46 protein-coding genes and 1 tRNA gene (1 of these 47 only partly in view) are annotated in these 48506 nt (G+C 63.1%); 15 read left to right on the top strand and 32 right to left on the bottom strand.

The window, feature by feature from the left end:
- Positions 1-179, top strand: partial view of a glycerate kinase type-2 family protein gene (locus tag FQU74_RS18315; RefSeq protein WP_146287917.1) — the 3' end only. It extends 1081 nt beyond the left edge of the window; 179 of the gene's 1260 nt are visible here — the last part of the coding sequence; the start codon falls outside the window, past its left edge; its stop codon occupies positions 177-179.
- Here FQU74_RS18315 and nagA read toward each other — a convergent pair.
- From nagA to FQU74_RS18335, 4 genes are read right to left on the bottom strand one after another with little or no spacing between them, the layout of a single operon-like run.
- Positions 176-1324, bottom strand: coding sequence for an N-acetylglucosamine-6-phosphate deacetylase (nagA, locus tag FQU74_RS18320; RefSeq protein WP_146287918.1), 1149 nt, complete (start codon positions 1322-1324; stop codon positions 176-178). The two genes, FQU74_RS18315 and nagA, sit on opposite strands and share 4 nt — an antisense overlap.
- Entirely contained in the window at positions 1324-2349 is a 1026-nt protein-coding gene (locus FQU74_RS18325; RefSeq protein WP_146287919.1) for an SIS domain-containing protein, read from the bottom strand. The genes nagA and FQU74_RS18325 overlap by 1 nt, the downstream gene beginning before the upstream one ends.
- The gene (locus tag FQU74_RS18330) at positions 2346-3131 is read right to left on the bottom strand and encodes a GntR family transcriptional regulator (protein WP_146287920.1); all 786 of its coding nucleotides are present in this window, start codon (positions 3129-3131) and stop codon (positions 2346-2348) included. Before FQU74_RS18330 ends, FQU74_RS18325 begins: the two co-directional genes overlap by 4 nt.
- Positions 3131-3970, bottom strand: a complete 840-nt coding sequence (locus FQU74_RS18335) for a glucosamine kinase nucleotide-binding domain-containing protein (protein ID WP_146287921.1) — start codon at positions 3968-3970, stop codon at positions 3131-3133. The genes FQU74_RS18330 and FQU74_RS18335 overlap by 1 nt, the downstream gene beginning before the upstream one ends.
- Before the next feature lie 153 nt (positions 3971-4123).
- Between FQU74_RS18335 and FQU74_RS18340 the strand changes: the two genes are divergently transcribed.
- The 6 genes from FQU74_RS18340 (at position 4124) to FQU74_RS18365 (ending at position 10183) form a co-directional block, all read left to right on the top strand.
- Positions 4124-5005, top strand: coding sequence for an N-acetylmuramic acid 6-phosphate etherase (locus FQU74_RS18340; protein WP_146287922.1), 882 nt, complete (start codon positions 4124-4126; stop codon positions 5003-5005).
- A 47-nt stretch (positions 5006-5052) separates the two neighbouring features.
- Positions 5053-6303, top strand: a complete 1251-nt coding sequence (locus FQU74_RS18345; protein WP_146287923.1) for an ABC transporter substrate-binding protein — start codon at positions 5053-5055, stop codon at positions 6301-6303.
- Between the two features lie 85 nt (positions 6304-6388).
- Positions 6389-7309, top strand: coding sequence for a carbohydrate ABC transporter permease (locus tag FQU74_RS18350; RefSeq protein WP_146287924.1), 921 nt, complete (start codon positions 6389-6391; stop codon positions 7307-7309).
- 9 nt (positions 7310-7318) lie between these two features.
- Positions 7319-8158: a carbohydrate ABC transporter permease gene (locus FQU74_RS18355; protein ID WP_146287925.1), complete on the top strand. Its 840-nt coding sequence runs from the start codon at positions 7319-7321 to the stop codon at positions 8156-8158.
- A complete protein-coding gene (locus FQU74_RS18360) occupies positions 8155-9177 on the top strand; it encodes a Gfo/Idh/MocA family protein (protein WP_170246267.1) in 1023 nt (340 codons plus the stop codon). The genes FQU74_RS18355 and FQU74_RS18360 overlap by 4 nt, the downstream gene beginning before the upstream one ends.
- Before the next feature lie 7 nt (positions 9178-9184).
- Positions 9185-10183: an ABC transporter ATP-binding protein gene (locus FQU74_RS18365; RefSeq protein ID WP_146287926.1), complete on the top strand. Its 999-nt coding sequence runs from the start codon at positions 9185-9187 to the stop codon at positions 10181-10183.
- A 15-nt stretch (positions 10184-10198) separates the two neighbouring features.
- Here the strand turns inward: FQU74_RS18365 and FQU74_RS18370 are convergent, their stop codons facing one another.
- From FQU74_RS18370 to ehuR, 11 genes are all read right to left on the bottom strand, one after another.
- Positions 10199-11107, bottom strand: a complete 909-nt coding sequence (locus FQU74_RS18370) for a DMT family transporter (protein WP_146287927.1) — start codon at positions 11105-11107, stop codon at positions 10199-10201.
- Positions 11108-11126: 19 nt separating this feature from the next.
- The gene (gene doeB, locus FQU74_RS18375; protein ID WP_146287928.1) at positions 11127-12134 is read right to left on the bottom strand and encodes a N(2)-acetyl-L-2,4-diaminobutanoate deacetylase DoeB; all 1008 of its coding nucleotides are present in this window, start codon (positions 12132-12134) and stop codon (positions 11127-11129) included.
- Between the two features lie 4 nt (positions 12135-12138).
- Complete coding sequence (gene doeA, locus FQU74_RS18380) at positions 12139-13320, bottom strand: ectoine hydrolase DoeA (RefSeq protein ID WP_146287929.1); 1182 nt, start codon at positions 13318-13320, stop codon at positions 12139-12141.
- Positions 13321-13362: 42 nt separating this feature from the next.
- A complete protein-coding gene (eutC, locus tag FQU74_RS18385) occupies positions 13363-14346 on the bottom strand; it encodes an ectoine utilization protein EutC (protein ID WP_146287930.1) in 984 nt (327 codons plus the stop codon).
- 11 nt (positions 14347-14357) lie between these two features.
- Positions 14358-15308, bottom strand: a complete 951-nt coding sequence (gene eutB, locus FQU74_RS18390; protein WP_229704449.1) for a hydroxyectoine utilization dehydratase EutB — start codon at positions 15306-15308, stop codon at positions 14358-14360.
- Positions 15305-16069 carry an ectoine utilization protein EutA gene (gene eutA / locus FQU74_RS18395; RefSeq protein ID WP_146287931.1) on the bottom strand — a complete coding sequence of 255 codons (765 nt, stop codon included), beginning with the start codon at positions 16067-16069 and terminating at the stop codon, positions 15305-15307. The genes eutB and eutA overlap by 4 nt, the downstream gene beginning before the upstream one ends.
- Complete coding sequence (gene ehuD / locus FQU74_RS18400; RefSeq protein WP_146287932.1) at positions 16066-16725, bottom strand: ectoine/hydroxyectoine ABC transporter permease subunit EhuD; 660 nt, start codon at positions 16723-16725, stop codon at positions 16066-16068. The genes eutA and ehuD overlap by 4 nt, the downstream gene beginning before the upstream one ends.
- 1 nt (position 16726) lies before the next feature.
- Positions 16727-17383, bottom strand: a complete 657-nt coding sequence (gene ehuC, locus FQU74_RS18405; protein ID WP_146287933.1) for an ectoine/hydroxyectoine ABC transporter permease subunit EhuC — start codon at positions 17381-17383, stop codon at positions 16727-16729.
- Between the two features lie 67 nt (positions 17384-17450).
- Positions 17451-18269, bottom strand: coding sequence for an ectoine/hydroxyectoine ABC transporter substrate-binding protein EhuB (gene ehuB, locus FQU74_RS18410; protein ID WP_146287934.1), 819 nt, complete (start codon positions 18267-18269; stop codon positions 17451-17453).
- A 27-nt stretch (positions 18270-18296) separates the two neighbouring features.
- Positions 18297-19082, bottom strand: a complete 786-nt coding sequence (ehuA, locus tag FQU74_RS18415; RefSeq protein ID WP_146287935.1) for an ectoine/hydroxyectoine ABC transporter ATP-binding protein EhuA — start codon at positions 19080-19082, stop codon at positions 18297-18299.
- A gap of 109 nt (positions 19083-19191) precedes the next feature.
- Entirely contained in the window at positions 19192-20577 is a 1386-nt protein-coding gene (gene ehuR / locus FQU74_RS18420; protein ID WP_146287972.1) for a MocR-like ectoine utilization transcription factor EhuR, read from the bottom strand.
- Positions 20578-20637: 60 nt separating this feature from the next.
- On the opposite strand from ehuR, the gene FQU74_RS18425 reads away from it, so the two are divergent.
- The 4 genes from FQU74_RS18425 to FQU74_RS18440 all read left to right on the top strand — a co-directional run bounded on the left by FQU74_RS18425 (position 20638) and on the right by FQU74_RS18440 (position 25224).
- Entirely contained in the window at positions 20638-21114 is a 477-nt protein-coding gene (locus tag FQU74_RS18425; RefSeq protein WP_146287936.1) for an Lrp/AsnC family transcriptional regulator, read from the top strand.
- A gap of 120 nt (positions 21115-21234) precedes the next feature.
- The gene (locus FQU74_RS18430) at positions 21235-22728 is read left to right on the top strand and encodes an NAD-dependent succinate-semialdehyde dehydrogenase (RefSeq protein ID WP_146287937.1); all 1494 of its coding nucleotides are present in this window, start codon (positions 21235-21237) and stop codon (positions 22726-22728) included.
- Positions 22729-22746: 18 nt separating this feature from the next.
- The gene (locus FQU74_RS18435) at positions 22747-24120 is read left to right on the top strand and encodes an aspartate aminotransferase family protein (RefSeq protein WP_146287938.1); all 1374 of its coding nucleotides are present in this window, start codon (positions 22747-22749) and stop codon (positions 24118-24120) included.
- A 156-nt stretch (positions 24121-24276) separates the two neighbouring features.
- Positions 24277-25224: a cation diffusion facilitator family transporter gene (locus tag FQU74_RS18440; protein WP_146287939.1), complete on the top strand. Its 948-nt coding sequence runs from the start codon at positions 24277-24279 to the stop codon at positions 25222-25224.
- Here the strand turns inward: FQU74_RS18440 and FQU74_RS18445 are convergent.
- Positions 25196-26239 carry an AraC family transcriptional regulator gene (locus FQU74_RS18445; protein WP_158635637.1) on the bottom strand — a complete coding sequence of 348 codons (1044 nt, stop codon included), beginning with the start codon at positions 26237-26239 and terminating at the stop codon, positions 25196-25198. The genes FQU74_RS18440 and FQU74_RS18445 overlap by 29 nt on opposite strands.
- A 108-nt stretch (positions 26240-26347) precedes the next feature.
- Between FQU74_RS18445 and FQU74_RS18450 the strand changes: the two genes are divergently transcribed.
- Positions 26348-27781, top strand: a complete 1434-nt coding sequence (locus tag FQU74_RS18450; protein WP_146287941.1) for a DUF1254 domain-containing protein — start codon at positions 26348-26350, stop codon at positions 27779-27781.
- Positions 27782-27839: 58 nt separating this feature from the next.
- Here the strand turns inward: FQU74_RS18450 and FQU74_RS18455 are convergent, their stop codons facing one another.
- The 5 genes from FQU74_RS18455 to FQU74_RS18475 all read right to left on the bottom strand — a co-directional run bounded on the left by FQU74_RS18455 (position 27840) and on the right by FQU74_RS18475 (position 33641).
- A complete protein-coding gene (locus tag FQU74_RS18455; protein ID WP_146287942.1) occupies positions 27840-28703 on the bottom strand; it encodes a CPBP family intramembrane glutamic endopeptidase in 864 nt (287 codons plus the stop codon).
- Between the two features lie 68 nt (positions 28704-28771).
- Positions 28772-30322: an amidase family protein gene (locus tag FQU74_RS18460; RefSeq protein ID WP_146287943.1), complete on the bottom strand. Its 1551-nt coding sequence runs from the start codon at positions 30320-30322 to the stop codon at positions 28772-28774.
- Complete coding sequence (locus tag FQU74_RS18465) at positions 30319-31743, bottom strand: S10 family peptidase (protein ID WP_146287944.1); 1425 nt, start codon at positions 31741-31743, stop codon at positions 30319-30321. Before FQU74_RS18465 ends, FQU74_RS18460 begins: the two co-directional genes overlap by 4 nt.
- A 56-nt stretch (positions 31744-31799) precedes the next feature.
- The gene (locus tag FQU74_RS18470) at positions 31800-32552 is read right to left on the bottom strand and encodes an alpha/beta hydrolase (protein WP_146287945.1); all 753 of its coding nucleotides are present in this window, start codon (positions 32550-32552) and stop codon (positions 31800-31802) included.
- A 105-nt stretch (positions 32553-32657) separates the two neighbouring features.
- Positions 32658-33641: a helix-turn-helix transcriptional regulator gene (locus tag FQU74_RS18475; RefSeq protein ID WP_146287946.1), complete on the bottom strand. Its 984-nt coding sequence runs from the start codon at positions 33639-33641 to the stop codon at positions 32658-32660.
- A 443-nt stretch (positions 33642-34084) separates the two neighbouring features.
- Between FQU74_RS18475 and FQU74_RS18480 the strand changes: the two genes are divergently transcribed.
- Positions 34085-34624 (top strand): hypothetical protein, encoded by a 540-nt coding sequence (locus FQU74_RS18480; RefSeq protein WP_146287947.1) that lies wholly within the window; start codon positions 34085-34087, stop codon positions 34622-34624.
- 46 nt (positions 34625-34670) lie between these two features.
- Here FQU74_RS18480 and FQU74_RS18485 read toward each other — a convergent pair whose 3' ends face one another.
- From FQU74_RS18485 to FQU74_RS18510, 6 genes are all read right to left on the bottom strand, one after another.
- Positions 34671-35891, bottom strand: a complete 1221-nt coding sequence (locus tag FQU74_RS18485) for a type III PLP-dependent enzyme (RefSeq protein WP_146287948.1) — start codon at positions 35889-35891, stop codon at positions 34671-34673.
- A complete protein-coding gene (locus FQU74_RS18490; protein ID WP_146287949.1) occupies positions 35878-36114 on the bottom strand; it encodes an acyl carrier protein in 237 nt (78 codons plus the stop codon). The genes FQU74_RS18485 and FQU74_RS18490 overlap by 14 nt, the downstream gene beginning before the upstream one ends.
- Before the next feature lie 17 nt (positions 36115-36131).
- Positions 36132-37667: an AMP-binding protein gene (locus FQU74_RS18495; protein WP_146287950.1), complete on the bottom strand. Its 1536-nt coding sequence runs from the start codon at positions 37665-37667 to the stop codon at positions 36132-36134.
- Positions 37664-38206: a serine O-acetyltransferase gene (locus FQU74_RS18500; RefSeq protein ID WP_229704450.1), complete on the bottom strand. Its 543-nt coding sequence runs from the start codon at positions 38204-38206 to the stop codon at positions 37664-37666. Before FQU74_RS18500 ends, FQU74_RS18495 begins: the two co-directional genes overlap by 4 nt.
- Before the next feature lie 97 nt (positions 38207-38303).
- Positions 38304-39344, bottom strand: coding sequence for a glycosyltransferase 61 family protein (locus FQU74_RS18505; protein WP_146287951.1), 1041 nt, complete (start codon positions 39342-39344; stop codon positions 38304-38306).
- 86 nt (positions 39345-39430) lie between these two features.
- A complete protein-coding gene (locus FQU74_RS18510) occupies positions 39431-40564 on the bottom strand; it encodes an SGNH/GDSL hydrolase family protein (RefSeq protein ID WP_146287952.1) in 1134 nt (377 codons plus the stop codon).
- Positions 40565-40867: 303 nt separating this feature from the next.
- Here FQU74_RS18510 and FQU74_RS18515 point away from each other — a divergent pair, with 303 nt between their 5' ends.
- The gene (locus FQU74_RS18515; protein ID WP_146287953.1) at positions 40868-42055 is read left to right on the top strand and encodes a porin; all 1188 of its coding nucleotides are present in this window, start codon (positions 40868-40870) and stop codon (positions 42053-42055) included.
- A 213-nt stretch (positions 42056-42268) separates the two neighbouring features.
- Here FQU74_RS18515 and FQU74_RS18520 read toward each other — a convergent pair whose 3' ends face one another.
- From FQU74_RS18520 to FQU74_RS18540, 5 genes are all read right to left on the bottom strand, one after another.
- Complete coding sequence (locus tag FQU74_RS18520; protein ID WP_146287954.1) at positions 42269-43834, bottom strand: CRTAC1 family protein; 1566 nt, start codon at positions 43832-43834, stop codon at positions 42269-42271.
- The gene (locus FQU74_RS18525) at positions 43831-45153 is read right to left on the bottom strand and encodes a vanadium-dependent haloperoxidase (RefSeq protein ID WP_146287955.1); all 1323 of its coding nucleotides are present in this window, start codon (positions 45151-45153) and stop codon (positions 43831-43833) included. Before FQU74_RS18525 ends, FQU74_RS18520 begins: the two co-directional genes overlap by 4 nt.
- 83 nt (positions 45154-45236) lie before the next feature.
- Positions 45237-45572 (bottom strand): ArsR/SmtB family transcription factor, encoded by a 336-nt coding sequence (locus tag FQU74_RS18530; RefSeq protein WP_146287956.1) that lies wholly within the window; start codon positions 45570-45572, stop codon positions 45237-45239.
- A gap of 84 nt (positions 45573-45656) precedes the next feature.
- Positions 45657-46157 carry a flavin reductase family protein gene (locus tag FQU74_RS18535; protein ID WP_146287957.1) on the bottom strand — a complete coding sequence of 167 codons (501 nt, stop codon included), beginning with the start codon at positions 46155-46157 and terminating at the stop codon, positions 45657-45659.
- Between the two features lie 171 nt (positions 46158-46328).
- Entirely contained in the window at positions 46329-47900 is a 1572-nt protein-coding gene (locus FQU74_RS18540) for a trimethylamine methyltransferase family protein (protein ID WP_146287958.1), read from the bottom strand.
- A gap of 334 nt (positions 47901-48234) precedes the next feature.
- Here FQU74_RS18540 and FQU74_RS18545 point away from each other — a divergent pair.
- Positions 48235-48324 (top strand) — tRNA-Ser (locus FQU74_RS18545).
- Positions 48325-48506 lie beyond the last annotated feature (182 nt).

Below are 48506 nucleotides of genomic sequence, written 5' to 3' on the forward strand. Positions count from 1 at the left end.
ATGCCGGCGCATTTGGCACCGGCGAGAGTGCTGCGCGCCTGCGGGCCTTGGGGCACGATCCCGCGGCGCTCTTGTCGGGCAATGATGCCTACACGGCTTTTGCGGCACTGGATGATCTGTTCACGCCTGGCCCGACAGGGACAAACGTGAACGATTTTCGGGCAATCCTGATCCGCTAGGAGAACAAGGCCGGCTCGTTTGCCGCGCGCCCGTCGTGCCAGACGCCCTGCAGGGTCCAGTCCCCGGCCAGCCAGACCAGATCGGCGCGACGGCCGATTGCGATCTGGCCGAACCGGTCCGCTTGCCCGATCACGCGCGCGGGTTCGGCCGAAGCCATGCGCAAGGCGCGTTCAGGCGCTATGCCAACCTCGCGTACCAGATGGCCGATGGCCTGTGACAGCGTCAGGTCCGCGCCTGCGAGGGTGCCGTCGTCCAGTGTCAGCCGCCCGTCGCGGCGCAGCACCATACGCCCATTCAGCAGCATCTCTGTCTGATCCGTTCCGGCAAAGGCCATGCAATCGGTGACGAGGAATATCCCCTCGGGCCGTGCGGCGAGTGCAAGCCGCATGACCGCCGGATGGACATGTATGCCATCGGCGATCAGCCCGGCCGCGCAGTCGCTGGACAAAACCGCCCCGGCCAGCCCTGGTGCGCGATTGGCGATCTGGCTCATGGCGTTGAAAAGATGGGTTGCGCAGCGCGCGCCTGCCGCCATGGCTGCCTGCGCCACCTCAAAACTGCAATCGGTGTGACCAAGGCTGACCACCGCACCCGCAGCCGAAAGTGCCGCGATCTGTTCAGGGCTTGCCGATTCCGGTGCAAGCGTCACCATCAGCGCAGGCAGGGCGCGCGCGGCGTCGCAAAGCCGGGCCAGATCTTCGGCCTGCATCGGGCGGATGAGCTTCGGATCATGCGCGCCCTTGCGGCGCGGGTCGAGATGCGGCCCCTCCAGATGCAGTCCAAGAAACCCCGGAACGCCCGCGCGCACTGCGGCAATGCCCGAAGCAATCACCTGTGCGGTCGCCTCGGCTGTGTCGGTGATCAGCGTCGGCAAGACGCCTGCGCTGCCAAGGCGCAGATGTGCGGCGCAGACCTGACGCAGCGCTTCCACATCGGTTGCGCCATCGATCAGCACGCCGCCTCCGCCATTGACCTGTAGATCAAGAAAGGCAGGGGCGATCGTCCCGGCGAGCAGAGCCTCAGAGTCCGTTGCCGGTCGCAGGTCCGAGATCACATTCCCCGTGATCTCGACCGCATGGTTGGGCAGGAACCGGCTGCCGTCAAAAACCCGCTCGGCGGCCAGCACGATGGGGGTGGCGGTCATCAAACGGTCTCCGTCACCTTGCGCAGATGCGGGGGGGTGTCGGGGTGGAAGCCGCGCCGCCGGGCCAGCGCCTCGATGAAGCCGTAAAAGCCCGCGATCGTGACCAGTGGCGCCACCAGCGGATGCAGGTCGGGAACCGATGGCAACCGCGTCGCCCCCGCCACATCGGCCCCCGTGATGAACACATCCGCCCCTTGCGCGACCAGCCGTTCGGCAGTGGCCACAAGCTGCGGCAGGGCTGCATCCTCAACCCCAAGCGCAAGAACCGGGAAGCTGGTCTGCACAATGGCCGACGGTCCATGCAGCACTTCGGCGGCACTATATGCCTCGGCGTGCAGGCCGCAGGTTTCCTTGAACTTCAGCGCAGCCTCGCTGGCAATGGCAAAGCCCGGACCCCGACCCAGCACATAGGACGACGACGCCCGAACCAGCCGGGCTGATAGCGGCGACCAGTCAAGCGCAATCGCCTTGGCAAACGCCTCTGGCAGATCGGCGACCGCATGGCGCAGCTCGTCATCCTCTTGCCATTCTGCCAGAAGCGACAGCCCGGCGAGCACGCTGGTCACAAAGGTTTTGGTCGCGGCGACGCTTTTTTCTTCGCCCGCCTGCAGTGGCAGGCAATGGGCCGAGGCCTGCGCCATCGGGCTGTCGGCGTGGTTGGTGACGGCGATGGTCAGCGCGCCGCCCGCGCCCGCCGCACTCATCATCTCTACGATATCCGGGCTGCGGCCCGATTGCGAAATGCCAAGGCATGCGGCCGGGCCAAGTTTCAGCGGCCGCTTGTAGATTGACGCGACTGATGGGCCGACCGAGGCCACGGGGATGCCTGCCTCCAGCTCGATTGCATATTTCAGATAGGTCGCGGCATGGTCGGACGATCCGCGCGCCACGGTGACGACAAGTCCGGGGTCCTTGCGCCGCAATGCGGCCGCAGCCGCAACAACCGCAATGCGCGAACGATCGAGAAAGCGGGCCGCCGCCTCGGGGATTTCGGCCACTTCGCGGGCCATGTGACTTTCGCTCATTGCGCTGTCCTTTCGTCGGAACCGGCAGAAGTGGCCGGCGCGAGTTTCAGTTCCACGGCAAAGTCATAGGCATCGCCGCGATAGAGGGATCGGGTGAACTCGACGACCTTGCCCGAGGGCAGGTAGGAGACACGCTCGATCTTCAGCCCGGCGACGCCGGGGGTGACTTGCAAAAGCTCGGCATCCCGGGCGCCCAGATTGGCGGCCGAGATGCGCTGAACCGCGCGCACGGGGCGCAGTCCGCGCTGTTCGAGTACCTCGTAAAGAGACCGGCCCACGCCCTCGGGGTCAGGCAGGATGCTTGCGGGCAGCGAGGCGCGTTCGATGGCCAGCGGGACGCCGTCGGAACTGCGTACCCGCTCCAGCCGCGCGACCCGGTCGCCTGCGCCAAGACCAAGCGCCATGACCTCTTCGGGTGCCGGGGCATGCAGGCTGCGCGAGATCCAGTTGCTCTCAACACTGCGGCCGCGGCGCGCCATATCTTCGGTGAACGAGGTCAGAAGCGAAAGCGCCTGTTCCAGCCGCTCTACCTTTGGGGCGACAAAGGTGCCCGATCCGCGCCGTTGCACCAGCTGCCCCGATGCGACCAGCGCCTCGACCCCCTTGCGCACGCTGACACGCGAGAGGCCCGTCAGCGCAGCCATTTCGCGTTCCGGCGGCAGGCTGTCACCGGGGCGAAGGCGGCCCGATGCGATGGCATCGGCGATGCGGCGGTGAAGCTGCAAATACAGCGGCCCGGCCCCCGGATCGCCAAAGCCTTCGGGGGAGAACAACTCCTCCATCACAGCCCCTCCGCAAGTTCGCGGGCCATCTGCACGGCGCCGTCGAGCCCCGTTCCCAAAGGCGCCCGCGTCTCCCACCGCGCCGATAGCCGTGCGGCGTAGTGTGAGGCGAGCCCCCCAAGAAAGACCACGGGCAGGCCGCCACCCTTCTGAAGCACGTCAAGGATCAGGCTGACATCCGCCACCGCCCGATCAAACAGGCGCTGCGCGGCGGGGTCGTCCTGAGCCACCACGCGCGGGGCAAAGGCCGCGAACTCGACCGGCCGGGCGCGGGTAGCAAAGGCGATCACGCCTTCGGCCCCACCAAATTCTTCCAGCACGGCTTGCAAGAGGGGGGTCATCGGCGCGAAGCCATCATCCGCGCGTAGCGCCTCGGCCAAGAGCGATCGGCCAAGGACCGCGCCGCTGCCTTCATCGCCCAGCACAAAGCCGCGACCGCCATATTGCCGCAACGTGCCATCCCGGCTGACTGCGAAGACCGAACCCGTGCCCATCGCGGCGACGATCCCGTCCTGACGCCCCAGGGCGCCCCGCGCGGCGGTGATGGCGTCGCTGACAATCTCGGCCCGCGCGAAGGGCAGGGCGGCGGCCAGCTCGCGCGCCACGCCAGAGACATTGGCCCCCGCAAGGCCAAGCGCGGCAACCAGATCGCCCATCGCGGCGCCGGTGCCGGAAAGCGCCTGATTGGTGGCCGCAAGAATGTTCTGGCGCGCGCCCTCGGTGTCGGTGTTCACATTGGCGGGGCCGGCGGTTCCCTCGCCCAGAATCCGGCCGTGCGCATCGGCAATCGCCGCGCGGCAACCGGTTCCACCCCCATCGATTCCCAGAAAAAGCACCATGGCGACTCCCTTTGGCAATACAATACCAAAACAATACCAAATGAGAAGAGCAAACTTTATACGCAGAAAAATATGGTAAAAAGTTGATGCATGAACAACTGTCTTTACAATTGGTATTAGTTTGGTATTGTTCTTGCCAGATGGGGGAATCATATGACTGAGCGCAACACAGAGGCACGCCACCCTGCGTCGCAGGGCTTGCACGCAAGGGACGCATCAGTGGTCCTTGGCGCGCTGCTTTCTGCGCAAGTCCAGGCGATCGAGGCGCTGCGCCCGGCCTTGCCTGCGCTGGAGCGCGCGGCTGATGCCGCTGCTGTGGCGCTGCGGGATGGGGGCAAGCTTGGCTATGCCGGGGCGGGGAGCTCGGGCCTCATGGCGCTGGCGGATTGTCTGGAGCTGGCGGGCACCTTTGGCCTGCCGGTCGAGCGGACGCCGATGCTTTTTGCCGGTGGGGCCGCCGCCCTTCTGCACATGCAAGGCAGTGTCGAGGATGACCCGGCCCTGGCGCTGGCCGATCTGGACCGGTCTGGATTGGGGCGCGGCGATATGGTGCTGGTGCTTTCTGCCTCGGGCTCGACCCCTTATGCGCTGACGACTGCCGAGGCGGCGCGGGCGCGCGGGGTCAAGGTCGCGGGATTTGCGAACGTGGCTGGCTCGGCGCTTCTGGGTCTGGCCGACATTCCTGTTCTGATCGACACAGGCCCCGAGGTTGTCTCGGGATCGACCCGGATGGGGGCCGCGACGGCGCAGAAGGTGGCGCTCAACATGCTGTCGGTGCTGGTGGGTATACGACTGGGACATGTGCACGACGGCTATATGGTTAACGTCGTGGCGGATAACGCAAAGCTAGTGGACCGTGCCGCCCGCATCGTGGCCGCCGTGGCGCAGGTGCCGCGTGGCGCAGCCGAGGCAGCGCTTCAACAGACGCATGGGGCAGTGAAGCCCGCGATCCTTGTCGCGCGTGGCCATAGCCCGGATGACGCCCATAAGGCGCTGGAACGCACGGGTGGGCATCTCGCTGACCTGATCGACTGAATTTACACCACCGGGCCCGATAGAGGCACGCAAACAGGGAGACTGACATGATCCGAACGATGAAACTTGCGCTGCTCGCCAGCACCGTGCTGTCCGGCGCGGCGATGGCCGAGGATGTCACGCTGACGATCGAAAGCTGGCGCAACGACGACCTTGCCATCTGGCAGGAAAAGCTGATCCCGGTGTTCGAGGCGGCCAACCCCGGCATCAAGGTCGTCTTTGCCCCCTCGGCGCCGGCTGAATACAACGCCGTGCTGAACTCCAAGCTGGATGCGGGTTCGGCGGGCGATCTGGTGACCTGCCGTCCCTTCGACGCCTCGCTTGACCTGTTCAAGAAGGGCCAGCTTGCCGATCTGACCTCGCTCGCCGCGATGGCAAACTTCTCGGACGTCGCAAAGTCGGCCTGGCAGACCGATGACGCCGCTTCCACCTTCTGCGTGCCGATGGCTTCGGTGATCCACGGCTTCATCTACAATGCCGACGCCTTTGCCGAACTGGGCATCGAAGTGCCCAAGACCGAGGCCGAGTTCTTTGCCGCGCTCGACAAGATCAAGGCGGACGGCACCTATATCCCGATGGCGATGGGCACCAACGATCAGTGGGAAGCCGCGACCATGGGCTACAACAACATCGGCCCGAACTACTGGAAGGGCGAAGAGGGCCGCAAGGCGCTGATCGCCGGTACCAGCAAGCTGACCGATGAGCAGTGGGTTGCCCCGTTCCGCCAGCTTGCCAAGTGGAAGGACTATCTGGGCGACGGGTTCGAGGCCCAGACCTATCCCGACAGCCAGAACCTGTTCACGCTGGGACGCGCCGCCATCTATCCGGCCGGTTCGTGGGAAATCTCGGGCTTCAATACCCAGGCACAGTTCAAGATGGGCGCCTTCCCGCCGCCGGTCGCGGCCGAGGGGGATGAGTGCTACATCAGCGACCACACCGACATCGCCATGGGTCTGAACGCGAAATCGGCGCATCCTGAAGAGGCCAAGAAGTTCCTCGAATGGGTCGGCACGGCCGAATTCGCCAACCTCTATGCCAATGCGCTGCCGGGCTTCTTTGCGCTGAACTCGACCCCGGTGACCATGGAGGACCCGCTGGCCAAGGAGATCGTCGGCTGGCGCGAGGTCTGCAAGCCCACGATCCGTTCCACCTATCAGGTCCTGTCGCGCGGCACGCCGAACCTGGAAAACGAGACGTGGAATGCCAGTGCCAATGTGATCAAGGGCACCGAGACGCCTGAAGATGCCGCCAAGCGCCTGCAAGAGGGCCTGGCCAGCTGGTACGAGCCGCAGAAGTAAGCGCGGCTTGCCAGACCGGGACCGGGGGGCAGTCTGCCCCCCGGAACCCCCCGAAGGTATTTTGACCAGAATGATGGAGGGGACCATGGCGCAGCGGAGAGCCGTTCGCTGGCATATCGCGGTATTTTTGGCGCCCGCGGTGCTCGTATATACCGCGCTGATGATCGTGCCGCTGTTTGGCACGCTGAACCTGTCGCTCTTCAACCTGTCCGAGGCAGGGGAGCGCATGTTCGTGGGGTTGCGCAACTTCGCCACGCTCTTTGGGGACCCCCGCTGGTCCGAAAGTTTCTGGAACGCGCTTGGCAACAACGCCTGGTTCTTTGTGGTCCATATGCTGGTGCAGAACCCGGTGGGTGTGCTGCTGGCGGCGATCCTGTCCTCTCCGCGGCTGCGGATGGCCGCGTTTTACCGAACGGCGATCTTTATCCCGACGATCCTCAGCTTTGTCATTGTGGGCTTCGTCTGGAAGCTGATCCTGAGCCCGATCTGGGGTATCGCGCCGGGCATGCTGGATGCGGTGGGGCTGAAGAGCCTGTTCGCCCCTTGGCTCGGGAAAGAGGAATATGCGCTGACCACGCTTGCGCTTGTGTCGGTCTGGCAGTTCGTGGGCATTCCCATGATGTTGATCTACGCGGCCCTGCTTTCGATCCCCGACGAGGTGATCGAGGCTGCCGAGATGGATGGCGTGACCGGATGGTCGCAGTTCTGGAAGATCAAGCTGCCACTGATCCTGCCCTCGATCGGGATCATCTCGATCCTGACCTTTGTGGGCAACTTCAACGCCTTTGACCTGATCTATGTGAGCCAGGGCGCGCTGGCAGGGCCGGATTTCGCGACAGATATCCTTGGCACCTTCCTCTACCGCACCTTCTTTGGCTTCCAGCTGCAACTGGGCGACCCCCACATGGGCGCGACAATTGCGACGGCGATGTTCGGCATCATCCTTGTCGGCGTCTGCTTCTATCTCTTCGCCATCCAGACGCGGCTGCGCCGCTATCAGTTCTGAGGCCCCGCCATGTCCCAAGCACGTCATTCGCCCGCTCGCAGCATCGCGGCCCATGCGATCCTGATCCTTTACACGGTGATCGCGCTGTTTCCGGTTTTCGTGATCGTCATCAACAGCTTCAAGTCACGCCGGGCGATTTTTGCCGACCCGTTGGCCTTGCCCACGCCGGGGAACTTCGATCTGGTCGGCTATCAGACCGTTCTGGCCCAGGGCGACTTCTTCCAGTACTTCCTGAACTCGCTGACTGTGACCGTGGGAAGCCTGTTCTTCGTCCTGCTCTTCGGTGCGATGGCCGCCTTTGCGCTGTCTGAGTATCGGTTCAAGGGCAATACGCTGATGGGGCTTTATCTGGCGCTCGGGATCATGATCCCGATCCGTCTGGGTACGGTTGCGATCCTTCAGCTGATGGTGGCCTCGGGGCTGGTGAACACGCTGACGGCGCTTGTGTTGGTCTATACCGCGCAGGGCATCCCGTTGGCCGTCTTCATCCTGTCAGAGTTCATGCGCAGCGTTTCGGCCGATCTGAAGAATGCAGGAAGGATTGATGGGTTGAGCGAGTACACCATCTTCTTCCGCCTTGTGCTGCCCTTAGTGCGGCCGGCCATGGCGACGGTTGCGGTGTTTACCATGATCCCGATCTGGAACGACCTGTGGTTTCCGCTGATCCTTGCGCCATCCGAGGCGACCAAGACCGTCACGCTGGGCGCGCAGGTGTTCATAGGGCAGTTCGTCACCAACTGGAACGCGGTGCTGGCGGCCCTCTCTCTGGCCATTCTGCCGGTGCTGGTGCTCTATCTCGTCTTCTCGCGGCAGCTGATCCGCGGCATTACTGCAGGAGCCGTGAAATGATCCGTGTTCTTGTCGCCGGTCTGGGGAATATGGGGCAGAGCCATGCGCTGGCCTATCACAAGGACCCCAGGTTTCAGATTGTCGGGCTGGTCAACCGCACCGCGCGCGATTTGCCCGAAGAGCTGCAAGTCTATCCGCTTTTCACGGATTACGCGCGGGCATTGGCGGAAACCACGCCTGATCTGGTGTGCGTCGCGACCTATTCCGACAGCCATGCGGACTATGCCGTGGCCGCGATGGAGGCTGGGGCGCATGTGTTCGTCGAGAAGCCTTTGGCGACCACCGTGGCCGATGCCGAACGTGTGGTCGAGGCGGCCCGACGACTGAACCGCAAACTGGTGGTTGGGTACATCCTGCGCCACCACCCAAGCTGGCAGCGGCTGATTGCCGAGGCGCGCACGCTTGGCGGGCCCTATGTGTTCCGGCTGAACCTGAACCAGCAATCCTCGGGGCCGACCTGGGAGGTACACAAGGCGCTGATGCAGACCACGTCGCCCATCGTCGACTGCGGGGTCCATTATGTGGATGTGATGCTGCAGATCACCGATGCCGCGCCGGTGGAGGTGCGGGGCATGGGGCTGCGTCTGTCGGATGAGATCGCGCCCGACATGTACAACTACGGCCATTTTCAGGTGCTGTTCGAGGACGGCTCCTGCGGCTGGTACGAGGCAGGCTGGGGGCCGATGATGTCGGACACGGCATTCTTTGTGAAGGATGTCGTCAGCCCTCGCGGCGCCGTGTCGATCCGTATGCCGCAGGACGCGCGGTCGGATGACATCGACACCCATACAAAGACCTCGACCCTGCGCATCCACCGTGCCGGGATCGGGGATGAAGACCTGTCGATGGCCGACGAGCCCGGCCATCAGGCACTTTGCGATCGCGAGCAGGCGTTTGTCGCCCAGGCCATCGCCGAGGATATCGACCTTTCCCGTCACATGACCGATGCCGTCCGGTCGCTCGCCATCTGCCTCGCAGCGGATGAGAGTGTGCGCCGCGGCCAACCCGTTAAACTCTGAGGAACCCATGGGCGCACTGACCCTGACCAATGTCGCCAAATCCTTCGGCTCGACCGATGTGATCAAGGGCGTCGACCTGCAAGTGAACGATGGCGAATTCTGCGTCTTTGTCGGCCCTTCGGGGTGTGGAAAGTCCACGCTTCTGCGGATGATCGCGGGGCTGGAGGATGTCAGCGGCGGCGATGTGAAGATCGACGGCGTGCGGATCAACGACCTGGCGCCCGCCAAGCGCGAAATCGCGATGGTGTTCCAGAGCTATGCGCTCTACCCGCATCTTTCGGTGCGCGACAACATGGGGCTTGCGCTGAAGCAGGCGGGGGTGCCCAAGGCCGAGATCACGCAGGCGACGGACAAGGCGGCGGCGATGCTGTCGCTGGGCGCGCTGATGGAACGCCGGCCGGCCGAGCTTTCGGGCGGGCAGCGCCAGCGGGTCGCCATCGGGCGCGCCATCGTGCGCACGCCGAAGCTTTTTCTGTTCGACGAGCCGCTCTCGAACCTTGATGCCGCGCTGCGGGTGCAGACCCGGATCGAGATCGCGCGCCTGCACCGCGAACTGGGCGCCACGATGATCTATGTGACCCATGATCAGGTCGAGGCGATGACGCTGGCCGACAAGATCGTCGTGCTGCGCGCGGGCAAGGTCGAGCAGGTGGGCCGGCCGATGGATCTGTACAATGACCCCGACAACACCTTTGTTGCAGGCTTCATCGGCAGTCCGCAGATGAACTTCCTCAAGTCCGGCGCGCTCGGTCTGCAATCGGATACGCTGGGCATCCGCCCTGAACATCTGCGGCTGAGCCGTGGGGCAGGGCAGATCCCGGGTCGTGTCAGCCATGTCGAGAAGTTGGGCGGCGAGACGCTGGTCTATGTGAACACCGACACCCATGGCCTGCTGACCGTGCGCCTGTTTGGCGAGCATCAGTATGAGGTCGACGAGGCGGTGGGGCTGGAGATCGACCAGAGCCGCGCCTTCCACTTTGATGCGGCGGGCCAGCGCCTGCGCTGACCGCGGCGGCAGCGCTCAGGTTCCGGTCTGATCGCCGGTGGTCGGCTGGTCGGGCTGGGCCTTGGTCGCTGTGGGCCACGCGATCGTGATCAGTGCCACGCCCGAAAGGACGATCGCGCCACCGATCAGGCGGGGCAATGTGATCGCCTCATCCAGAAACAGGATGCCGCCGATCACCGAAAATACCGGCAGAAGCAGCAGGAAAGGGGCGACGCGTCCCACCTCTTGCCGCAGCAGAAGGCTGTTCCAAAGGAAATAGCCCAGTGCGGTCATGACAAGACCAAGATAGATCGCGGCAGACCAGGCGCCGGGCCCGGCGGTACGGATTGCCTCGATCTGCCCCGTCTCGAACAGCGCCGACAGGATGAAGAGCTGCGGTGCTGCCAGAACGGCAATCCAGGCGGTGACCGAAAGCCCGGTCATGCCCGTCAGGCGGCGCACCAGAACCTGACCGAAGGCCCATGTCAGCGCCCCGCTCATCACCAGCAGGATCGAGACCATCGAGCCCGAGAACTGTTCCTGCGAGGCGATGACGCCAACACCGGCAAACGCAATCAGGATACCCAGCCACTTTCGCGCGGTGGGCCGCTCTCCCAGCAAAAGCGCGCCGAGGATGACGAGGAAGGGCACCTCCAGTTGAACGACCAGCGCGGCAAGCCCCGCGCCCAGCCCGTTCACGCCTGAGAACGTCAGCGAGTATTGCAGCGATGCGCCCACAACCGAGATCAGCGCAAGGCGCGGCAGATTGCTGCCGACCGGGCCCATGAACCAGACCAGTGCGACAGCCGTGATCGAAAACCGCAGGGCCATCAGCAGGATGGGCGGGAAATGCGACATCCCGCCCTTTGCGACGACAAAGCCCATCCCCCAGATCAGCGAGACCAGAATTGCCAATCCCGTGTCGCGCAGTGTCAGCCCGGCCATGTGGTCCCTTTCGCGGATCTCAGCCCGCTATTTCTTCGGCGATAACCGCCACGCAATCGCCCGGCTTGACCAGTCCGGGGAAGTGCCGCGCCGTGAACAGGCCCGACCGACGCACGCGCAACTCGATCGGATCAAGCCCGGTGCGGCCCGTCGGATAGATCATCGCGATGACCTGCCCCTTGGCGACCCTGTCCCCAAGGTCTGCCAGAAAGCGGATCAGCCCCGCGTCTTCCGCAAAGGTAAAGCAGTCGCCATCGGGCATGTCGAGCCATTGCGTGCCCGCTGCCGCGAGTTCACCCTTCAGGATGCCCGCCGCAATCAGCAGGTTCCGGCAGCCCTGCAACGCGATGCCCGCCGTGCGCGCGCTTGCGGTGCCGCCGCCGCCCAGTTCGGTGGTGACAAAGACCTTGCCCATCTCCTCGGCGGCGGTGTCATACATGCCGACGGCGTCGATCTCGAGCATCTTGACGCTGTAGGGGGCGCCAAAGGCCCGCACGAGGCGAAAGGCCTCGGCCTCCTGCGTCTTGTCGGGCAGGATATGGGCGGCGCAGAACGGCAGGAAGTCCAGTGTCTTGCCGCCCGAATGATAGTCAAGAACCACATCGGCCATCGGCAGAAGGACGCGCTGGAAGTAGTCGGCGATCTTTTCGGTCACCGTGCCGTCGGGGCGGCCCGGAAAGCTGCGGTTCATGTTGCCCCGGTCGATGGGCGAGGTGCGGGTGCCCGCCGCAAAGGCGGGCTGGTTCATGGCAGGCAGAATGATGATCCGACCCGACACCTGATCGGCGCGCAGGCTGCGCGCCAGATCGAAGAGCGCGATGGGCCCTTCATATTCATCGCCGTGGTTGGCACCGGTCAGAAGGGCCGTGGGGCCCTTGCCGTTTTTCACCACCGTGACCGGGATCATCACCGAACCCCACGCCGCATCGTCGCGGCTGTAGGGCAGGCGCAGAAAGCCGTGTTGCACGCCGTCTGCGTCAAAGTCCACCGTCGCCGAGATGGGCGACGGCCTTTGGGATTGGGTCATGCTCTCAATCCTTCACGAACAGCTTGCGCGGGACGTTTGACAGACATTCTACGCCAGTTTCGGTGATCAGGATGGATTCCGTCAATTCGAAGCCCATGTCCTCCAGCCAGAGACCGGTCATGAAATGGAAGGTCATGCCGGGCTCAAGCACGGTGCGGTCACCCGGACGCAGCGACATGGTGCGTTCGCCCCAGTCCGGCGGGTAGCTTACGCCGATCGGATAGCCGGTGCGGTTATCCTTGATGATGCCGTACGTCTTCAGCACATCGAAGAAGCCGCGCGCGATATCCTCGCAGGTATTGCCGGGGCGGGCGGCCGCGAGGCCTGCCTCCATCCCTTCCAGTGTGGCCTTTTCGGCATCAAGGAAGGCCTGGGTTGGCTTGCCCAGAAACACAGTGCGCGACAGGGGCAGGTGATAGCGGTGGTAGCAGCCGGCGATCTCGAAGAAGGTTCCCATGTTCGGCTGCATCGGCTTGTCGTCCCATGTCAGGTGCGGCGCGCTGGCGTCGCGACCCGAGGGCAGAAGCGGCACGATGGCGGGATAATCGCCGCCGAATTCGGCATCACCCCGGATACCTGCATCGTAGATCTCGGCCACCAGATCGCATTTGCGCATGCCGACCTCGATCGTGTCGAAGATCCGGGCATGCATCTTTTCGACGATGCGGCCGGCCTTGCGCATATAGTCGATTTCCTGCGACGACTTAACCGCGCGCTGCCAGTTCACCAGCGCGGTGCAGTCGGTGAAGCGGGCGTTGGGCAGATGTTTGACCAGCGAGGCGTAGGCGGCGGCCGAGAAGTAATAGTTGTCCATCTCGACGCCGATCCGCAGACCGCCCCATCCCTTGTCGGTCAGGATGCCCGACAGGTAATCCATCGGGTGGCGTTCGGACGACTGCACATAATGGTCGGGGTAGCCGATGATGTTGTCTTCGCGCAGATAGGCCGTCAGCTTTGCGCCATTCGCGTCCTGACCGCGCCCGAACCAGATCGGCTCTCCACTCGGTGGAACGATCACACATTGATGCACGTAGAACGACCACCCGTCATAGCCGGTCAGCCAGTTCATGTTTGAAGGGTCGGTCACGATCAGAAGATCGACCCCCTTCTGTTCCATCGCGCGGCGCGTCTTGTCCAGACGGGCCGCGAACTCGGCGCGGGTAAAGCGCAGGTCCACATCGGGCATCGGTTTGTCCTCCTTCGGGCGTCAGTGCCCGGTATGCTGATCTCAGACGGTAAAGCTCATGCCTGCACCTGCTGCGCGCGCGCGCGTCACGGCAAGGGCAGCGATTGCGGTATCCTGAATGCCGGTGCCGGTCAGATCGGCCAGGGTAATCTGATCGGGCGCACTGCGACCGGGGGCGGGGCTCGCGATGACCTGTCCCAGTTCGCAAAATTGGCGATCGGCCGGAATCGCGCCTGCTGCGATGGCGTGGTGCAATTCACCCAGGACGCGGGTCTGCGACAGGCGGTCGGCGATATAGGTAGCCCGTGCCAGTAGGGCGGGTGCCACCTCGTTCTTGTGTTCGGCGTCCGAGCCCATGGCGGTTATGTGCTGTCCCGGCGCTGCATCCTGCAGGATCGGACGGGTTGCAGGTGTTGTCGTGACGATGACATCCGCCCCAAGGGTCGCAGTCTCGGGGGTGGCGCAGGCGGTGGCGGCAAACCCGCGCGCAGCAAGGCGCGCGCTCAGGGCCTCGGCCTTGGCCGGGTCCCGTGCCCAGATGCGGAAGGTGCGCACGGGTCGCACCAGCGACAGCGCGAACGCCTGCATCTCGGCCTGCATTCCGGCGCCAAGGATCGCGGCGGTGGCACTTTCGGCCCGGCTCAGGTGGCGCGCGGCCACGGCGCCGGCTGCGGCGGTACGCACATCGGTCAGATAGCCGTTGTCTAGAAGCAGCGCCTGCACGAGACCGGTTTGCGCCGAGAGCACGACCATCATCCCGTTGGTCGACGGCAGGCCGATCTCGGGGTTGCCAAAGAATCCGGGGCTGATCTTGATCGCAAAATGGTCGATCCCCGGCACGTAGGCGGTTTTGACATCCACCTCGCCCCGGTACTCCGGGATATCCAGCCGCAGGATCGGCGGCATCGCGACCGGCTTGGTCGCCAGCGCCCTGAAGGCATCCTCGACGCAGTCGATGGCAGCAAGGTCAAGCGGCACGAGCGTGCGCAGATCGGCTTCGGTCAGGATGGTGACGGGATCTCTCATGCGGGCTGTCCTTACAGAATGCGGGCAAAGGTTTCGGGCGCGACATTGGCACCTGAAAGGATGCAGACCGTTGCAGGGCCGGGTTTTACACGACCAGACAGGATCGCGGCGACGCCCACCGCTGCCGCCCCTTCGACCGCGTCGCCGGTTGCCGCGCGGATGTGGCGCATGGCCTCTGCGATCTCGTCTTCGGACACCAGAACCACATCGTCGAGCAGGGCACGGCACATGGCAAAGGTCACGCGATTGCCAAGCCCGATGCCACCACCCAGCGAGTCGGCAAGTGTCGGAAGCTCGGGCACCTCAACCGGCTGACCTGCCGCGAGGCTCGCGGCCATCGCTGCGCCGCGCGCCATCGTCACGCCGACGAGCCGGGTCGAGGGGGAAAGCGACCGGACCGCTGCCGCAACACCGGCTGCAAGACCACCGCCCGACAGTGGGATCAGCACCGATGACGGCGCTGCGCAATCGGCCAGCAGCTCAAGCCCAAGCGTGCCTTGCCCGGCAACAACGGCCGGATGATCAAAGGGGGGCACTTCGATCAGCCCCTCTTCGGCGACCGCGCGGGCAACCTCTGCCATCGCTTCATCCTGGCTTTGGCCGACCACACGGACTTCGGCGCCCAGATCGCGGATGGCCTGAACCTTGTTCGCAGGCACCAGATGGGACAGGCAGACCACAGCCCTGGCCCCGCAAGCGCGGGCTCCATGGGCCAGTGCCCGCCCATGATTGCCGGTGGAGGCGGTAACCACCCCGCGCGCAAGCTCATCGGCGGACAGTGACAGGATCGCATTCGTTGCGCCCCGCAGCTTGAACGCGCCGGTCTCCTGCCGGTATTCCTGCTTGAGCAGAACGCCCGAAAGGCGCGGATCGACCATCAGCGGAGTGTGGCGCACGCGGCCACGGATGCGCGCCTCGGCCGCACGGATATCCGCAAGGGTAACGGGCAGGGGCGTGTTCACTGCGGCAACCCCAGGGTCATCAGGTGGCCAGGGGTCAGCGCATGATCCAGCCCGCAGATCCGCGCGACTTGCCACGCTGCGGCATAGTTCGATGAAAGCGCGGGCAGGCCGCTTGCCGCCTCGATCCGGTCGATCACGCCTGCTGCACGCACCGCAGTGCAGGATATGAACAGCGCGTCTGAAGCCGGGTCGGCCGCCGATGCCGCAAGGTCCACCAGATCATCCAGCGCGATCCGTGCCATGTCCCGATCGTCGGTCATATCGAGGCAGGTGAAGCGGTCAATCTCGAAACCCTCGGCCGCAAACAGCGCAGCCATCGGGCGCGAGGTGTCGACAGTATAGGGGGTCAGCACCGAAATCCGTCGTGCGCCCATGGCCCGCAGGCCTGCAAGAGCGCCTGAGATCGGCGTGACGACCGGGCATCCGGGTTTGCCCTTTGCGACCTGCGCCCGCACGGCGGCATCGCCAATGCAGACCGAGGCAGAGGTGCAGCCATAGATGATGGCATCAAGCGGCTCATCCGGCAGGATCAGCGCGGCACCCTCGGCCAGATCGCCCTCCATCGCCCTCAGGGTCTCGGGCGTCACCGGATTGGCAAACGGGATGCGGTTCACATAGATCCCCACACCTGCGGGGACGAGGATCCGGGCATAATCCAGCTCTGATGTATGGTCGGTGGCCAAGGCAACCAGCCCGACGCGGTGGGCCACGGGGCGGTCATCCAGACGCGGCGCGCGTGAGAAGATGCGGATATCGGTCATTTTCCCAGCCTTCCGAAACGATGCTCCAACCAGCGCAGCATGACGACCGACACAAGGCTCATTCCAAGGAAGAACACGCCCACCATCGTCATCGGCTCGATGTAACGATAGCTGGAATTCGCGACCGACTTCGCCTGATTCATCAACTCCAGCACGGTGATGGCCGACAGAAGCGGCGTCTCCTTGAACATGGCGATCAGATAGTTCGCCAGCGCAGGGATCATTGGCGGCACAGCTTGCGGAACGATGACATGGACCCAGGTCTGTCGCGTGGTCAGATTGGTGGCGCGTGCGGCCTCCCACTGGCCCTTTGGCACGTTCTCGATACCGGCGCGGTACACCTCGGCCGTGTAGGTTGCGTAGTGCAACCCCATGCCGATCACGCCCGCGACAAGTGGCGGCAGCAGGATGCCGACATCCGGCAGCACGTAGAAGATGAAGTAGAGCTGCACCAGCAGCGGCGTGCCCCGGATGAATTCGATCACAAAGGAAACGGGCCGTGCGACCAGCGGGTTCCGCGATCGCCGTGCGATCGCAAAGACAAGGCCCAGGGCAGCCGCCACGATGGCAGAAAGCAGCGTGATCAGCAGGGTCAGCTTCAGCCCTTGCAAGAGCGTGGGCATGATCTCGGCGACGAAGGTCCAATCCCACTGCATCCTAGCGCACCCCATCAAGGCCGCGCGTCATGCGGCGTTCAAGAAGCCGCATCGAGGCGGAGATGATCAGGGCCATTGCGAAATAGAGGATCAGTATCATGGCAAAGGGGATCAACGTGTTTCCGGTCTGTGCCCGCACGATCTGGGCCTGAAACGTCATGTCGGTAAGCGAGATCAGCGACACCACGGCGGTCGCCTTCAGAAGTTCGATGGCGTTGTTGCCAAAGGTCGGCAGCATCAGGGGCAGGGCCTGCGGCAGGATCACATGGCGCATCCGTTGGAACCGGGTCAGGTTCAGCGCGGTCGTCGCCTCATACTGATCGCGCGGCACCGACAGGATCGCGCCGCGCACCACCTCGGCGGCATAGGCCCCGACATTCAGGCCCAAAGCCATGATGCCCGCCGCCATTGGCGAGAGGCTGATGCCCATGAAGGGCAGCACGAAATAGGCCCAGAAGAGCTGCACATAAATCGACGTCCCACGAAAGAACTCGATGTAGATTGTCGAGAGCCAGCGGATCGCCCGCCATTGCGACAGCCGGCCAAGACCGGCAAGAAACGCGGCGGCAAGCGCGAGGATCGAGCCATAGACCGTCAGTTGCGCAGTCACCAGCGCCCCCTGAAGGATAAGGTTCAGATATCCGGACCAATCGGCCATGAACTTGGGCTTTCGTTCAGAAGAAAAAGCCGGGCATCGCGCCTTGCGCCACGCCGCCCGGAGGGGGTCACTCGCCGCAGAGGGTTGCGCGGCTGGTGGAGATCGCGGCAGCTGCCGAGAACCCGTAAGGCTCTATGATCGCGGCAAATTCTCCAGATTCCTTCATCTTGGCCAGTTCGACGTCAAAGGCGTCGCGCAGTGCTGCATCCTCCGTGCGGAAGGCTGCGCCGTCGCAGTAGACAGGCGCGCCTATGACCGGGGCCACCATTTCTAGGTTCGGATCGGCCGCTTTGGCCATCAGGTCAGAGATCGACAGGACCGGCAGCGAGTAGACATCGATCCGCCCGTCCTGCAGCATCTTCACGCCTGACTGCCCGTCCGGCACCACGATCACACGGTCGCGCGGCACGCCAGCTTCCAACGCCAGTTTTTCCTCGGTGCCGCCGCCCGGTGCGCCGATCTTGGCGTCCGGGTTCGCCGCGATGTCGGCGTAGGACTTGAAGCCCTTGGGATTGCCCTTGGGCAGAAGGAACGCCTCGGCATCGCAGAGCACGGGCTCGGAATAGGCGACAGCCGCGCAGCGCTCGGGCTTCATGAACAGGCCCGCGGTGATGGCATCATGGCGACCAGCCTGAAGGCCGGGGATCATCGCGCCATATTCGCTGATCGAGGCGACCACCTCGGGTACGCCAAGACGCTTGAAGATTTCGCGCGCCACATCGGGCGCCGCACCCGAAACAGTTCCATCGGCGGCAACGGCCGTAAAGGGGGGCTCGTTCGCAATGGCAATCCGGGCAAAGCCCTGTTCCTTGAGATCGGCAAGGGTGTCGGCCATGACTGCGGCTGGCGCGGCCATGAGGGCAAGGGTCAGAAGGGTCTTTTTCATACTACGTCCTCTCTGTCGGTGGCTGGATCAGACACGGTGCCCTGCGGCGATGATCTTGCGCAGGAAGGTTTGTGTGCGTTCGTGTTCTGGGTTGCGGAAGATCTGGTCCGGCGGACCCTGTTCGACGATGCGGCCCTTGTCGAAGAACAGGACGCGGTCGGCGAATTCATGGGCAAAGCCCATCTCATGCGTGACAAGTAGCATCGTCATGTCAGTCTCGGCCGCGAGGCGCTTCATCACCAGAAGCACCTCCTCAACCAACTCAGGGTCGAGCGCGCTCGTCACTTCGTCAAAAAGCATGATGCGCGGCTGCAGCGCCAACGCACGCGCAATGGCGACGCGTTGTTTCTGGCCGCCCGAGAGCTGGCTTGGCATGGACTTCGCCTTGTCGGCGAGCCCGACCATGTCGAGCAGTTCCATTGCGCGGGCCTCGGCCTTTGCCTTTGGCTCGCCCTTGGTCAGCATCGGGGCGAGCGTGACGTTGTCGAGCACCGATTTGTGCGGAAACAGGTTGAAGTGCTGAAACACCATGCCGATGTGGCGACGCATGTGATGCAGGTGCGCCTCATTGGCCGGCACTTCCGTTCCGCCCTTCTGCATGTGGTAAAGCTGTTCGCCGCAAACCTCGATATGGCCGCCTGAAATGGTTTCGAGCGTCATCAGGATGCGCAGAATTGTGGTCTTGCCCGAACCGGAGGGGCCGATCAGCGCCAGCTTCTCGCCCGGCATGACATCAAAGGACAGCCCGTCGAGCACCTTCAGCGTGCCAAAGGACTTGTCCAATTGGTTGATGCGGATGATCGGTGTGGTCACGCCTGTCTCCCCGGTTCTGGTTGGGGCGACAATTGGCATGACTTAAAATCATGTCAATTAATAAATAATATCATGACAATTTTAGCTGGCCGCAGGACACTTTGAACAGTCAAATGTTCGGCAAAAGTGGCTCAGGCGCGTTCAAAAGCATGGCAGCTACTGCAGCAAGCCCGTGGCGCAGCTCTTCCGTCCGGGTCGAACCAAGGGCTATGCGAATCGATTCCTGTCGCCAGCGGTCTGACGCGCGGAAGGCGCTGCCCGAAGCAACCGCCACGCCGCGCAGCCGGGCCTGAGCCGCAAAGCTCTCTTCCGTCCAGCCATCGGGCAGGCGGAGCCAGAGGTGCAGGCTGTTGCGGTGGCAGTGCGGCATTGCCGCGCCCAGGACATCGGCCGCAACATCATGACGTTCGGCCATCGCACGGGCCTGCCAGGCTGCCAGATCGGTGACGGTTCCGTCTGATACCCAGTGCGACAGAAGGTCGGCCATGGGCGGGGTCGCCATCCAGTTCGCGACAAGATGGCGATTGGCCATCGCCGTGGCATGGCGCGTCGGCGCATGCAGATAGGCCATCCGCATCCCAGGCACCGTGATCTTGGTAAAGCCGCAGATATGCAGCGTCCGTTCGGGCGCCAGCGCGGCAAAGGGCGGCGCGCGATCCGGGATCATGACATTCAGGATATCGTTTTCAATGATCGCAAGGTCATGTCTGTGGCAGACCTCGACCAGTTCAGACCGCCGGTCTGTCGGCATGATCATGGCTAAGGGGTTGATAACATTTGGCTGCAAATAGACCGCGCGGATCATCCCTTTGCGGGCAGCTTCATGCAGGGCGGCGGGCAGCATGCCGGATGCGTCCATTGCTACCCCTTCAAGGTGCAGCCCCAGATAGCTGCAAAGGGGCATAAGCGTGTGGTGGGTCAGCATCTCGGCCGCGATGCCCGATCCGGGCGGCGCTACGCTCATCACTGCTGCGGTGATAGCGGGGGTTGCCCCGTTGGTCAGTGCGATGCCCTGCTCCTCTGCCGGAACGCCCTGCCGGATCAGCCAGTTGGCTGCGACTTCACGGTGATAGGGCATCACCATATTGGGCCGGAATGACAAGGCCGACGGCGCGGCAAGGTTTTCGGCGAGCCATGCAAACCCTTGACGCATCCGGTCAAGATGCACAGCCTCGACGACCGGCTTCAGGATAGAGAGGTCCACAATCTCGCCCGGACGTTCTGGCAGATAGGGCTGCCGTGCCTCGGCGCCGGGTCCCAGAACGAACGAGCCGCGACCAACCTCTCCGGCGATCAGTCCGCGGCGGATCAGCTCGTCATAGGCGCGGCTGACGGTTTGCACCGACAGACCCAGCAGATCGGCCAGCTTGCGGTGTGGCATCAACCGGGTGCCAATCGGCAACTCGCCTGATTCAATGGCGCGGGCAAACTGCTCGGCCAATGACAGGTAGGCCGGGCGCGTCAGGTTGGCGGGGTTGGGCATCCAGTTTGTCATGATTGCAAATGTGGTCAAAATCATATCAATCTGCAATCAGAGAATTGCGGAGTGACCCTGATGAAACTGGACGCCATCGACCTGCGCATCCTTCAGGCGGTGCAACGGGACGGACGGATCACCAAGCTCAAGCTTGCTGAGGTCGCTGGGCTGTCACCCACGCCCTGCTGGCTCAGGCTTCGCAAACTGGAACAGGCCGGGATCATCGCCGGATGGCATGCCCGTCTCGCGCCGCGCCGCGTGGCTCCGTTCACCACGGTGCTGGTCGAGGTGGCGCTGGCAAACCACCGGCAAGCCGACTTCGAGCGGTTCGAGCGTGCGGTCATGGAGATGGAGTCCGTCGTTGCCTGTTGGTCGGTTGGCGGAGGGGTGGACTATTTCCTCAAGGTCGTGGCGCAGGACATCGACGCCTATCAGCGTTTGATCGACGGGATGCTGGCCGCCGAAATCGGCATCGACCGGTATTTTACCTACATCGTCACCAAGACGCTGAAGGAGGATGAGCCGCTGCCGATGGCCCTGTTCGGGGTCAAATAGAGAAAGTCTCTATCTCAGCGCGGTGCGGGGCGCAGTTCGGTCCATGAGGGCGGCCAGCTTTGGTCCCCTTCTCTGGGCTTCTCCCTGCACAGTGGGTGCAGCCATTCAGGAGATCGTCCGATGAACGCCTGCACCCCGCACAGCACCCACCCTGCGCTTTCCCGCCTGACCGACCGGTCGCTCTTGCGCACGCTTGGCCATATCGGGGGGCGCTGGACTGCCGCCCCGGATGCCGCCGACTTTACGGTGACCGACCCTGCCTCGGGCGCGCAGGTTGCCCGCGTCGCAGCACTTGGCGTGGTCGAGACCAACGCCGCGATTGCCGCCGCCACTGCCGCGTTTCCTGCCTGGCGCGACCGCCTCCCGCAGGACCGCGCCCGCATCCTTCGTACCTGGGCGCAGCTCTTGCTGGCCGCGACCGAGGATCTGGCGCTGATCATGACGCTGGAACAGGGCAAGCCCCTGTCCGAAAGCCGGGGCGAGATCGCCTATGCGGCCGATTTCCTTGACTGGTATGCAGGCGAGGCACTGCGGATGAACGCCGAGGGCGTGACACCGCATCTGCGTGATGTCGAAATGATCGTGCGGCGCGAAGCTCTTGGGCCGGTCGGGATCGTGACACCGTGGAACTTTCCTTCGGCCATGATCACCCGCAAGGTTGCGGCGGCTCTGGCGTCCGGTTGCACCTGCGTCGTGCATCCTTCGGCGGAAACACCGCTCTCCGGGCTTGCGCTGGCCGAACTTGCCGAGCGCGCGGGGCTGCCCGCCGGGGTGATGAACATCGTGCCGGGTGATGCGGCGACGATCGTTGGCCGGATGTGCACCGATGACAGGCTGCGCGCCATGTCCTTTACCGGCTCGACCGGGATCGGCCGGATGATCGCGGCCCAATGTGCACCGACCATGAAACGGCTGGTGATGGAACTTGGCGGCCACGCCCCGCTGATCGTCTTTGCCGATGCCGACATTGACCGCGCGGTCCAGATCGCGATGGACGCCAAGTTTGCAACTTCAGGCCAGGATTGCCTTGCTGCGAACCGCATCTATGTGGAGCGCGCGATCCTGCCTGCCTTCACCGCCAGGTTTGCCGAACGGATTGCGGCCCTGAAGGTCGGCTCGGGGCTTGAGCCGGACAGCGATATCGGCCCCCTGATGCATGCCCGCGCACTGGCCAAAGTGGCCGAGCAGGTGCGCGACGCAGTTGCACGGGGCGGCCGGGTGGTGACGGGCGGCGGCGTTCATGCGGACCTGCCGCTGGCCTATCTGCCGACGCTGATCACAGATGCCCCGGACGATGCGCTGATCCATCGCGAGGAAACCTTTGGCCCGGTTGCCTCGGTGCTGCCGTTTGACACCGAGGCAGAGGTGATCGCGCGCGCCAATGACACCGAATACGGGTTGGCCGCCTATCTCGTCACCCGCAATGGCGCGCGGGCGCTGCGTCTGTCGCGCGCGCTGGAGTTTGGCATGGTCGCCGTGAACCGCGTGAAGATCACCGGTGGCCCCATACCCTTCGGGGGCTGGAAGCAGTCAGGTCTGGGGCGCGAAGGCTCGCGCCACGGCATGGAGGCCTTCACCGAACTTAAATACCTTTGCATCGACACTGCCGCCTGAGGCGGGAAAGGAACCACTATGCTTGACCGTGAAAACGACCTGAACGCCTGGGACCGTGACCACTTTTTCCATCCCTCGACCCACATGGGGGCCCATGCGCGCGGCGAAACCCCGCGCCGGGTGATCGCGGGCGGCGAGGGATGCACCATCGTCGACACCAACGGCAAACGCAGCCTCGATGCCTTTGCGGGGCTCTACTGTGTCAACGTGGGGTACGGGCGCACCGAGATCGCTGATGCGATTGCCGAGCAAGCCCGTGAACTGGCCTATTATCACGCCTATGTCGGCCACGGGACCGAGGCCTCGATCACGCTGGCCCGCATGATCATCGAACGTGCGCCCGCACATATGAGCCGGGTCTACTTTGGTCTTTCGGGCTCGGATGCCAATGAGACCAACATCAAGTTGATCTGGTATTACAACAACATCCTTGGCCGCCCCGAGAAAAAGAAGATCATCTCGCGCTGGCGTGGCTATCACGGATCGGGCGTGATGACCGGATCGTTGACGGGTCTGCACCTGTTCCACACGGCCTTTGACCTGCCGCGCGCGCCGATCCTGCACACCGAAGCGCCATATTACTTCCGCCGCGAGGACCGCTCGATGACGGAAGAGCAGTTCAGCGCCCATTGCGCGGCGAAGCTTGAGGAGATGATCCTTGCCGAAGGGCCGGACACAGTCGCCGCCTTCATCGGCGAGCCGATCCTTGGCACCGGGGGCATCGTGCCGCCGCCCGCAGGATACTGGGCAGCCATTCAGGCGGTGCTGAAGAAGTATGACATCCTGCTGGTCGCCGATGAGGTGGTGACGGGCTTTGGCCGCTTGGGCACGATGTTCGGATCGGTGCACTACGGGATGGAGCCCGACCTGATCACCATCGCCAAGGGGCTGACCTCGGCCTATGCACCGCTGTCGGGATCGATCATATCGAACCGCATGTGGGATGTGCTGGTGCAGGGGTCGGATCAGCTTGGGCCGATCGGTCACGGCTGGACCTACTCTGCCCATCCGGTCTGCGCTGCGGCCGGTGTCGCCAACCTCAAGCTGATCGACGAGCTGGGTCTGGTGCAGAATGCCGGTGATACCGGGGCCTATTTCCGCAAGGCGCTGACGGATGCGCTGGCAGGACATCGCAACGTGGGTGAGGTGCGCGGCGACGGGCTGATGGCTGCGGTGGAATTCGTCGACGACAAGGACGATCGCCGTTTCTTTGATCCCGCGCGGAAAGTGGGGCCCGCCATCGCGGCCGCCTTGCTGGAAGAGGGGGTCATCGGTCGCGCCATGCCGCAGGGCGATATCCTGGGCTTTGCCCCGCCGCTTTGCCTGACTCGGGCCGAGGCGGATACGGTCGTCAGGGCCGCCGAGCGTGCAGTGCGCAAGGTTCTCGGCTGACGCAAATCTTTCGGTCGGGCAGCATGCAACCCACCCATTGCCTGATGGCTTTCGCCGTCAGGCAATGGGCTTGTCTCGTTCTCTGAAATGGGCACAGATGGCAGGATGACTGGCGCGGACCGCAGGGCGAACAGTCGCTGACGGGGGAGGGTGGTCATGCGCGCAGTCGAGATCCGCGGCCGACTTGAACAGCGGCTGCTGCTGACCGCGGTTGCGGCGACGCTCTGTGTCTCGGGTCTTGGCTTTCTCTTCGGTCTGTTGACCGGGTCGTTCTCTATCCTTTTCGATGGTGTCTATGCGCTGATTGACGCAACCATGGGGGCGCTCGCCTTGCTGGTTGCGCGGCTCATCCTGCGGGATGCCTTGAAGCATGACGAAGAGGCACCGGGCCGGGTGCGCTATCAGTACGGCTTCTGGCATCTGGAGCCGATGGTGCTGGCGCTGAATGCCACGATGCTCACGCTGGCAGCCGGATATGCGCTGGTCTCGTCGGTCATGCTGATCTTTGAGGGCGGCACTGAGCTGAACTTTGACGCAGCCATCCTCTACACGGTCATCGTCATCGTGATCTGCTTTGCGATGGCCGCCCGGCAGCGTCGGCAGAACCTCCGCCTTGGGTCAGGCTTTGTGGCGCTGGACGCGAAGGGCTGGCTGATGTCTGGCGCCATCACGCTGGCGCTTCTGGTGGGCTTTGCGATCGGTCGCGCGCTTGAGGGTACGTCGCTGGCCTGGGTGCAACCCTATGTCGATCCGGTCATTCTGGCGCTGGTCTGTCTGGTCGTGATCCCCATGCCCTTCGCGGATCTGCGCGAGGCGGTTGCGGGTATCCTGCGGGTGGCCCCGGAAGACCTGGATCACCACGTCCTGACCGTGGCCGCAGCGGCGCGGGAACGCCACGGGTTTGCCGACAGCTATACCTATGTCGCGCAGGTCGGCCGGGCCACGCTGATTGAGATCCATTTCATCACACCGCCCGGATGGCCCCTAAGCAGCGTGGCGCAGCTTGATGCCATCCGGCAAGAGGTGGGGGATGCAATCGGCGACGAGGGGCCGAACCGCTGGTTGACGATTTCCTTCACCGAGGATCCAGCCTGGGCATTCTGATCCCGGCATCGGGCATCGGAGTGTGAGGTTCGACCGCCGCTGCACGGACGCTCGTGGGGGTCTGGCCGCTCCACCGGCGAAAGGTCTCGGCAAAAACGCTGGGCGAGGCAAAGCCGATGGCGCTTGCGATATCGCCAATCGGAAGCTTCGTCAGGGCGAGCAATTCGTTGGCGACTGCAAGGCGAACCTCATCGCTTAGCGTCGTGAAGTCGGTACCTTCATCCAGAAGTCTGCGCCGGAGTGTGCGTTCGTTGATGCCAAGTCGATGGGCGATATCCGGCATCCTTGGTGCCCCATGCAGCAGGGCGCGCCGGATCTCGTTCCTGACCCTGTCCGAAAGGACGAAGACTGACCGCGACGACATTGACGCAATCAGGTTCAGCATTTCGCGCCGTTTGAGAGGATTGGCGCCAGGAAGTCTTTTGGCCATCGTGGCGGCATCCAGCACCAGGCAGGTCCGCAGCTGATCAAATCGGACAGGCGTGCGCAAAAGCCGTGAATAGAGCGGGGCATTGGACGGCGCGCTATGGCTGAGTTGGACTTCAAGCGGGCTTGCGCCATTTTGGAGCAGGTGCCGCAGCAGGCGCACGCCAACACCAACAACGACGTCGTAAAGAACAAAGGCGCCCGGATGTGTCTGTGTGTAGATGCCGTAACCTACGAATTGATCCGGTCCATTGCGGTGCAGATAGACAATGGCGCCGCTCGAATGGCCCGGCTGAAGCGTTACGAAATCTTCCATGGCTTGCCAAAGGGTGGGGGCGGTCTGCATCAGCGCGCCGATCATGCCGTGGTGCTGCATTTCAAAGCGCAGCCCGCAGAGCAAACCGATGTGTTGGCAACCGGTAACCTCGGCAGCGCGATAGAGCAGGTGGAGCAGTCGCGAAAACTCCAGCCGCAGGTCAGGGCTGACGGCACCAAGATCAACGCCGATCTCGGAGAACAGCGCTGCCGGGTTTGCACCCAACTCTTTAAGTATGCTCGGAAGTTCGCTCCCGACCCCAAGCCTTTGCATGGCCGCGGAAGGATGCGGGGCCACTAGCATGATTGTCCTCAAAACCAAAGCCGCAATCAAATCATTGGGATATCGTTGCGCAGATTCCAAGACAAAAAGGATTGCACCATGTCCCTGACCAGACGCACCTTTGCCCTTAGCGCAACCAGCCTGATTGCGATGGCCGCCGCCAGCGGTCGTGCGCTTGCCGAGAACGACAGCCCGATCCTGGGCCTTATCGAAGGTACAGACGAATTCGCGACCGCTTCGGACGCATACATATTCGGCTATCCGCTGGTCACGATGGAGATGACGCGCCGCATCATCACGAACGTGGCCGCACCCGAAGGGACACGTGGGCCGATGGGATCGTTGATCAGGGTCAGGTCCTATCCGGATGCAAGCTACCGCGACATCACCGCCCCGAATGCCGATACACTTTATACAACGGCCTTCTTCGATGTCGGGGACGAGCCATGGGTTCTGGATCAGCCTGACATGGGCGACCGCTTCTTCCTGCTGCCGATGCTGTCGGGCTGGACGGATGTGTTTCAGGTGCCGGGCAGCCGCACCACGGGCGGGGCGGCCAAGACATTCCTGATCACCGGTCCGGGGTGGAGCGGAACCGTTCCCGATGGCATGACCGAATTGAAGGCCCCGACCGCGATGGTCTGGCTTCTGGGCCGCATCTACTGCACCGGCACGCCCGAGGACTATGAGGCTGTCCACAAGCTGCAGGATGCCTTCAAGCTGCAGCCACTGAGCACCTGGGGCAGCGACTATACGCCCCCCGCCGGCAAGGTGGATGCGTCAATCGACATGAAGACACCAACCCGCGATCAGGTGAACGCAATGTCGGCGGCAGATTACTTCACGCTGCTGGCCGAGTTGATGAAGCGCAATCCGCCCGCAGCGGCCGATGCGCCTGCGCTCGAGGTCTTTGCCGGCATGGGCCTCGTTCCCGGCCAGCCATTCGACCCCACGGCGGTCAGTTCTGTGATTGATGACAAGCTCCCCAAGGTTTCCTATGGCCGCATCATGGCGCATTTCATCGACTCGGACGGTGACATGACGCGCGAGAATGGCTGGTCCTTCACCACGAAGGCCGGCACCTATGGCACGAACTATATCCAGCGCGCGCTGATCACCGCGATCGGCCTTGGCGCCAACCGGCCGCAGGACGCGATCTACCCGACCTCGCTGAAGCCCAACAAGATTGAAAGCTACAGCGGTGAGAACAAGTACACGCTCGTCTTCCCCAAAGGGCAGCTGCCCCCCGTCAAAGGCTTCTGGTCGTTGACCATGTATGACGAGAACATGTTCTTCGTCGCCAATCCGATCAACCGCTACTCGATGAGTGTGCGGACCAATCCGACCTATGGCGCGGATGGGTCGCTGACAATCTACATCCAGAAGGACAGCCCCGGCAAAGATCTCGAGGCCAACTGGCTTCCCGCGCCGGAAGGCAAGTTCCACCTCATGCTGCGCTTGTACTGGCCCGACGAGAACACGCCCTCGATCATCGACGGTTCGTGGAAGATCCCGCCGGTCGAAAAAGTCTGAGACCAACCACCGTCTTGCGGCCCTTGGCAGTCGTTGCGGGGGCCGCAAGGCAAATGGGTCAGACGCTGCGCCGCCACAACGGCAGGATGATCCTGCCGCTTCGGATCGCCATGACCAGCAGGATCAAGCCGGTCACAGTGCAGAGGGCAAAGGCGATGATCGAGGCCTCGACGCCGAACTTCCCGCCCGTCAGCAGCTCGGGCCCGCTGATCACCGGGGCGATCAGTCCCGGTGGCATTTCATTGCCCGATACCGCGCCCGAGAAGATGCCGCCTTGGGTATAGTTCCACGACATGTGAAAGCCCATCCCAAGCCACAGGCGACGGGTCAGCATGAACGCCGCAGCCAGAAGAACCCCGGCCTCGACCGAGAGGAAGAGCGCCCCTTGAAGCGTGCCATCCTCGTTCCCAAGGTGGCGCAGTCCGAAAACCAGCGAGGAGGCCGCCAGCGCAATCCAGCTACCCAGATACTCCTCGGTGACGCGGAACAACACGCCACGATGGATCAGCTCCTCAAACACGCCCGAGCTGATCGCCATTGGCAGCATGGGCAGCAGGTAAAGCCATGAATTGACCCCCCCGATGCGATAGGCGCCAAGCCACATCAGGATCGCAATAGAGGCGGCGTAGAGAAGAAACCCGAGCCAGAGGCCCATGCCGAACTGCCGCCGGCCGCGCTTTGCAAGCTCGGTTACCGGACGGCGTTCAACGAAACGGACGAAACCCCAGTAGACCGCAAGCGCAAGCGCGCACAGGCCAAGGACGATGACAAGGCTGACAAGCGGCTGGTCCGCATAGGCGAAGATGAAGCCATTGCTGATCCCCATGCCCAGAAACAGGATACCCCCCAAAATCGGCACCCGGACCAGCGGAAAGTGCAGGATTCGCAAGAGGATATTGGGCTTTGGATCGGTGGTTCGCATCACTTCTTGCTCTCCGCAGGTGACGTGCGCCGTGTTTGACACGCCCCGCGGGGTGGACCAACGTGCCCCTAGGGCAGTTCGGCCGCGATATGCCCGCGTGTCATCTGCTCGAACGCATAGGCAAAGGCCAGAAGCTGTGCATCCTGCCCCTTTTTGCCGATCAGCGTTATCCCTGCAGGCTCGTCATCATCGCGGCGCCCGGTCGGCACTGTAATGGCGGGGTATCCGGCGGTTGCATAGAAAGGCGCCTGCAGGTTTGCGATACTGACGAGGACCTCGGCGCCCTTTGCAGCAAAGGCCGCATCCAGCGCGCCTGTTGCGGCTGCGCGCATGTCGGCCCCGATTTCCTTGTGATCCTCGGGCGTGAAATCCTTGGACATGGGCGCGATCAGCGTGATCAGACCCTGCCCAAACGGCGCGCGACGTGCCGGATCGGCAGCATTATAGGCGATCAGGTCTTCGGGGCTGACCAGTTCGGGATGGCGCGCGGTGACATAGGGCATCATATCGTAGCGCAGGCCCGAGCTCAGGTAGGCAATGAAAGCGTCCAGCGTTCCACTGCCGTCCTGCAGCATCACCGGGTGCATCTCTGCCCCCAGCATGGCAAGCGCGGCACCGGCCCGCTGCAGCATCTGACTGTAGTCACCGGCCTCGTGGATGCCTGCCGTCAGAATGCCGACCTTGACACCATCCAGCGCCCCGATGGACAGGCCAGACGCATAGTCGGTGTCGGTCTCGTCTATCGCGGCAAGCAGAAGGGCTGCATCACGCACGCTGCGCGCGATAGGCCCGGCCCCGTCATTGCCCAGGACCAGGGGCACCACACCCTCACCACGAACAAGCCCGGCCGAAGGCTTCATGGCCACAAGGCCCATGACCGCCGACGGGGCGATCAGCGAGCCTGACGTTTCTGTCCCGATGCTGGCAACGGCATAGCCTGCGCTGACGCTGATCGCTGAGCCGGAGCTTGATCCGTAGGTCGGGTAGGGGCCAAGCGGATTGATCCCTTGACCACCAACTGCGCCACTGCCGCCCGAGGGAAAGCCCGCAGCAATGGCACCTGCAAACTCCGAAAGGCTGGCCTTGCCGATGATCACGGCCCCCGCCGCGCGCAGATTTGCGACCAGCGGTGCATCCGCTGGGGCGACATTGTCGAGAAGCACTTCGGCGTTGGCGGTTGTGTGCATCGGGCCTGCGGTGCCGATGTTATCCTTCAGGGTGATCGGGATGCCGTCCAGCGGACCCAGCGATCTGCCGGCTGCCCGCCGCGCATCAGCGGCCTTTGCCTCGGCGAGGGCTGCGGGGTTGATCTCCAGCATGCCGCGCAGGCGATCATCCAGGCGCTGAACCCGGGTCAGATGCCACAGCGTCAGCGTCTCTGCGGACAGGCGTCCATCAGCCATGGCCGCCTGGATTGCTGCGATATCGGCCCCTGCGATCAGCGCGTCCAGTTCTGGCGTCGGCTTGAACGCGCCAAGGGCATCGGAAAACGGCGTGAAATCCAGTGGGCGCAGCCGGTCGATCTGAAGAGCGGCGATCTGGCTCGCGAGATCATCTTGCGCGATGGCCGGTAGCGCACCGGCGAGCGCGAGGGCCAGAAGTGCCGAACGCATCATCATTTGATCCCTCCGTAGAACGCCCGCACATCCGCTGCAAACTCTGCCCGGCTGGACCTTTGCAGATAGAACATATGGCCGCCCGGATAGACGCCGAGGTAAAGCCGCGCTCGGGCCTCGGGCGTCACTGTCGATTGTTCCAGCATGTAACGGGTGCGGAAATAGGGCGTCGAAAGGTCATGCATGCCGTGCACCACAAGGGCCTTCAGGTCCTGGTTCTGGGTCAGCGCCAGCGCCAGATCATCTGGCCCGCCCGCGGATGAGCTACGATCCCACTGCATGTTCGCCTCCATATTCAGAGGGACATAGTTGCGGTCGGTCCGGTAGCCGAGATCACCCCGGACGTAGTCCATGAACGGCGGCAGAAGCACCCCCGTCAGCACCGCGATCGAGCGGTCAAATGTGTTCAGTCCCGGCATCTCGGGGATCGGGTTCTCTACGGCGACCGTCCCGTCGTAGCGATCAAGGACAAGACCCTTGTCCTGCAGGATGGACGCGGCAAAGGTCTGATCGTCAATCCGGGCCCGCTTGCGTGCCACCAGTTCCGGGTCAAGGCCGATCATCTTCGCGACCGTCTCGAAGAAAGCCTTCTGGGTTGCCGCATCAGACCGGCCGAGTGTTGTCAGCCCGGTCGTCAGCTTCTCCAGTGCGAAAGTCTCGAATTCGGGCAGCGCCTCGGGGCCTTTGGATGCACCGTTCAGCCCGTAATGCGCAGCAATCGCGGCCTGCGTGGGAAACATCGTCAACGGACCGAGGATCGAATAGCGCGTCTCGGCGATGTCGGCATGCAGCGCGGGCGAAATCAGGACAGCGCGGTTCAGGTTGATGCCGTAATTCTCTGCCAGAACGCGGGACAGACCGGCAACGCGCTGTCCACCATAGCTTTCCCCCACCAGCGCCTTGGGCGATCCCCACCGGTCATTCACGGTCAGCCACTGCCGGATGAACCAGGCAATCGAGTGGATGTCGCTGTCAACCGCGTAGTATTTTTTCGGGTCTCCAGCCTGCCCGTCGGGCCCCGGCAACATCCGGCTGTAACCTGTGCCAACAGGGTCGATAAACACCAGATCGGTAAAGTCGATCCAACTGTCAGGGTTCTTCTCCAGTCGCGCAGGTACGGGGGGAAATGTGCCATCGCCGGCCGTGGCAATCGTCAGCGGGCCGATGGCCGCGATATGCAGAAAGATGCTTGCCCCACCCGGCCCGCCGTTGATCAGAAATGTCACCGGGCGCGTGGTCGGGTCGGCGCCATTCAGCGTGTAGGCCACATGAAAGATCTCGGCATCCGGTCGCTCGGGGTCTTCTCCGATCGCCAGCATTGCGGCTGTGGCTGTATACGGCGCGGCGTCCTGCGCGGCGGCAAGGCTTGCCCAGACAAGGCTGGCCGCAACCGCAATCAACTGCAGGATACGGGATCGGATCATGGATGAATTCCTTCGGTCGTCTGTGGTTCGGCCGCCCTCGAAGTGGGGCATGGCGGTTACTCGCTCGGTAGCACCCATTTGGGTTTCAGCGTCTCGATACATCCGGTCGATAGTGCATCACCTGGCCGTTCGACGAAGGCCAGGCCAATGTCCTTGGTGCATTGCGAGAAGATGAGCGCGCCGTGCCCCGCTTCGGGAAAGCCCAGCGTCTGCATGATGGCCTGCACGTCGCGTGCGTTCTGTACGGTGTTATAGGCCGAGGGGTCGCGCCCTTCCTCTTTCAGCTCGGCGGTACATTTGCTGAAAATTCCCTTCCGCTGTGAATCGTCGAGCTTGTCGGGTTTGAAGAGGTCAAGAAGGCTAGTCTCGAAAGTCGAAAAGCAGGTGACCATGTCTGATGAGATGCCGGCTGCGCGTTGGTCGAATGTCACCGCATCGCGCCGCGCCCGATGCCCCTCCCACAGGGGCACGACGATGCCTGCAAGATCGCGGACTGCGCCCCCTCCTGGCCCTCCGTGCAGATAGACCAGCGGATTGAGCGCGGGGCTGAGGGTGCGGGCCTTGAGCACCGCGAATGCAAGGCTGATCCGCGTGCCTTCGGGCGTGTCGTGGTTCTCGGGCACGTCGACCCGCCCGCAAATCACGGTCTGTCCTTCGACCTCGGTCGCCGGCAAGGGCCGTGGGCAGGCCTCGATGGTGACCGGGAGGGCAGAGACAGCTCCGCCCGAGGCAATGATCGGAAAGGCCTTGTCGGCAGGCTCGGCAGACCGAAGTCCCTGAATGGTCGCGATGATCTGCTCGGTATTCATTCCTGGGAATCCCGGTTGGAAGGTCTGGCACCTGAAACAGGTGTGGCTTGGCTCCTTCCGGTCGGGCTATCCGAAACGCGCAAACCCCATGGGGCCGCGCATGTTTCAGGCCGAATACCGCGCTGGCCGATCTGATATGCGCCGCTTTCGGGCAAGCGTTTCACTGGGGCGTTCGCCGTAGGTGCGGAAATAAGCCTCGGCAAAACGGCTGAGATGGGTGAACCCGCAATCCAGCGCGATGGCTGTGACCTGCTCTTCCGGCTCGGCCCTCAGAAGGCTGGCGCGTGCCCGTTCCAAGCGGATGTGGGTAAGGCGCGCCTTGGGGCCGATCCCCATCACGGCATGAAATGCGGCTTGCAGGCTGCGAAGTGAAAGGCCCAATTCGCGTGCGACCTCTGCGATCGAGATCACCTCGTCGGCGCGGTCCATGAAGATCTCTTCGGCCCGGCGCACGCGTAGAAGATCAACAGCCGAGGTTGCGGCCGCTTCTGTCACATCGGCCAGCCAGTCGGCCAGCAAGTCACGCAAGAGCGCGTCAAGGCTTGCGGCGGTGCGGGGTGGCATGACGCCACCGTCTTGCAGGGCAAGATCTTGGATCAGGAAATCGAGATAAGATGCCAGCCTCTGCGTCGTTGCGGCCTTTGCGGGCAAAAGGTCACGGCACAGAGCTGACTCGATCCCTGCATCAACGGCGATCTGGCGCAGGCCGTCTTCGGGCAGCATCAGGACCAGCCCGTCAAACAGGCCCGCCTCGGGTGCCCGTACATGCGTCGTGCGCGTGTTTGGCCGCAGTAGTCCTGACCCGCCGCCCGGAATGACGACGTTCCGACCCGCTATGCAGATCGAAAGTGCCCCGTTGCGGGGCATCAGAAAGGTCACGTTCTGCTTTTCGGTCAGACTGATCCGATGACCCGAGGACCTGACCCGCCCGATCCGGATACCCGGATTGCCATATCGGTACTGCGCGGTGCGCAGGCGACCCTGATCCTGATCAAAGGCAAAGGCATGCGTGCTGGAGAATAGGATGGACTCAAAAGCCCCGCCAGCTTCGCCGCCACAAACAAGGTTCTGGACTTCAATCTGGCCCATGATGCTCTCTGGAAAATTCAAGGGACGAAATACGAGCCGGCTACAAAGAACACATACATAGATTGCACGGCTTGGCCGACACTGAAAAGGCAATCACGCGATCTGGCTGCAATTCGCAAGCGCGGGGTCCGAACAGGAACCCCTGATAGCTGCCAACCGGTGAAAAGTCGGGCGGATGCGCAGTGCGATCCCTGCGGCAGATTACCCGTGCAGATCGCGTCAAGAATCAATCAGCCAATGACGCCTGGTCTGGTGCCTTGCTTCGGCCCCGGCGCAGTCGATCAGACCTACGCCACATTTTTCGCCTACCGGATAGCCGGGTTGTACTGGTGGCGAATAGGCTTGTCTTGGGTGCGGATCTGCTCCGCGCCCTGAATGATCCTGCGGTCCTGCCTCCTGATCCTGCCGGGTTGGCGGCACCGCCCTGAACCGGAGATTGCCGGATGAAGAAACTGCTTTCCATTTTTGCCATCGCCGCGGTTGCGGCGCAGGGCTTCGCGACGCCGCTTTGGGCAGATCGCGACACTGATCACAAGGTTGCAGCCGCCTTGGCTATCCTTGGTATCGCTGCCCTCGCGCACAACCAGCACCACTACAAGGATGGCTACACTCCGGCAAACGGCGAGGAAACCGCCGAGTTTGAGCGTGGCTACCGCGACGGTGTGCATGGCTACCCCTATTGGGAAGGCAACAAGACGCCGTCCTATGCCCAAGGATATCAGGCCGGCAATACCGAGCGCGAGAACAGCATGGCTCATCGCAAGCACGCGGCCAACTCACAGGCACCCTACATGGCCAACAAGGGCTGCGCCGAGCGGGTCGCGGGGAACTTTGCCGTGCCAGTGGGGCAGGTCCATATCATCAAGGCCCGTTCGCCGGGAAAGCATGAATGGGAAATCGAGGCCGCCGTCGGGCATCAGCACATGGTTTGCAAGATGCGCGATACGGGCGAGCTGCTCGATCTGCGCGGCGGCAAGATGTAAAGCGTCACGGGCGCTAGGCCAGCGGTCGCGGCGTCCTCCCCACCCGTCACGCGATCCGGGTCACGTCGCGGGCCTGAGCTCCCTCGACAAGGATCTCGCGCGGGGTAGGGTGCGAGATGAAGTGCAAGGGGCTTGCGGTCGGTCCGTAGGCGCCGCTCGTGTGGATTGCGATCAGGTCGCCTTCAGCCAGCGGCGGCAGCAGCACCGCCCCGCCGATCTTGTCGATCGATGTGCAAAGCGGGCCGGAGATATCGACCTTTTCAACCTCGTCCCCGCCGCCGATCTTGTGAATGACGTAGTTGCGGCGCAGCACCATCCCGAAATTTCCCGAGGCGGCAAGATGCGCGTTCATGCCGCCGTCGCAGATCGCAAGGCGGCTGCCCCGCGAGGATTTGGTTGAAATGACGCGGGTGACAAAATACCCGGCCTCACCCACCAGAAAGCGGCCAAGCTCCAGCACCAGCTTCGTGCGCGAAAAGCGGGGCTCGTTGCGAAACGCGTTCAGATCCGGGCCGATGTCGGCGGCGATCTGCGGCAACGACAGCGCAGTGTCCCCCGGATGGTAGGGGATGCCCAGACCCGCCCCGAATACAAGCTTCTGCGGCATCAGGTCATGGGTCGCGCAGGTCTCGCGAAAGATCTGCATGTAGATACGCCAGTTCTCGGCGATGGCGTCGGGTCTAAGGCACTGCGTGCCCGAATAGATGTGCAGCCCGATCACATGCAGATTGGGCAAGGCAAGGATCTGGGGCAGCGCCACAGGGGCATCTTCGATATCGATGCCGAAAGGGCTGGGCCGACCCGCCATATGATCGCCAAACCCCTTTGGCACCCGGTCCGGTGCCAGACGGATCAGCACGGGCTGCACGACGCCCAGTTCTGCGGCAATCCGGTCGGCGGCGCGCGCCTCGCGCGGGCTTTCGATGACAAGCTCGCCAAGCCCGCCCGCAATCACTGCCCGCAATTCGTCGTCACGTTTTGCCGGGCCGGTGAATGAGGCACGCTGTGCCTGCCAGCCCGCCGCACAGGCCAACGCAAATTCGCCGCCCGACGAGACGTCGATCAGGTCCACCCGTGGTGCAAGCCAGGCGAGCAGGGCCGGGTTTGGGTTGCACTTCATGGCGTAGCTGACGTCGAACCAAGCGCCCAGACTGGCCCGCAGTTCAGTCAGGCGCGTCTCTATGGCGTCGGTCAGATAGATATAGGCCGGGGTGCCGAACCGTTCGGCCGCCCCGGCAAGGATGCTGTCGAGGTCAGGCCCCGGCATGAGCGTAATCGACGATGGCCTTGACCGTGTCGAAGTTCTCAAGCGTGACGTCGGCGGGGCGGACGACGATGCCTGCTGTCTCCTCAAGATACATGATGATGTTGGTCATTGCGACGGAATCGAGCATGCCGGAGGAGAACAGCTCGGTCTCGGGCGCGATCTCCTGATCAATGTTCAGATCATCATGCAGGTAGTGGATGAGGGCTGTTGAGGTCAGGGGCATATGGTCCTCCGGTCGGTTCAGAGAAGCGCCTTGCAGGCGGTGATGATTGCGGGACGGTCCAGCTTACCGCTGGCCGTGCGGGGCATGGCGCCGGGCCATGGGTGAATGCGGCGCGGGACCATGTAATGGGCCATGGCCTTGCGACAGTGGGCCATAACGGCGCCCTCGGTCGCATCCGGGCCAAGGCTAGCCGCGATATGCACGGCCTGACCAAGCTCGGCGTCATCAACACCCCAAGCCACGACATCGGTGACCAACCCGGATTTCGACACGAGGTCTTCAACCTCGGTCGGTGACAAACGAAACCCGAGCGTCTTGATCATGTCATCCATCCGCCCCACGAACCAAAGATCGCCGTCTGCATCGACGCGCACCAGATCGCCCGACCAGACCACCGGGGTATCACCGATCAGCGAGGCAAGTTCCGGGCAGGGTCGGATCTTTTCAGCGGTAAGTTCGGGGCGCTCCCAGTAGCCCATGCTGACGAGGGGGCCTGCATGGACAAGCTCCCCCTGTTCGCCCGGCCCGGCCAGGCCGATGCCTGGCTTAACCACAAAGACCTGCGCATGGGGTATGGCCTGACCAATTGCCCCCATCTTGGCGGCAAATCGTTCAGGCGGCAGGTAGGTCGACCGAAATGCCTCGGTCAGACCATACATCAGGAAAATGCGCGCGCCGGGAAAGACTTGGGGCAAAAGCGGCAGGATGTCGGGCGGGATCTTGCCGCCGGTATTGGTGATGCGGCGCAGTGCGGGCAGAGGTGTCGGCGCGTCGCGCAGATAGCGCGCGATCTGGTTCCACAGGGGCGGCACGCCCGCAATCCCTGTCACAGCATGACGTATCGCCATGCGGATTACCTCGGACGGCATGGCGACGGGCTGGTGAACAACCGTGCCGCCCACAAGCAGCATGGTCGTCAACTGGTTGAGCCCGGCATCAAAGCTGTAGGGCAGCACCGAGAGCAACCGGTCATCCTCGGACAGGTCCAGATATTCGGCCACGGCAAGCGCGCCAATGCGGATGTTGCGTTGGCTAAGCATGACGCCCTTGGGCATCCCGGTAGAGCCGGAGGTGTAGATGATCATGGCGAGGCTGTCAGGTTCGGGGGCAAACTCTGCCACCTCTGTCTCGGCCAGATCGTCCCAGCGGGCCGCGACCGAGGGCAACTTCTTCCCCTCCCGGATCAACAGCGGCAGGTCGGCGGGGAGCGCGCCCGCAGCGCCTGTCGTGCCAAGGATCGCGGCACTGGCCCGACAGTCGCCCGCGACATAGGCAAGCTGGGTGGGCGTCCACTGGACGTTCACATTCACAACGACAGCGCCGATCTTCAGCGCGCCAAACATCGCGGCCACCTCGTCGATGCCTTTGCGGACATGGACGATCACCCGGTCACCGGCTGCGACACCCTGGCCCACAAGCCAGCTTGCGACCCGATCAACTTCGGTCATGAGACGGGCATAGCTCACCTGCCGCCCCGCATCGATCAGCGCGATCTTTTCCGCACGCCGCGGCAGGTTGTCTGCCAGCAGGCGATAGAGTGTCTCGCCCTTCATTTCTGCGCGCCTTTCGCGAAGGTCGGCAGGCGGGGGTAAATCCGGGCCGGTGAGCCGATGACAACCGAGTCCGAGGGGACGTTGGTGGTGACACAGGTGTTGGCGCCGATCCGGACGCGGTCACCCACCCGGATCTTGCCGAGGACCGAGGAGTTGACGCCGATAAACACATCATCGCCGATCACCGGAGCGCCGGGCCCCATGTTGGTTCCGATGGTGACATTGTGCATGACACCACACCGATCACCGATGACGGCCTCCGGATGGATCGACAGCGAGCCTTCCGCATGGACGATATGAAAGTCCTTGCCGATCCGGGTGCTTGGCGGGATCCAGATCTTGGTGATGTTCAGGATCAGTACCTTGAGCACCCCGTACCACTTGCTGGCCAGCCAGCGCAGCGCAGGGTTGCGAATGTGGATCGCAAATCGCCCATATCGATAAATCGCGAGGGAGACAAAAGCGGGCTCGGTCAGAGACCGCCCATGCCGCACAAAATCTTCAACAATCTCTACCAGCACAGTCAGAAGCTTTCGCAAGGTTCGCGCAGTCGAGGCGCAGAAAAGTCAGAAGTCAGATCGAAGGAGCGAAAGGTCAGGGAACACAGTCCGGACGGGTTGTCCGGCAGAAAAGAGGTCAGTCCAGCAAATCGAGGGTTCGGGCGATTTCATCAAAGTCGGCTTCGTAATCGCCGCCACTGCCAGAGGCTACGACAAAGGCAAAGCGCAGGCTCTGCCGGTCGGTAAAGATCTTCAGCGGCACGGCCATGCGGTCAGGGGGCTGAATGATCAACAAGGTGCTGCCCGGCGGCATGACGGCCACGCCATTGGTCAACTGGCTGCCCTCGACGCCCGCGACGACACGCGCACCGGCACAGGCGGCAACGATCTCGTCGACCGTGGCGGCGAGCGGATCAATGACGCGAAACCCGCGATCCCGCTCCAGCCGACTTGCGATCTCCATTTCGTTGCGCAGCACGCGCCGCGCGCCGGCTGCCCCGCGCAAGAGAAACACGCCGGGGCTGGGCTCGGGGCTGAGATCGCCAATCAACTGCTGGCGCATCGCCACCCCGCGCGAGGCCTTGTGACGGTTTGGCGCAAGGTCGTCGAACAGGAACAGTTCTTCAAAATGCGCATCGTCAAGGCGGCGCGGTGTCATGCCGAGCATGGATTCGAACTGCGACATGTTCCCGGGTTGCGGCTGACGCGTCGCCACAGGCGCGCCCGTATCGGCCGCAAGCTGATAGGTCAGGCAATCGTCCATCAACCACATGCCGAACCAGCGGTTGCCATTCCAGCTTTCATAGATCGCCCCGGACAGGGTCTCGCGTCGGGTTGGCATCAACGGCCCGCGCCACTTGCGGGGGCGCAGGTGCATCTCGGCGTTGCGGTGATAGAGCACCCCGTCCACCAGATCGACATCACGCAACCGATAGCCCATCGTAGGTTGTAGCTTGATGTCGTAATTCCCCCTGCAGGCTTTCAGCGTCGCGGGAAGATCGGCAAACTCTGTCGTGCGGATTCGGTCGAGTTGATCGGGCAGAAAGATTGCCGGGGGCTGCCACACAGTTTCCGAGGGATAAATCTCCCATTTGTCCAAGGCAAAATCGGTCAAGGCGGGCGACTGCTGCCCTGCAAGTCGACGAAGTCGATTGGTGACTGGCTTAAAAAATGTCATGTCGGAATCTTTCCGGAAATTACGCCGACCTTAGCGCAGTTTTGCGAAGGTTGGAAGAAAAGCGATGTGAAATCAGGGGCAAAAGGTCAGAGATCGAGCTTGGCCTTGATGGCATCGATCAGCAATTGGGCAATAAGGATGTGATCGTTCTCGGATGGATGCCAATCACAGCCCCCTCGGTCGAACTTGGGAAGTGGCAGCAGAACCGTCGCGATACCGGATTCGCCAAGCTCTGCGGCCGCTTCCTCGTGTGCGCGGCGGATGTCAGGCCCATATTCGTTGAATGCCAGCAGGATGATCTGGGCCTCGGGTGCCGCCTCGTGTCGCTGGCGAACAAAGGACACGAGGGATCGGGTAAAGTCGCTGCGCAGGGATTCAGCATCGCTCCACTGCTCGTCCTCGTGCAATGCAGCGACGAAATCGTTTGAACCAAGCCCGATCACGATCACCTGTGGCTGCGGTAGAAGCGGGGCTGCCGGATAGAGGGTGGCCATCGTGCGCCCCGGATCCGAACCATCGTAGTTGCGTACGAGGCCGATGCCGGAACGCGCGATCATCCTGTAGTCCGCGCCCAACTGCGCGGCGACGCGCGGGCCGAAGGACCTGCTGATGTCGGTTGCCAGGAAGACCGTCTCGGCCGTGCAGGCCTGGCTGATCACGGTATTGCCGTAGCCCACGGTATCGGAATCGCCGATGAACTCGATAAGCATGGGTGATGCAGGCGGTGGGGGCAGGCCATCGGTCCCAGTGGGCAGAAAGAAGCCGCCAAATCGCGCCGGGCTGGTGCTCTCGCTGATCTTGACCACGGTGATGTCGTGGTGGTCCCGGGCAAGGCCAGCGAGTTCGATCCCCTGATCCCCGGGGCGTGTCACGATCGCGGCTGGTTGCCCGTCGATGTCGATCCGATAACGATTGACGGAGTCGTCAAACAGTAGCTGGAGACCGGTACCCGAGAACCGCGCCCGCCATTGCACGCCGGGCCACACATGCCGCCAGCCCTCCGCGTCGCCCTCAGCTGCACCGATCACAAGCGGAGCAAGCCGGGGCAGGGGCGAGACCGCAGCGGCGGGCCGCGGCGTCAGCTGCACCGCATCCGTCAGCACCTCGATCGTCGGAGGCAGGGGAAGTGCGAGGGGCGTGGGGGGGCGTGATACCGTGACCCCCGCAAGGGTCGCCGCCAGCGTCAGGGCGATCGCCGCAACTATCGTGCGTCTGCGCATTCCGCCCTCCGGACCATGGTCTTGACCGTGATAGCCCGGAACACAGCCTTCGGGCAAGGCGTGCATGTGCGCGCGTTTCGGCGCGAAATCAACGGGATGACTGCTGGCAGATCAGCCTCGAGCGACCCAAGGCGCTTGTTTGAACGGCAGAATCGTGGTTGGCTAAAGCGAGAAGGTTTGCCTTCAGGCAACTGCGCGGCGACTTCGGGTTCCATTTGAAATGCGGGTCTGCCCACCCTGAAGCCAAGGTGCCTTCCCTGAATTGAACGTAAAGCCGCACATGTACTGGCATTGGAGAGAAGCATGACCAAATCGATCACCGTTCACTGCCTGTCATGCTTTCTGATGCTGGGGGCCTCTGCCGCCACCGCGCAAGATGTAGCCGATGGTGACTTCGACTATGATGCGGCAATCGAGGATCTTCCCATCGAATCCGAGGTCTATGGGCCTGCCACGACCTTTACCAACCAAAGCGGCGGTGAGGTCAACTTTTACGGCCAACTCAATCTGGCTTACCAGAGCTTCAACGATGGGGATGAGACGACCAGCGGGATCGTCGATAACGGCAACTGGAACGCCCGGCTCGGCTTTACCATCACCCAACCGCTGGAGAACAGCACCATCCGATACCGCTTTGAAACCGGCCTCGGGCTGCGCAACAGCGCCGCGATCTCGCAAGAGTTCGAGCCCGACTGGATCGATTGGCAGCGCACCTCTTTGCGGTGGTTCGAGGCGGCTTTCGACACGGAATACGGCACACTGTCGTTGGGGCAGGGCAGCACGGCTTCGGACGGCACGGCCGGGCTCGACGACTCGTTCACATTCCAGGCGGGCGCCACGGATTCGTCTGATGGCTTTGGCTCGTTCCGGTTCCGCGACGGGAACGGGGATCTGACGGATGTCACCGTGGGGCAGGTGAACAACAGCTTTGATGGCGCGCGGCGGTTCCGCGTTCGCTATGACACCCCGGTGTACGAGGGGGTGATGCTCTCCACCTCTTATGGGCAAAACATCCTGACCTCGGGCGACGACACCGACTACTATGATGTCGCCATCCGCTGGACCGGAGATGTTGGCGATTTCTCGGTGCGTAGCGCGGCGGGCTATCAATGGCTGGATGATCCGAATGGCGAGAATACCCGCAGGCTTGCGGGCTCGGTCTCGGTTGTCCATGCCCCGACGGGGCTGAACTTTGCCTTCTCGGCAGGTGAGCAGGTCGACGGGGCCAATTACATCTGGACCCGACTGGGCTGGCAGACCAACTATTTTGCCATGGGCCGAACGAACCTTTCGGTGGACTATTACAAGGGCAACGACTTCCTGTCTGACGGGGCCAAGACCGAAAACTACGGCATCTATGCCGTCCAGACCATCGATGCGGCTGCGGTGGATGTCTACGCGGGCTGGCGGCGCTTTACCTATAGCGACCAGTTGGGAGGCAGCTATCAGGACGCAGAAGGTATTCTAGTTGGCGCACGGTTCTTCTTCTGACGGATGATTGTCGCCACCTGCCGACCTATCCTTTTCGACAGGTGGCATTCATCCACGGTTCATCATAGAATCAACTTGCTTTCTGGGAGTGCGCTTGTCGCACCGCATCATTGGACGTGCGCGTCCGGAGATCGCAGTAGTCGAAGCTGATGCTTCAGCACGGCGCCCAGAGAGCACTTTATCTACCCATGGCGATTTCGGACCATGCGCGGCCTAGTTGGCCGCGCTGGCCGTTCCGTCGCGCGGCAGGGTCCAGACACGGTCCGCCGCCAGAGTCTGCCACGCGCCCTCGGTCCCGTCCGGCCAGAGGACACGAACCTCGGCATCGGGCGCATCCATCAACCCAAAGTGCAGCGGGCCGGACTGACCCGAGCCGTGACCGCCGCCGACCGTGATTTCGTGCCGCTGTGTCACGCCATTGGCACGCACCTCCACCCAAGCATTGACGGCATGCAGATTTGGCGCGGGCTGCTGCGGATCGATGGCGATCCAGTGCCGCGGCTGGCCGGTGCCCTGATTGCGCCAGATCTCCACGCCGGCATTGCGGTTGACGACCACCAGATCCAGCCAGCCATCACCGTTCAGATCGGGCAGGGCTGCCCCGCGTGCCGTCAGCATCGACGCCACGCCCGCCCTCTCGCCCGACTCGGTAAAGGTGCCGTCGGCATTTTGCAGCAGCAGGTTGTTGGGGTCACTCTGCGCAAAATCAGGCATCTCGGACACATTGCCCTTGGCGATGAAGAGATCGAGGCGGCCGTCGTTGTTTACATCGGCAAACTGCGGGTGCCATGCGGTTGATGGGCGGACATCGCCACCGGTGTAGGGGCGTTGCGCGTGGGCGCCCTTGGCAAAGGCCACATCGGCGTATTGCGGCAGGATCGGCGCGGCCTTGGGCGCTTTCAAGGCTTGCAGCTTGTTGTCAGCCATCGAGGTCAGGAAGTATTCAGGGTAGCCGTCGAGGTCGAGGTCCGCACCCGCTATGCCCATGCCCCAGATACGCAGGCGCTGCCAGCCCTCGGCTTCGGTATAAAGCCGGGGTGGTTCGCCCGGCTGCAGGTGCCAGAGTTGTTCCTGCCCGCCTTTGTAATACTCGCGATCGTTCGAGATACGCAAAGCCGGCACGCCAGAGCGGTTCCAGTCGGTGAACAGCATCGAGAGCGCGCAGAACGATGGCGTCAGCGCAACGGGCGGCGCCAGACGGTCACCCTCGGGGCGGTGCAGCCAGTTTTCGGTGCAGGCACCCCAAGGGAAGGCCTCTTCCAACGGGTCGATGTAGTTGCCTACTGCCAGCGTCGGCAGGGGTTGCCCCGCCTCCCATGTGGCGGCAAAGGCGGTTGACCATGCCGTGCCGCCGTCAAAGCCCCAAGCCTCGTTGGCGCGTTCAAAGCGGCAATCGCCCAAGCCCCGCATCAGCATGTTCTCACCCTGCCGCAGGACCGCCAGATCCATCTTTCCGTCGCTGTCGAAATCAAGCGGCCATGCGCCAGTCACGGCATCAACCTCGGCCCCGCTGGTGCCACGTTCGAACGACAACGCGCCACCTTTGACGGATGTGTTGCGCCATAGGCTGGCCGCACCTGCGCCCCCGGCAAAGTAGAGGTCGGGCAACCCGTCATCCGAACAGTCGAACGCCGCGACGCCGCCGCCGACCATGTATTCCCACTCGCCGGTGAAGCTGTGCGCGACCCCGCCGGTCTCGGCCAGAAAGCGCGGAACCTCGGGTGCATCAGCAAGGGCGGGGGAGGCGAGGACCGTTAGGGCAAGTGCTGTGCGGATCATTGGAAGGTCACCAGTCGGTTGACGAATTCGCCGACGCATTCGCCCTGCGACAGGCCGTTCTCGATCGCGGCGCGGAAATGGATGCCGCCGTAAAGGCGCGAGATTGCGGCCTCTTCGGCGGCCGCATGAAAGCTGGGGAACGTGCGCATTGGCAAGCCGTCATCGACATGCGTCACGTCATCGAAGGCAAAGTTGTCACCGAAGATCGCAGTCAGAACCGACGCTGCCGCACCTGACTGCGTGCTGTGCCCTGACGGATATTCGGGGAAGGGGGGAGTGATGAGCAGCGGCTCGAAGCTTGGGTCAATGTGGCGGCGGATGTAGGTGACAGGACGGACAAGGTCGAACTGGTACTTGGCTTGCCAGCAGGCGATAAACGCGTCGGACACTGCGATCCCGAGACGCGCCAGAGCATCTGCCAGCCGATCTGCGGGCAGGTCGTCCCGTTGCGTGATCTCTAGCAGGATCGCGATCCAATGACCCGGCGGGGTCGGCGACAGCATCGGATCATCCGACCAGAAGCGCGCAATCAGTTTCTGTTCGGCCGTCAGATTGCGCACGGTCTCGTAGACCTCGACAGCCTGTACATGAAACTCTGACGCTGGCGCTTCGCTGTATTCGGGCGGCGCGGACAGGCCGCAGGCATCGGCAGAGGGCATCGCCATCGGCCGGTTCTTCGGCCAGTCGGGCAGAAGCGGCGCCTGCTGTTGCACGATCTTCGAGGTGGGTTCCCAGTGACCCGGCTGAGTGCCCAAGGCCCAGGTTTGCGGGAAGCCCATGTTCTCGACCACCTCGCCCCCATCGCTGCGCGCCCATTCGATGATGTGAAGCGCCACGTCGCGCCCGTGTTCAAGGCTGCGGGTGACAACATCCTCGGCCATGCCTTCAGCCACACGTTCGGCAAGGCGGCTGTCCATCGCGCGCATCGCACGCTGCCCGGTTGGGCCTGTGTTGCCGAAATAGTGCCGCACAGAAAATGCCATGGCGCCATGCATCGCGGCGGCTGGATCAATTCCCGGCGCTGTTGGCGCGGGCGGGGCGGTCAGGGCATTGACCTGTCCCGCAAGGCTTTTGCGGTGATCGGGGGCAAGTCCGGCCAGTACTTCCCACGCGGTAATCCCCGTGCAGGCAAAGGCACGCGCAGCAACCGGGGGCGAGTAAGTCGCGGTGTGACGCACGAGTTCCAGAACAAGGCGGTTCCACGTCAGCAGCACATCACGTGTCAGCGCGTCCCGATCTGTAGCCTCTGTCGCCGCAATACCGGGAACAGGCACCAGACCGGCCAGAACAAGGCCGGTGAAAAGACGACGGGACAGCATGGCAACTCCTCCGGTTTGCGCTAACGGAGGATTGCCCGGATCATCATGCGGGGTCAAATGCCAAGTGTGCCCTTTACCAAGGGTCAGCAGGCGCCACTTGGTTTGCAGAACATCTCATAGACCATGCCGATCGCGGTCGCGACCTTGGGGTCCTGAATCGAGTAGTGCATGGTCTTGCCATCGCGCCGGCAACTGACCAAACCTTCAAGACGCAGCCGCGCCAACTGCTGGCTGACCGCCGCTTGACGTGACGACAGAAGTTGCTCCAGCTCACTGACGGTTTTCTCGCCCGATTGCAGATGGCACAGGATCATCAGCCGGCCCTCATGCGCAAGCGCCTTGAGAAAGCCTGCGGCTGCAGTGGCCTGGGCCAGCATCTCGTCTGCGGGAAGGTGCGGGGTGCCGGGTGCGGGGGGCATGGTGGGGGCTGCCGTAGGATGGTTCAATTTATATCAGAATATGTATATGAAATCGGGATTGCCAGTGCCCCAAGGCGTCGCAGGTCAGCCACCATGCGCAAATCCGCCGTAGGCCCCCTGACTGAAGACCAGTGGCGCCCCTTCACGCATGCCAAAGCGCAGAACGCGGCCCACAATGATCAGGTGATCGCCCCCGTCATGGGTGGCATGCTGCACGCAATCGAATCGCGCAAGCGCGTCGCGGAACTGGGGAACGCCCTCGACCGATACGTCGTGATCCAGCCCGTTGAACCCTTCGCCGTTACGCGAGAAGCGCTCGATCAGGTGGAACTGGTCGACCCCGAGGATGTGGATCGAAAAGAACTGTGCATCCCGAAAGTGGCAGAACCGCGAGGCCGACCGGGCAGGCGACCACAGAACCAGCGGCGGATCGAGTGAGACCGAGGCAAAGCTGTTGGCCGTAAAGCCCATCGGCCCTTCGACCCCGGAGGTAGTCACGATGGTGATCCCGGTGGCAAATCGGCCAAGCGCATCACGGAATGCGCGGCTTGAGACAGCTTCCGGGCTCATCACAATGTCTTTCATCTGTTCAGTCTTGTTGTGTCTGCGGCATCATGTTCCTTCGATATAGGATGAATTGAGGCAAGATCGAGCCCATTCCGCGCCTGATGCGGGGTTGAGGTGTCGATGCATCGCTGTTGCGGCCTGCCATGCCCATCGAACGGGCAGCGGGCAAGCCCCTTGGGCGTGTACCGATCAGTACCACATGTCAGGCATCGAGGCCTTGCGCCGGGCGATGAAGTCTTGCAGTGCCTCATCGGTTGCGGCGTCGATCGGCGGGGCTTCATATTCGGCCAGCAGCTTTTTCCACCGCGCATTGGCGCGTTGGGCATAGTCGAGCCCGCCCTGTTCGTCCCAGGTCTCCCACGGCTGATTGTCGTCGAGCGCGCTGTCCCAGTAGGCGGTCTCATAGTGGCGAAGCGTATGCTGGGTGCTGAAGAGGTGCTGGCCCGGGCCAAGCTCTGCCAAGGCATCAAAAGCCAGCGTGTCGTCGTTGACCTCCATCCCGTCCAGATAGGCGTGCAATGCGCCGCACATGTCGGTGTCCATCACAAGCTTTTCGTAGGACATCGACAGAAGGCCATCAAGGAAACCGGCCGAGTGCAGGACATAGTTCGCGCCGCCCTGAATGGCTGACATCATCGACATCATGCTTTGCTGCATTGCCTGACCATCGGGCAGCTTGGATGTACTGAAGTTTCCGGCACAGCGCAGAGGCAGGTTCATCCGCCGCGCGAGTTGCCCCATGACCAACGAGCCGATCGCAGGCTCGGGCGTGCCAAAGGTTGGGCTGCCCGACCGCAGCGACATGGACGAGAAGAAGCTGGCCAGAATGGTAGGGGCGCCGGGCCGCACCAGTTGTGTCAGCGCACAGGATGCCATGCTTTCCGCCAGACCCTGCGCCACCATTCCGGCGGTCGTCAGCGGGGCCACCGCGCCGCCGAGAAGGAAGGGCAGGTGGATCGACCCCTGATTGGCGGCCGCATAAGCGCGGATGCCGGCCGTGGTCACGCCATCCAGCACAAGCGGTGAGGTTGTGTTGAAGTTGCCCATAACCACACAGTTCTGGTCAACAAAATCGGCGCCAAACAGGATCCGGCACATCTCCACACTGTCCGCCGCCCGTTCCGCCGCAGTAATCGAACCGAGGAACGCCCGGTCGGAATAGCGAATATGGGCGTAGACCATGTCCAGATGGCGCTTGTTCACGGGCACGTCGGTTGGTTCGCAGACCGTGCCGCCCGAATGGTGCAGCCAGGGTGAGGATTGCGAGAGCTTTACGAAGTTCTGGAAGTCTTCGATGGTGCCGTAGCGGCGCCCCCGGTCCAGATCCATGACGAAGGGGGATCCGTAAGAGGGCGCAAAGACGACGTTCCTGCCGCCGATGCGCACCGAATTGGCCGGGTTGCGGGCGTGCTGGGTGAACTCGGCGGGTGCGGTCTTAAGGATCTCACGCAGCATTCCGGGTTCAAACCGAAGACGCCAGACGCCCTTGGTGACGGCATCAACGCTGGCGCCGGCCTTGCGATAAAGCTCCATCGCCTCGGCGTCGTCACGCAGCTCGATCCCGATTTCTGCAAGGATGCGGTCTGCGGTCGCTTCGATACGGATCAGGCTTTCTTCGGATAGGATGTCATAGGTCGGGATGTTGCGTTGGATGTAGGGGCGCCCCGTGCCAGCCGCAGCCTGCGCCCTGCGGTCCCTCCGTGCCCCACGCCCACCACGCTGCGGTTTTGCTTCGGCTATGCCCAATACATCGCCCGACATCGCTGTGCCTTCCATAAGTATTGCGCAAGGCTAATGGATCATGAAATCTCCGTAACGCAGGAAAAAGTTCATGGAATTGATAATCAGACGTTATGATTTCTCGGCATGACCTCTCGTCTGCTTACCCTTGATCAGAGTGCGAGGCGGCTGAGCGAACATCTGACAAAACCCATAGTTCGACCAAGGCCGCGACCTGGCCTGCACCTATGGCGTGCGACGGCCCCAAGAGCACTCACCCCGGCCTACAAGTCAGCGAAAACGGATCTGGCCGGCGCACAAAATAGTGAAACATCCCCTTGAACCTTTGCCGCGGATCGGCTTAAACGCGCAGGACGGAGAGGTGGCCGAGTGGTCGAAGGCGCACGCCTGGAAAGTGTGTAGGCGGGGAACCGTCTCAAGGGTTCGAATCCCTTTCTCTCCGCCAAAAAATCTTCTCACATGACACAATTTCTGTAGATATCTCAACGAGATGCCCACTTTTCCTCGGGGTGTCGAGAGTATCGCGTCTTGTTTTGCTCCGCAAATTGCTACACATTTTGCTCCACATGTGTTGATGGGGTGTCGATGTGGCGATCATGCGGCGGGGGAAGGGGCTGAGTCTGCGCA

The sequence above is a fragment of the Gemmobacter aquaticus genome (genome assembly GCF_007859075.1).
GTDB classification, from domain to species: domain Bacteria; phylum Pseudomonadota; class Alphaproteobacteria; order Rhodobacterales; family Rhodobacteraceae; genus Gemmobacter; species Gemmobacter aquaticus.

Excerpts from the sequence above, each read along its gene's own strand:
- nagA (WP_146287918.1), bottom strand. The coding sequence starts at position 1,324 with ATGACCGCCACCCCCATCGTGCTGGCCGCCGAGCGGGTTTTTGACGGC.
- FQU74_RS18325 (WP_146287919.1), bottom strand. The coding sequence starts at position 2,349 with ATGAGCGAAAGTCACATGGCCCGCGAAGTGGCCGAAATCCCCGAGGCG.
- FQU74_RS18330 (WP_146287920.1), bottom strand. The coding sequence starts at position 3,131 with ATGGAGGAGTTGTTCTCCCCCGAAGGCTTTGGCGATCCGGGGGCCGGG.
- FQU74_RS18335 (WP_146287921.1), bottom strand. The coding sequence starts at position 3,970 with ATGGTGCTTTTTCTGGGAATCGATGGGGGTGGAACCGGTTGCCGCGCG.
- FQU74_RS18340 (WP_146287922.1), top strand. The coding sequence starts at position 4,124 with ATGACTGAGCGCAACACAGAGGCACGCCACCCTGCGTCGCAGGGCTTG.
- FQU74_RS18345 (WP_146287923.1), top strand. The coding sequence starts at position 5,053 with ATGATCCGAACGATGAAACTTGCGCTGCTCGCCAGCACCGTGCTGTCC.
- FQU74_RS18350 (WP_146287924.1), top strand. The coding sequence starts at position 6,389 with ATGGCGCAGCGGAGAGCCGTTCGCTGGCATATCGCGGTATTTTTGGCG.
- FQU74_RS18355 (WP_146287925.1), top strand. The coding sequence starts at position 7,319 with ATGTCCCAAGCACGTCATTCGCCCGCTCGCAGCATCGCGGCCCATGCG.
- FQU74_RS18360 (WP_170246267.1), top strand. The coding sequence starts at position 8,155 with ATGATCCGTGTTCTTGTCGCCGGTCTGGGGAATATGGGGCAGAGCCAT.
- FQU74_RS18365 (WP_146287926.1), top strand. The coding sequence starts at position 9,185 with ATGGGCGCACTGACCCTGACCAATGTCGCCAAATCCTTCGGCTCGACC.
- FQU74_RS18370 (WP_146287927.1), bottom strand. The coding sequence starts at position 11,107 with ATGGCCGGGCTGACACTGCGCGACACGGGATTGGCAATTCTGGTCTCG.
- doeB (WP_146287928.1), bottom strand. The coding sequence starts at position 12,134 with ATGACCCAATCCCAAAGGCCGTCGCCCATCTCGGCGACGGTGGACTTT.
- doeA (WP_146287929.1), bottom strand. The coding sequence starts at position 13,320 with ATGCCCGATGTGGACCTGCGCTTTACCCGCGCCGAGTTCGCGGCCCGT.
- eutC (WP_146287930.1), bottom strand. The coding sequence starts at position 14,346 with ATGAGAGATCCCGTCACCATCCTGACCGAAGCCGATCTGCGCACGCTC.
- eutA (WP_146287931.1), bottom strand. The coding sequence starts at position 16,069 with ATGACCGATATCCGCATCTTCTCACGCGCGCCGCGTCTGGATGACCGC.
- ehuD (WP_146287932.1), bottom strand. The coding sequence starts at position 16,725 with ATGCAGTGGGATTGGACCTTCGTCGCCGAGATCATGCCCACGCTCTTG.
- ehuC (WP_146287933.1), bottom strand. The coding sequence starts at position 17,383 with ATGGCCGATTGGTCCGGATATCTGAACCTTATCCTTCAGGGGGCGCTG.
- ehuB (WP_146287934.1), bottom strand. The coding sequence starts at position 18,269 with ATGAAAAAGACCCTTCTGACCCTTGCCCTCATGGCCGCGCCAGCCGCA.
- ehuR (WP_146287972.1), bottom strand. The coding sequence starts at position 20,577 with ATGACAAACTGGATGCCCAACCCCGCCAACCTGACGCGCCCGGCCTAC.
- FQU74_RS18425 (WP_146287936.1), top strand. The coding sequence starts at position 20,638 with ATGAAACTGGACGCCATCGACCTGCGCATCCTTCAGGCGGTGCAACGG.
- FQU74_RS18430 (WP_146287937.1), top strand. The coding sequence starts at position 21,235 with ATGAACGCCTGCACCCCGCACAGCACCCACCCTGCGCTTTCCCGCCTG.
- FQU74_RS18435 (WP_146287938.1), top strand. The coding sequence starts at position 22,747 with ATGCTTGACCGTGAAAACGACCTGAACGCCTGGGACCGTGACCACTTT.
- FQU74_RS18440 (WP_146287939.1), top strand. The coding sequence starts at position 24,277 with ATGCGCGCAGTCGAGATCCGCGGCCGACTTGAACAGCGGCTGCTGCTG.
- FQU74_RS18445 (WP_158635637.1), bottom strand. The coding sequence starts at position 26,239 with ATGCAAAGGCTTGGGGTCGGGAGCGAACTTCCGAGCATACTTAAAGAG.
- FQU74_RS18450 (WP_146287941.1), top strand. The coding sequence starts at position 26,348 with ATGTCCCTGACCAGACGCACCTTTGCCCTTAGCGCAACCAGCCTGATT.
- FQU74_RS18455 (WP_146287942.1), bottom strand. The coding sequence starts at position 28,703 with ATGCGAACCACCGATCCAAAGCCCAATATCCTCTTGCGAATCCTGCAC.
- FQU74_RS18460 (WP_146287943.1), bottom strand. The coding sequence starts at position 30,322 with ATGATGATGCGTTCGGCACTTCTGGCCCTCGCGCTCGCCGGTGCGCTA.
- FQU74_RS18465 (WP_146287944.1), bottom strand. The coding sequence starts at position 31,743 with ATGATCCGATCCCGTATCCTGCAGTTGATTGCGGTTGCGGCCAGCCTT.
- FQU74_RS18470 (WP_146287945.1), bottom strand. The coding sequence starts at position 32,552 with ATGAATACCGAGCAGATCATCGCGACCATTCAGGGACTTCGGTCTGCC.
- FQU74_RS18475 (WP_146287946.1), bottom strand. The coding sequence starts at position 33,641 with ATGGGCCAGATTGAAGTCCAGAACCTTGTTTGTGGCGGCGAAGCTGGC.
- FQU74_RS18480 (WP_146287947.1), top strand. The coding sequence starts at position 34,085 with ATGAAGAAACTGCTTTCCATTTTTGCCATCGCCGCGGTTGCGGCGCAG.
- FQU74_RS18485 (WP_146287948.1), bottom strand. The coding sequence starts at position 35,891 with ATGCCGGGGCCTGACCTCGACAGCATCCTTGCCGGGGCGGCCGAACGG.
- FQU74_RS18490 (WP_146287949.1), bottom strand. The coding sequence starts at position 36,114 with ATGCCCCTGACCTCAACAGCCCTCATCCACTACCTGCATGATGATCTG.
- FQU74_RS18495 (WP_146287950.1), bottom strand. The coding sequence starts at position 37,667 with ATGAAGGGCGAGACACTCTATCGCCTGCTGGCAGACAACCTGCCGCGG.
- FQU74_RS18505 (WP_146287951.1), bottom strand. The coding sequence starts at position 39,344 with ATGACATTTTTTAAGCCAGTCACCAATCGACTTCGTCGACTTGCAGGG.
- FQU74_RS18510 (WP_146287952.1), bottom strand. The coding sequence starts at position 40,564 with ATGCGCAGACGCACGATAGTTGCGGCGATCGCCCTGACGCTGGCGGCG.
- FQU74_RS18515 (WP_146287953.1), top strand. The coding sequence starts at position 40,868 with ATGACCAAATCGATCACCGTTCACTGCCTGTCATGCTTTCTGATGCTG.
- FQU74_RS18520 (WP_146287954.1), bottom strand. The coding sequence starts at position 43,834 with ATGATCCGCACAGCACTTGCCCTAACGGTCCTCGCCTCCCCCGCCCTT.
- FQU74_RS18525 (WP_146287955.1), bottom strand. The coding sequence starts at position 45,153 with ATGCTGTCCCGTCGTCTTTTCACCGGCCTTGTTCTGGCCGGTCTGGTG.
- FQU74_RS18530 (WP_146287956.1), bottom strand. The coding sequence starts at position 45,572 with ATGCCCCCCGCACCCGGCACCCCGCACCTTCCCGCAGACGAGATGCTG.
- FQU74_RS18535 (WP_146287957.1), bottom strand. The coding sequence starts at position 46,157 with ATGAAAGACATTGTGATGAGCCCGGAAGCTGTCTCAAGCCGCGCATTC.
- FQU74_RS18540 (WP_146287958.1), bottom strand. The coding sequence starts at position 47,900 with ATGTCGGGCGATGTATTGGGCATAGCCGAAGCAAAACCGCAGCGTGGT.